Annotated in this window: 55 protein-coding genes and 1 other annotated feature (1 of these 56 running past the window's edge); of the genes, 41 read left to right on the top strand and 14 right to left on the bottom strand. The window is 44.8% G+C overall.

Going from position 1 to position 57,671, the window contains the following annotated elements; translation table 11 throughout:
- The 3 genes in view from FFM74_RS06250 to FFM74_RS06240 are tightly spaced (at most 16 nt apart) and all read left to right on the top strand, a layout consistent with a single transcriptional unit that may run on beyond the window.
- Positions 1 to 96, top strand: partial view of a metallophosphoesterase family protein gene (locus tag FFM74_RS06250; protein WP_137625773.1) — the 3' portion only. It extends 1,131 nt beyond the left edge of the window; only the last 96 of its 1,227 coding nucleotides appear in the window; its start codon lies off the left edge, out of view; the stop codon is at positions 94 to 96.
- Positions 86 to 2,593, top strand: coding sequence for an ATP-binding protein (locus FFM74_RS06245; protein WP_137625772.1), 2,508 nt, complete (start codon positions 86 to 88; stop codon positions 2,591 to 2,593). Before FFM74_RS06250 ends, FFM74_RS06245 begins: the two co-directional genes overlap by 11 nt.
- Before the next feature lie 16 nt (positions 2,594 to 2,609).
- Positions 2,610 to 3,584 (top strand): 3'-5' exoribonuclease YhaM family protein, encoded by a 975-nt coding sequence (locus tag FFM74_RS06240; RefSeq protein ID WP_137625771.1) that lies wholly within the window; start codon positions 2,610 to 2,612, stop codon positions 3,582 to 3,584.
- Between the two features lie 139 nt (positions 3,585 to 3,723).
- On the opposite strand, the gene FFM74_RS06235 is transcribed toward FFM74_RS06240, so the two are convergent.
- The 3 genes from FFM74_RS06235 to FFM74_RS06225 all read right to left on the bottom strand — a co-directional run bounded on the left by FFM74_RS06235 (position 3,724) and on the right by FFM74_RS06225 (position 5,659).
- On the bottom strand, positions 3,724 to 4,623 hold the full coding sequence (locus tag FFM74_RS06235; protein ID WP_137625770.1) for a peptidylprolyl isomerase PrsA: 900 nt from the start codon (positions 4,621 to 4,623) through the stop codon (positions 3,724 to 3,726).
- 232 nt (positions 4,624 to 4,855) lie between these two features.
- Positions 4,856 to 5,194, bottom strand: coding sequence for a hypothetical protein (locus tag FFM74_RS06230; RefSeq protein ID WP_137625769.1), 339 nt, complete (start codon positions 5,192 to 5,194; stop codon positions 4,856 to 4,858).
- Positions 5,195 to 5,206: 12 nt separating this feature from the next.
- A complete protein-coding gene (locus FFM74_RS06225) occupies positions 5,207 to 5,659 on the bottom strand; it encodes an HIT family protein (protein ID WP_137625768.1) in 453 nt (150 codons plus the stop codon).
- A gap of 140 nt (positions 5,660 to 5,799) precedes the next feature.
- Between FFM74_RS06225 and FFM74_RS06220 the strand changes: the two genes are divergently transcribed.
- The 5 genes from FFM74_RS06220 to FFM74_RS06200 all read left to right on the top strand — a co-directional run bounded on the left by FFM74_RS06220 (position 5,800) and on the right by FFM74_RS06200 (position 10,544).
- On the top strand, positions 5,800 to 6,537 hold the full coding sequence (locus FFM74_RS06220; protein ID WP_137625767.1) for an ABC transporter ATP-binding protein: 738 nt from the start codon (positions 5,800 to 5,802) through the stop codon (positions 6,535 to 6,537).
- The gene (locus FFM74_RS06215) at positions 6,530 to 7,735 is read left to right on the top strand and encodes an ABC transporter permease (protein ID WP_137625766.1); all 1,206 of its coding nucleotides are present in this window, start codon (positions 6,530 to 6,532) and stop codon (positions 7,733 to 7,735) included. The genes FFM74_RS06220 and FFM74_RS06215 overlap by 8 nt, the downstream gene beginning before the upstream one ends.
- A gap of 123 nt (positions 7,736 to 7,858) precedes the next feature.
- Entirely contained in the window at positions 7,859 to 8,647 is a 789-nt protein-coding gene (locus FFM74_RS06210) for a phosphotransferase family protein (RefSeq protein WP_137625765.1), read from the top strand.
- 89 nt (positions 8,648 to 8,736) lie between these two features.
- The gene (gene trmB / locus FFM74_RS06205) at positions 8,737 to 9,393 is read left to right on the top strand and encodes a tRNA (guanosine(46)-N7)-methyltransferase TrmB (protein ID WP_137625764.1); all 657 of its coding nucleotides are present in this window, start codon (positions 8,737 to 8,739) and stop codon (positions 9,391 to 9,393) included.
- A gap of 173 nt (positions 9,394 to 9,566) precedes the next feature.
- Positions 9,567 to 10,544 carry an aldo/keto reductase gene (locus FFM74_RS06200; protein WP_137625763.1) on the top strand — a complete coding sequence of 326 codons (978 nt, stop codon included), beginning with the start codon at positions 9,567 to 9,569 and terminating at the stop codon, positions 10,542 to 10,544.
- A gap of 49 nt (positions 10,545 to 10,593) precedes the next feature.
- Here FFM74_RS06200 and FFM74_RS06195 read toward each other — a convergent pair whose 3' ends face one another.
- From FFM74_RS06195 to FFM74_RS13835, 3 genes are all read right to left on the bottom strand, one after another.
- On the bottom strand, positions 10,594 to 10,917 hold the full coding sequence (locus FFM74_RS06195; protein WP_137607406.1) for a PepSY domain-containing protein: 324 nt from the start codon (positions 10,915 to 10,917) through the stop codon (positions 10,594 to 10,596).
- A gap of 716 nt (positions 10,918 to 11,633) precedes the next feature.
- Positions 11,634 to 12,599 carry a DUF3644 domain-containing protein gene (locus FFM74_RS06190; RefSeq protein ID WP_137625762.1) on the bottom strand — a complete coding sequence of 322 codons (966 nt, stop codon included), beginning with the start codon at positions 12,597 to 12,599 and terminating at the stop codon, positions 11,634 to 11,636.
- Between the two features lie 99 nt (positions 12,600 to 12,698).
- Positions 12,699 to 12,824 carry a hypothetical protein gene (locus FFM74_RS13835; RefSeq protein WP_263405150.1) on the bottom strand — a complete coding sequence of 42 codons (126 nt, stop codon included), beginning with the start codon at positions 12,822 to 12,824 and terminating at the stop codon, positions 12,699 to 12,701.
- A gap of 454 nt (positions 12,825 to 13,278) precedes the next feature.
- Between FFM74_RS13835 and ytpR the strand changes: the two genes are divergently transcribed.
- From ytpR to rplT, 15 genes are all read left to right on the top strand, one after another.
- On the top strand, positions 13,279 to 13,920 hold the full coding sequence (gene ytpR, locus FFM74_RS06185; RefSeq protein WP_137625761.1) for a YtpR family tRNA-binding protein: 642 nt from the start codon (positions 13,279 to 13,281) through the stop codon (positions 13,918 to 13,920).
- 32 nt (positions 13,921 to 13,952) lie between these two features.
- A complete protein-coding gene (locus FFM74_RS06180; RefSeq protein WP_137625760.1) occupies positions 13,953 to 16,502 on the top strand; it encodes a DNA translocase FtsK in 2,550 nt (849 codons plus the stop codon).
- A 61-nt stretch (positions 16,503 to 16,563) separates the two neighbouring features.
- Positions 16,564 to 17,877 (top strand): UDP-N-acetylmuramate--L-alanine ligase, encoded by a 1,314-nt coding sequence (gene murC, locus FFM74_RS06175; RefSeq protein WP_137625759.1) that lies wholly within the window; start codon positions 16,564 to 16,566, stop codon positions 17,875 to 17,877.
- Between the two features lie 65 nt (positions 17,878 to 17,942).
- Complete coding sequence (locus FFM74_RS06170) at positions 17,943 to 18,911, top strand: ribonuclease H family protein (protein WP_137625758.1); 969 nt, start codon at positions 17,943 to 17,945, stop codon at positions 18,909 to 18,911.
- A 304-nt stretch (positions 18,912 to 19,215) separates the two neighbouring features.
- The gene (locus FFM74_RS06165; RefSeq protein ID WP_137625757.1) at positions 19,216 to 19,935 is read left to right on the top strand and encodes a Bax inhibitor-1/YccA family protein; all 720 of its coding nucleotides are present in this window, start codon (positions 19,216 to 19,218) and stop codon (positions 19,933 to 19,935) included.
- A gap of 140 nt (positions 19,936 to 20,075) precedes the next feature.
- On the top strand, positions 20,076 to 22,724 hold the full coding sequence (gene polA / locus FFM74_RS06160) for a DNA polymerase I (RefSeq protein ID WP_137625756.1): 2,649 nt from the start codon (positions 20,076 to 20,078) through the stop codon (positions 22,722 to 22,724).
- 11 nt (positions 22,725 to 22,735) lie between these two features.
- Positions 22,736 to 23,560, top strand: coding sequence for a bifunctional DNA-formamidopyrimidine glycosylase/DNA-(apurinic or apyrimidinic site) lyase (gene mutM / locus FFM74_RS06155; RefSeq protein ID WP_137625755.1), 825 nt, complete (start codon positions 22,736 to 22,738; stop codon positions 23,558 to 23,560).
- A gap of 8 nt (positions 23,561 to 23,568) precedes the next feature.
- Positions 23,569 to 24,171: a dephospho-CoA kinase gene (coaE, locus tag FFM74_RS06150; RefSeq protein ID WP_137625754.1), complete on the top strand. Its 603-nt coding sequence runs from the start codon at positions 23,569 to 23,571 to the stop codon at positions 24,169 to 24,171.
- Positions 24,172 to 24,212: 41 nt separating this feature from the next.
- Positions 24,213 to 24,734: a transcriptional regulator NrdR gene (gene nrdR / locus FFM74_RS06145; protein WP_137625753.1), complete on the top strand. Its 522-nt coding sequence runs from the start codon at positions 24,213 to 24,215 to the stop codon at positions 24,732 to 24,734.
- An 18-nt stretch (positions 24,735 to 24,752) separates the two neighbouring features.
- Complete coding sequence (locus FFM74_RS06140) at positions 24,753 to 26,150, top strand: replication initiation and membrane attachment family protein (protein WP_137625752.1); 1,398 nt, start codon at positions 24,753 to 24,755, stop codon at positions 26,148 to 26,150.
- A gap of 3 nt (positions 26,151 to 26,153) precedes the next feature.
- Positions 26,154 to 27,089 (top strand): primosomal protein DnaI, encoded by a 936-nt coding sequence (dnaI, locus tag FFM74_RS06135; protein WP_137625751.1) that lies wholly within the window; start codon positions 26,154 to 26,156, stop codon positions 27,087 to 27,089.
- 324 nt (positions 27,090 to 27,413) lie between these two features.
- Entirely contained in the window at positions 27,414 to 29,378 is a 1,965-nt protein-coding gene (gene thrS / locus FFM74_RS06130) for a threonine--tRNA ligase (protein WP_137625750.1), read from the top strand.
- Positions 29,379 to 29,422: 44 nt separating this feature from the next.
- Positions 29,423 to 29,547 (top strand) — a sequence feature (ribosomal protein L20 leader region).
- A 43-nt stretch (positions 29,548 to 29,590) separates the two neighbouring features.
- Positions 29,591 to 30,091 carry a translation initiation factor IF-3 gene (infC, locus tag FFM74_RS06125; RefSeq protein WP_171000664.1) on the top strand — a complete coding sequence of 167 codons (501 nt, stop codon included), beginning with the start codon at positions 29,591 to 29,593 and terminating at the stop codon, positions 30,089 to 30,091.
- A gap of 21 nt (positions 30,092 to 30,112) precedes the next feature.
- Positions 30,113 to 30,307, top strand: a complete 195-nt coding sequence (rpmI, locus tag FFM74_RS06120) for a 50S ribosomal protein L35 (protein WP_024623797.1) — start codon at positions 30,113 to 30,115, stop codon at positions 30,305 to 30,307.
- Positions 30,308 to 30,342: 35 nt separating this feature from the next.
- Entirely contained in the window at positions 30,343 to 30,702 is a 360-nt protein-coding gene (gene rplT, locus FFM74_RS06115) for a 50S ribosomal protein L20 (protein ID WP_137607420.1), read from the top strand.
- 200 nt (positions 30,703 to 30,902) lie between these two features.
- On the opposite strand, the gene FFM74_RS06110 is transcribed toward rplT, so the two are convergent.
- From FFM74_RS06110 to FFM74_RS06100, 3 genes are all read right to left on the bottom strand, one after another.
- Positions 30,903 to 31,238, bottom strand: coding sequence for a ribonuclease G (locus tag FFM74_RS06110; protein ID WP_137625748.1), 336 nt, complete (start codon positions 31,236 to 31,238; stop codon positions 30,903 to 30,905).
- A 672-nt stretch (positions 31,239 to 31,910) separates the two neighbouring features.
- Positions 31,911 to 33,212, bottom strand: coding sequence for a glycosyltransferase family 2 protein (locus tag FFM74_RS06105; protein WP_137625747.1), 1,302 nt, complete (start codon positions 33,210 to 33,212; stop codon positions 31,911 to 31,913).
- Between the two features lie 3 nt (positions 33,213 to 33,215).
- Entirely contained in the window at positions 33,216 to 33,734 is a 519-nt protein-coding gene (locus FFM74_RS06100; protein WP_137625746.1) for a hypothetical protein, read from the bottom strand.
- Between the two features lie 370 nt (positions 33,735 to 34,104).
- Between FFM74_RS06100 and FFM74_RS06095 the strand changes: the two genes are divergently transcribed.
- From FFM74_RS06095 to gndA, 12 genes are all read left to right on the top strand, one after another.
- Positions 34,105 to 34,632 (top strand): YqeG family HAD IIIA-type phosphatase, encoded by a 528-nt coding sequence (locus FFM74_RS06095; RefSeq protein WP_137625811.1) that lies wholly within the window; start codon positions 34,105 to 34,107, stop codon positions 34,630 to 34,632.
- Positions 34,632 to 35,768, top strand: a complete 1,137-nt coding sequence (gene yqeH, locus FFM74_RS06090; protein WP_137625745.1) for a ribosome biogenesis GTPase YqeH — start codon at positions 34,632 to 34,634, stop codon at positions 35,766 to 35,768. Before FFM74_RS06095 ends, yqeH begins: the two co-directional genes overlap by 1 nt.
- A 9-nt stretch (positions 35,769 to 35,777) precedes the next feature.
- Positions 35,778 to 36,092, top strand: a complete 315-nt coding sequence (yhbY, locus tag FFM74_RS06085; protein WP_137625744.1) for a ribosome assembly RNA-binding protein YhbY — start codon at positions 35,778 to 35,780, stop codon at positions 36,090 to 36,092.
- A gap of 46 nt (positions 36,093 to 36,138) precedes the next feature.
- Positions 36,139 to 36,747 (top strand): nicotinate-nucleotide adenylyltransferase, encoded by a 609-nt coding sequence (locus FFM74_RS06080; protein WP_171000668.1) that lies wholly within the window; start codon positions 36,139 to 36,141, stop codon positions 36,745 to 36,747.
- The gene (gene yqeK / locus FFM74_RS06075) at positions 36,725 to 37,348 is read left to right on the top strand and encodes a bis(5'-nucleosyl)-tetraphosphatase (symmetrical) YqeK (protein ID WP_137625742.1); all 624 of its coding nucleotides are present in this window, start codon (positions 36,725 to 36,727) and stop codon (positions 37,346 to 37,348) included. Before FFM74_RS06080 ends, yqeK begins: the two co-directional genes overlap by 23 nt.
- A 23-nt stretch (positions 37,349 to 37,371) precedes the next feature.
- A complete protein-coding gene (rsfS, locus tag FFM74_RS06070; RefSeq protein ID WP_137625741.1) occupies positions 37,372 to 37,728 on the top strand; it encodes a ribosome silencing factor in 357 nt (118 codons plus the stop codon).
- Entirely contained in the window at positions 37,725 to 38,462 is a 738-nt protein-coding gene (locus FFM74_RS06065; protein WP_137625810.1) for a class I SAM-dependent DNA methyltransferase, read from the top strand. Before rsfS ends, FFM74_RS06065 begins: the two co-directional genes overlap by 4 nt.
- Positions 38,463 to 38,472: 10 nt before the next feature.
- Positions 38,473 to 39,615, top strand: coding sequence for a nucleotidyltransferase (locus tag FFM74_RS06060; protein WP_137625740.1), 1,143 nt, complete (start codon positions 38,473 to 38,475; stop codon positions 39,613 to 39,615).
- A gap of 376 nt (positions 39,616 to 39,991) precedes the next feature.
- A complete protein-coding gene (locus FFM74_RS13645) occupies positions 39,992 to 40,144 on the top strand; it encodes a hypothetical protein (RefSeq protein WP_171000663.1) in 153 nt (50 codons plus the stop codon).
- A 543-nt stretch (positions 40,145 to 40,687) separates the two neighbouring features.
- Complete coding sequence (locus tag FFM74_RS06055) at positions 40,688 to 41,239, top strand: YceD family protein (protein ID WP_137625809.1); 552 nt, start codon at positions 40,688 to 40,690, stop codon at positions 41,237 to 41,239.
- A gap of 60 nt (positions 41,240 to 41,299) precedes the next feature.
- The gene (gene rpmF / locus FFM74_RS06050) at positions 41,300 to 41,479 is read left to right on the top strand and encodes a 50S ribosomal protein L32 (protein WP_137607429.1); all 180 of its coding nucleotides are present in this window, start codon (positions 41,300 to 41,302) and stop codon (positions 41,477 to 41,479) included.
- A gap of 310 nt (positions 41,480 to 41,789) precedes the next feature.
- Positions 41,790 to 43,226 carry an NADP-dependent phosphogluconate dehydrogenase gene (gndA, locus tag FFM74_RS06045; RefSeq protein ID WP_137625739.1) on the top strand — a complete coding sequence of 479 codons (1,437 nt, stop codon included), beginning with the start codon at positions 41,790 to 41,792 and terminating at the stop codon, positions 43,224 to 43,226.
- A gap of 145 nt (positions 43,227 to 43,371) precedes the next feature.
- Here gndA and FFM74_RS06040 read toward each other — a convergent pair whose 3' ends face one another.
- Complete coding sequence (locus FFM74_RS06040) at positions 43,372 to 46,260, bottom strand: mucin-binding protein (RefSeq protein WP_137625738.1); 2,889 nt, start codon at positions 46,258 to 46,260, stop codon at positions 43,372 to 43,374.
- 337 nt (positions 46,261 to 46,597) lie between these two features.
- The gene (locus FFM74_RS06035; RefSeq protein WP_137625737.1) at positions 46,598 to 46,900 is read right to left on the bottom strand and encodes a bacteriocin immunity protein; all 303 of its coding nucleotides are present in this window, start codon (positions 46,898 to 46,900) and stop codon (positions 46,598 to 46,600) included.
- A 142-nt stretch (positions 46,901 to 47,042) separates the two neighbouring features.
- Between FFM74_RS06035 and FFM74_RS06030 the strand changes: the two genes are divergently transcribed.
- From FFM74_RS06030 to FFM74_RS06015, 4 genes are all read left to right on the top strand, one after another.
- Positions 47,043 to 48,380 carry a replication-associated recombination protein A gene (locus FFM74_RS06030; protein WP_137625736.1) on the top strand — a complete coding sequence of 446 codons (1,338 nt, stop codon included), beginning with the start codon at positions 47,043 to 47,045 and terminating at the stop codon, positions 48,378 to 48,380.
- A 210-nt stretch (positions 48,381 to 48,590) separates the two neighbouring features.
- Complete coding sequence (locus FFM74_RS06025) at positions 48,591 to 49,277, top strand: response regulator transcription factor (RefSeq protein ID WP_024626232.1); 687 nt, start codon at positions 48,591 to 48,593, stop codon at positions 49,275 to 49,277.
- A complete protein-coding gene (locus FFM74_RS06020; protein WP_137625735.1) occupies positions 49,277 to 50,923 on the top strand; it encodes a HAMP domain-containing sensor histidine kinase in 1,647 nt (548 codons plus the stop codon). Before FFM74_RS06025 ends, FFM74_RS06020 begins: the two co-directional genes overlap by 1 nt.
- Positions 50,924 to 51,828: 905 nt before the next feature.
- Complete coding sequence (locus tag FFM74_RS06015) at positions 51,829 to 52,767, top strand: 1,4-dihydroxy-2-naphthoate polyprenyltransferase (RefSeq protein WP_137625808.1); 939 nt, start codon at positions 51,829 to 51,831, stop codon at positions 52,765 to 52,767.
- A gap of 56 nt (positions 52,768 to 52,823) precedes the next feature.
- Here the strand turns inward: FFM74_RS06015 and FFM74_RS06010 are convergent, their stop codons facing one another.
- Positions 52,824 to 54,041, bottom strand: coding sequence for an MFS transporter (locus tag FFM74_RS06010; RefSeq protein ID WP_137625734.1), 1,218 nt, complete (start codon positions 54,039 to 54,041; stop codon positions 52,824 to 52,826).
- 104 nt (positions 54,042 to 54,145) lie between these two features.
- On the opposite strand from FFM74_RS06010, the gene FFM74_RS06005 reads away from it, so the two are divergent.
- A complete protein-coding gene (locus tag FFM74_RS06005; protein ID WP_137625733.1) occupies positions 54,146 to 55,039 on the top strand; it encodes a helix-turn-helix domain-containing protein in 894 nt (297 codons plus the stop codon).
- Between the two features lie 56 nt (positions 55,040 to 55,095).
- Here the strand turns inward: FFM74_RS06005 and yidC are convergent, their stop codons facing one another.
- Positions 55,096 to 56,025: a membrane protein insertase YidC gene (gene yidC, locus FFM74_RS06000; protein ID WP_137625732.1), complete on the bottom strand. Its 930-nt coding sequence runs from the start codon at positions 56,023 to 56,025 to the stop codon at positions 55,096 to 55,098.
- A gap of 63 nt (positions 56,026 to 56,088) precedes the next feature.
- Positions 56,089 to 56,361: an acylphosphatase gene (locus FFM74_RS05995; RefSeq protein WP_137615223.1), complete on the bottom strand. Its 273-nt coding sequence runs from the start codon at positions 56,359 to 56,361 to the stop codon at positions 56,089 to 56,091.
- 140 nt (positions 56,362 to 56,501) lie between these two features.
- Here FFM74_RS05995 and FFM74_RS05990 point away from each other — a divergent pair, with 140 nt between their 5' ends.
- Complete coding sequence (locus FFM74_RS05990; protein WP_137625731.1) at positions 56,502 to 57,272, top strand: TrmH family RNA methyltransferase; 771 nt, start codon at positions 56,502 to 56,504, stop codon at positions 57,270 to 57,272.
- Positions 57,273 to 57,671 lie beyond the last annotated feature (399 nt).

Here is a 57,671-nt window from a genome sequence, read left to right as displayed (position 1 = left end):
ATGACGGCAACCCAGTGGCAGCAACAAGTACTAAAGTTGCTGACTGATCAGTATCAGTTGACGCAGCAAAAGGATGGTCCAGCCAATGCAGATTAGTAAAATTGAAATCGCGGGTTTTGGAAAGTTTCACCACGCAAACTTTGAGCTCGGTTCGGGATTACAGGTCATTTATGGTGTCAATGAATCCGGCAAGTCAACCTTGCGGGCGTTTATTTTGGGCATGTTATTTGGCTTTCCATCTCGCCGGCAACCACTCGCACGTTACGAACCTAAGCAAGCTGACCAGTACGGTGGGGCACTGGAAGTGATCGTTGCTGGGCAAACTTATCGCTTAACTCGCCTAGGTGATCAGGCCCCCACATTAGTTAATGTGACGACCAAACAGCCACAACCACTAGCTTTGTTAGCAAAGTGGCTAGCACCATATGATGAAACCAGTTACAAGCAATTATTCACGTTTAATCAAGCCGAATTGACGGCGTTAAAAACATTGAGTGCGACAGATTTAAATTTACAATTACAACAAGCTGGTACGGTGGGCAGCGCGGCTTGGCGCACAACAGCGCTGGATTTGCGGTCAACGGCGGATGAGTTATATAAACCACGGGGACGTAAACCAACGTTAAATCAAGCTTTGCAACGTTATCAGACGCTCAAGCAACAGGTGCAAACGGCGCAACAAAATTATCCCGAATACCAGCAGTTACAGGCAACAATTGAACAGCTAGCGGCTGAAAAGAGTCAATTGACGCGAAATTTGGCACGCTTGACGGAGCAGCAACAACAACTAGCTAACTTACGGAATCAATGGCCTGTCTATCAGCAACTGAGGCAATTAAAAGCTAGTCAGGCGAACCAGGCAAGTATTCCAGTAACAATCAGGACAAAATTCGTAGAATTAACGCAACAGCAATTGACCTTACAACAAACATTGACTAGCGCGCGCCAACAATTGACACAACAACCTGTCGATGAGGCGTCCAAGGGCGTCATTGGGTTTTACGTGGCTCATCAGGCGCAGTTTGACCACTTAGAAACCCAATTACCGCAGCTTCAGCAAAATTGGGGGCGCTATCAGGCACTAGCCGCCCAAGTCGCAGTGGCCCAAGCCAGCTATGACGATCAGTTAGCTGCACATCCCGAGTTAAGCGCGAGTTTATCTCCCAATAAACAGGCAGCAGTGGCGGCGCTACAAGCGCGTTTTAAATCAGCTGAGCACACTGAATCAAGTACGCGAACGCAACGTCAAACACCGACTCAAGGGAAACTTCGGGGTGTTGATTGGCGTTTGATTGCTGGCGGCCTTGGACTCGTTGCTGGCGTAATATTGCCATTAGGTGCCTTTAGATGGGTTCTAATGCTAGCCGGATTAGGTTTACTGGGATGGTTTGGTTGGGAACAACTTGGCACCACAGCTTCACCGACAGTTGACGCTGACTGGGTGGAACAACTGACGGCAGCGGGGTTTTCACTGTCATTAGATCGTGCTGGCGCCCAACAACAACTCACGCGATTAGTCGCATTACAACAGGCGCAAGCCACCTTAACGACTGCCCAACAACAGTTGGCCGCGCAAGCAGCGACAGTTTGGCGGGCGCTGTCTGACTATCAATTTGCGGCAGATTGGTTACCGGTTGATCAACAGCAACTCGGTGCGAGCGTGACCCGAGTGACAGAATTCTTTGAACGATTGCGACAAAAACTGCAGACGGAACGGCTTTCAGGGGCAGATTTTGCGTACACACAGCGCCAAGTTCAACAGTTGACCGCGCAAAATCACCAGTTAACTGAACAATTGCAAACCCTGGCGACCACGGCTGGTTATGCAGATACTGAGGCGTTGGCAGATGCAATAGCTGCCGAAAAGGTTGCTGCGGCCAATGCGGCTAGTTTGCCACAATTAGCGGCCCAATTGAGTGCAGCGGAATTAACGGCATTGCAACAGTATGCGTCCTTGACCGGGCTACAAGAAGCCATTACAAGTAATCGGCAGCAACTCACTGAAAGTCAGGCGCAACTGACACAACAAGCCGCTGCGTTAGTGACCGCTCAGACACAATTAGAACGACTCACCGAGGATGGCCGTTACACGGCTTTACGTCAAGAACAAGCGAATCAACAAACTGAGATCACCGTGATGGCACGGCAATGGCTGACGCGGCAACTAGGGGCGACTTGGATTGATCAGGCCTTACGTCAGCTGACAAATCAGCAATTACCGGCAATTTTGAGTCAAGCTTCGACCTATTTCGCGCAACTGACTGGACAGCGGTATAATGAAATCAAGTTAGTTGCGGATGAGCTGGTGCTAAACACGTCAACCGGAGTGACTTTTGAAATTGCTGAATTATCTACGGCGACGAAAGAGCAGCTTTACTTGGCGATTCGGCTGGCTTTAATTGGACACCTTGGGGGCCAAGCAGCGTTGCCAATTATGATTGATGACGGTTTTGTTAACTTTGATGAACAACGTCGACAAGTGGCATGGCAGTTATTAAAGACGGTTGCGGCTGACCACCAAGTGATTTATTTTACGAATGAGACCGCCGCACTGACCCAGTTACCCGCGGATGCGGTGCAGCAATTGACCTAAACAGGAGGAACGGCTGATGGCAAAAAAATTATTTGATTATCAACTTGATGAAACGGTTGATGGTTTCTTCTTATTAAAAGATTCTGAAGTGCGTGTGGCTAAGAATGGCAAAAAATTTTTAGCAATTAATTTTCAAGATACTTCCGGAGAGATTTCTGGTAAGTTTTGGGATGCCGACGATCAAGACGTTGAACACTTTCAAGCTGGCCGAATCATTCATTTAAAGGGGAAGCGTGAAATTTATCAAGGCAATCCCCAAATTAAAATACAACAAATGCGATTGACGCAGCCCGGTGAACCACAGGATGTCCAACAATTTGTGGAACATGCACCGCTTAATACTGCGGCGATGGCCGAGGAACTCAATCAATATGTCTTTGAGATTACTGAGCCTAATTGGAATCGGATCGTACGTCATTTATTGGCCCAGTTCCATGACGCTTTCTTCAGCTATCCGGCTGCTAAAAAAAATCATCATGCGTTTGCTGGCGGGCTGGCCTTTCACACCTTGTCAATTTTACGGTTGGCAAAGTCGGTGGCCAACGAATATCCGCATATTAATCGGTCGCTTTTATATGCCGGCGCGATTTTGCATGATATGGGGAAGACGATTGAAATGTCGGGACCAGTATCAACCACTTATACCTTAGCCGGCAATTTGGTTGGACATATCGTCTTGATTGATGAGCAGATTGTCAAAGCCTGTCAACAATTAAAGATTGACGATCAGGCCGAATCGGTCTTAATTTTGCGGCACATGATCTTAGCTCATCACGGCTTATTGGAGTATGGTTCGCCAGTACGGCCACACGTGATGGAAGCCGAAGTTTTACACGAATTAGATGAATTGGACGCCTCGATTCAAATGATGCAAACGTCAATTGGTCACGCGGAACCTGGAAGCTTTACAGAGCGCATCTTTGCAATGGACGGCCGTAACTTTTATCGGCCAACTCATGATGAGACCAAGGGTGAGTTGCCACAAGATTAATGATAAACACGACAAAAAAGTCATCAAAACCGATTTGGGGTTTTGATGACTTTTTTTGTCGTGCAACCTTATAGATTATAATTGACAAGCAAAAAAGCAACCGCCAATTGATGACAGTTGCTTTTTAAGTCGTACGGTTTTAGTTAGAACTTGATGAAGATGATGAGGTTGAAAGGTATGAAGATAAGATATCCTTCAAGTCCTTATCCTTGATTGAAACATTCCCACTCTTCAAGACTTTAGAAACAACGTTATGCAAGACAGTTGAATCACTCATGTCATTGTCTAAGATTTGTTTCTTCAAGTCAGCGGTATGATCTGACATCTTACCCTTACCAGGGTTCTTGATCATGCGAATGATTTCGTAACCATCAGTTGTCTTAACTGCAGAAGTGGTGTATTCACCATTCTTTAGCTTGAAGGCAGCGGTCAAGAACTTAGATGAGTAGCTGGTGTTAGTGTTATCAAAGGCTGATAACTTACCGCCACTATTCTTAGTGTTGGAATCAGTTGAATACTTCTTAGCTAATTTAGTGAAGTTGGCTTCGCTAGAATCCTTCTTCAATTCGCTTAAGACCGTATCAGCAGTATCGCTCTTAGCAACTAAGATGTGTTGAACGGTAACTTTAGGTTCGTAAGACTTCCATTGCTTCTTCAAAGCAGCATTGGTGATCTTAGCCTTGTCTTTAACGGCTTCCTTTAATAACAAGTTTGAACGAATTTGTTCCTTAAAGGTTTTGGTCGTCAAACCGTTTTGTGATAAGACGGTTGAGAATGAAGTCCCATATTGGGATTTGTAAGTATTGTATTGCTTAGTTACTGCCTTATCTGAAACTTTCTTACCGTAGTCTTTTTCAAGCACTTTGTTTAAAATCATTTGTTGTAAGACTTGCTTACCAGATGAAGTGCCTTTCATACTACTGTAATATTCGCTTTCGGTGACCTTACCACCAGAAGTCGACGCAACTGTCTTGCTGCCACAACCAGCCAAGGTGAATACCATTAACACGCCGGCGAGCGCAATAAGCCATTTTTTCATTCCTATAACACATCCCATTCTTGAAATAGTTCTGCTCTAGCAGACTTACCAGACTACTATACCATAACTCCGTTAGCTTCTGCAGGGTGATGGAAATCTTTACAAAATTTTCAGACAATTCACACGGTCTTCATAAAATCTACCATAGTACTCGGTCAATGTTAATGAAAGCGGAATGTAAAGTTAGCAAACAAAAAATCGTTGCGCCAGTTCACAGCGCAACGATTGTCCGTTAGTCTTTAGGTGCGAGGTCATCCAAGGTTTTTTGTAGATGATCGGCATGTTTTTGCATAATGGCCAAATGTGGTTCTAATTTAAACTGAAACTTATCAACTTCAGTGGAAATATCAGTCAATACTTCACCAGCATGAGCCATTTGAACGCCTAAATCCGATGAGGCATCCGTGAAGTCCTCGCGCGCTGATTGTAAATGATCGGCGGCATCCAGAACGTCTTGAACATAATCTTTCACGTCCGTGTAAACGTCCTTAGGGGTTTTACGGTTGATCAACATGTACGCAGCCAAGCTTAGGCCGAGGCCAGCCATGCTACGCCGGAAAAATTTTGCCATATGAACACGCTCCTAATCGTTAAGTTGTGCCTTGATGGCATTTTGAAGCCGAGTGTAATCGGTCTCGTCATATTTCTTCGTGTTATCTTTAAAAATCATGCGGAAATCATCTTTGTCGCTGTAGCGTGGAATTAAATGAAAATGGGAGTGGAAAACGGATTGATAGGCGACCGCACCATTATTATTGACCACGTTCATGCCGATGATTTTGTCATCAGAAGCTTTGATTGCCCGGGCGATTTTTGGAATTCGTGCAAAGACCGCGCTGGCAAGATCACTATCATAAGCAAATAAGTCTGGCACGTGAGTCTTGGGGATGACTAACGTGTGTCCAGGCGTGCCTTGTGAGATGTCCAGAAAGGCTTTGACCATATCATCTTCATAAATCGTGTAACTTGGGATGTCACCCTTAATAATTTTGCAGAAAATACAATCGTCATCGAGTATTGGTTCAAAAGCTGCCATAGGATAACCTTCTTTTCTAAAATTTAGTTCTATTATACACTAACCAATTTGAAAATGAGGGCGCTTTAATTTAAGCTACGACACCAGAGGGCTATGCTATAATAGATTTCACTTAATCCATACAGAAAGAGGTTAGATTAATGGCATTAACGGTCAGCCATTTAGTTGGTGGGTATTCTCAAATTCCCGTTTTGAAAGATATTAGTTTTGAAGTGGCACCGGGTGAGCTGGTTGGGTTGATTGGCTTGAACGGTGCCGGAAAATCAACCACAATTAATCATATCATTGGGTTGTTGACGCCGATGAAAGGCACCATCACGTTAAATGGCGTGACGCTGGCGACTGATGCGCAAACGTATAAGCAACAGTTAGCCTATATTCCAGAAACACCGGTATTATATGAAGAATTAACTTTAAAAGAACATTTAGAAATGACGATGCTGGCTTATGGCTTGGATCAGAAGCAGGCTTGGGAGCGGGCACATCACTTATTGACACTTTTTCGTTTAGATAATAAATTAGACTGGTTTCCAGCTAATTTTTCTAAAGGGATGAAACAGAAAGTCATGATTGTCTGTGCGTTTATCACTAACGCAAAGTTATATATCATTGATGAACCCTTTTTAGGACTTGATCCGTTAGCGGTTCACGACTTATTACAGTTGATTGGTGAAGTGAAACAAGCTGGCGCGTCAGTTTTGATGTCGACCCACGTGTTGGATACGGCGGAAAAGTTTTGTGATCGGTTTGTCTTATTACATTCAGGTGAGATTCAGACACAGGGGACCTTTGACGAAATCAAGGCCAACTATCCAGATGCTGGGGAGTCCTTGAATGATATTTATCTTAGCTTGACTGGAGTGACCCGCGATGAATGAACTGTATCAAAAGCGGTTGTCACGGCATTTGCGCCAAATGTTGCGCTACTTGCGACTCGTTTTCAATGATCATTTTGTGATCGCATTGATGTTTTTCGTGGGTGGCTTGGGTTTAGCATATTCAAGTTGGTTAAAGACGGTGACACCGCGAGACAGTTGGATTGTGGTGATTGTCGGCCTAATTTTATGGCTCGGCTTAGGTATTGGCCGAGTCGCAACTTTGCTTGAACCGGCCGACGTGGTGTTCTTATTGCCACGTGAATATGATTTGCATGGCTACTTAGTGAAGGCTTGGCGTTACAGCTGGTGGTTAGCACAGGCGGTACAAGTCGTGCTAGTAGGCTTAACTGTCCCGGTTCTCATGTTGGTTGATCGGTTGTCGGGGTTAAGCTTACTGGCGTTGTTGCTCACACAACTGGCATTAAAAGACAGCCAGTTAACCGGTTACGTGACCCGTTTGTATCGGTTGACTCACTCACAACAACGCTGGTCACAACTGGGAAACTGGGGGGGAGCGCTATTTATTTTAGCCCTGAGTTTAAGGGTTTCCCCATGGCTAGGGTTGGTGCTTGCGCTAGCATTAGTGGCCGGACAACGGCTGTGGCATGCGCGGGTTTGGCCGACAACGGTGATTGCATGGCGTGATGACATTCAGCTCGAAGCGAATCGGATGCTTGGCATTTACCGCTTCTTCAATCTATTTACGGATGTGCCAATGGTTCAAGGAACCGTTAAACGGCGCCGTTACCTGGACTGGGCCTTTCACTGGGTTCCGAGAGATCAACAACATGCATTTAATTATTTATTCGCGCGCGGCATGGTTCGTGGCACCGAATTTAGTGGCTTAGTGACGCGGCTAACGATTATTGGGGCGATATTGTTATATTTTATCGGCCATGGTTGGTTAGCAATCGCCTTAGACGTTATTTTCATCTATTTAATTGGGTTCCAATTGTTGCCGTTTTATAAACGATACGATAATATTGTGTTTACGCACATTTATCCGATCGACTTAAAACAACGGTTTAGAAACTTTCAACGGTTATTGACCATCATTTTAAGTTTGACCGGTGTGGTGTTCTTAATTGCCTTTTGGCTAAGCAACGCATCGTTAGTTCAAGTTGGCATTTTAGTGCTTGCAAACGTGATTGAAATCTATCTCTTAGTTGCTTGGTATGCCAAGCTGAGATTAGCATAAAACGTTGTTGGCACAAGACTTAAAAAGGACTTGACGTGACCGAGTTTGGTCTTTAGAATGTGATTGTTAAGTGAATTAAAGTGAAGCCAGTTAAACAATTATTTTTTGAGAGGAGTGGGGTTGATGGATTTCGAACTTGATGACGGCTGGGATGTCTATCCGATTTATGGCAATACCGATAAGGCCTTCATGGGCAAAAAGAATCAACAACGATTGTTTTTGAAACGAAACGCGTCACCGTTTCTAGCGGCGCTTTCGATGGAAGAAATTACCCCGCGGTTAATCTGGACAAAACGAATCTCGAGTGGCGATACTTTAACCGCTCAAGAATGGCTCAATGGTCAAACTTTAATGAAGCAACAAATGCGGCTGCCTGAAGTGGCGCATTTATTGGCACGTGTGCACAATTCCAAGTTGCTTCATCGAATGTTAACTAAGGTCGGCGGTCAAGTAGTGCGACCACATGACTTTATTCGGCAGTATTTGAGTGAATTACCAGATGACTTGCGGCACCATCCACTGATGGCGGATGTTTTAGAAGGCTTAAAGGGGTCATTACCGACCTTGCCAGTGGCGGATTACCGTGTGTGTCACGGTGACTTAAATCACAAGAATTGGTTATTATCCGACCATCGCCAGCTTTACTTGGTGGATTGGGATTCAGCGCGCTTTGCTGACCCCGCGTCTGATATTAGCATGTTACTTTGTGAGTATGTACCGCTGGATGCTTGGCAGGCTTGGTTTACCGAGTATGGTGAGACCATGACCGCGGCGCTGCAAAAGCGCGTCATTTGGTATGCGAAGATCAATTTATTATTGAATATCAAAGATAATTATTATCGCAATCAATATCATAAAATGAATCATGAGATTATTTTCTTAGAGGAATTGTCTCAGTATCAATTGTGTTAATTAGAAATTAAGACTGGTAGCTGCGAGTCCCGAGCGGAATTCGCAGCTATTTTATTGAGATGAAGAAATTTAGAGGAGTTATTTAAACTATGCGTGTACGAAATAAGCCTTGGGCGCCCAAATTAATTGACGCTCATCCAGAATTGATTACAGAGACGCCAACCGATTTTCGTGGCAAATGGCAGAGCCGTTTTAAGGCCGTTCAGCCGTTGCAGATTGAAGTTGGGAGTGGGAAGGGCCAATTCATCATTGAAATGGCTAAACGCCACCCAGAAATCAATTATATCGCCATTGAGATTCAAACTTCGGTGATTGCCGTGATTTTAAAGAAGTTAGTTGATGAGCCATTGCCTAATTTACAATTGGCGCATGCCGATGGTCAGGCAGTGACTGCCTTTTTTGAACCGAATGAAATTGATCGGCTTTACTTAAACTTTTCGGACCCGTGGCCTAAGAGCCGGCACGCTAAACGGCGCTTAACGTATAAAACTTTCTTGGCCAGCTATGCCGAAGTTGTCAAGCCAAACGGTCAAATTGAATTCAAGACCGATAACCGGGGACTGTTTGAATTTTCACTCACGAGCATGAATAATTTTGGTATGCAATTTGAACAAGTTTGGCTGGATTTACATGCGGTAGTCACACCGGAAGAAAATGTTGAAACCGAATATGAACAAAAATTTAGTCAATTTGGCCCAATTTATAAGATCATTGCGACTTTTCCAGTTGCACCAGTAAAAGACTAAGCGACCAAAGTAGGCTTTTTAACGTTAGTTTGATGACGTTGAAAGGTCTATTTCTTTGAAATCACTCAAACAAAGCTAAAAATATCGTAAAAATCGGCTTTTTAAACTGAAAGACAGCGCTTTCAGTGAACTTGTGATAACGTTAGTTTCAAATGTCAGAAGGGGTCGATTAAATGAAATATACACAATTAGGCAAAACTGGGATGCGCGTGAGCCGCTTGGTTTTAGGGACAATGAATTTTGGGACGCGAATCGATGAAGCAACGTCGGATGCGATCATGGATCGTGCATTGGAACTTGGCATCAACTTTTTTGATACAGCCAATCAATACGGCGGCAGTCATCATGGGTTGACCGAAGAAATTATTGGTCGCTGGTTTGTGCAAGGTAATCAGCGGCGTGAAAAGGTCGTTTTGGCGACTAAATTTTATAATGAAATGGCTAACGCGGTCGATGGTCCTAATGATGCCGCGGGCGTGTCAGCGTATAAATTGTATCGTAGTTTGGATGCGTCACTTGCTCGGCTTCAAACTGATCACGTTGAGTTATATCAAATGCATCACATTGATCATACGGCTAATTGGGATGAACTTTTTCAAGCCTACGAAACGGTTATGGCGCAAGGCAAGGTTTATTATGCCGGTTCAAGTAATTTTGGTGCGCGCCATTTAGCATTCGCGGCGGCAGCAGCCGAAAAACGGCATTTCTTAGGCTTGGTCAGTGAGCAACATCTGTATAATCTGACACAGCGGTTGCCTGAGTTGGAATTGTTGCCAACTGCGCGAGATTTAAACATGGGTGTGCTTGTCTGGAGTCCGTTGGCGAGTGGCTTGTTGGCAGAAGATGCGCTGACAGTCAAAACGGGCCGCCGGGCACAAAAAGCGGCCAAGCTATCGAATGCGCAACGCCAACAAATTGAAGCGTATGAGGCCTTGTGTCAATCAATTGGTGAATCACCATCAACGGTGGCTTTGGCATGGGTGCTGCATAATCCCGCGATTACTGCGCCAATCGTAGGGCCAAGTAGTGTCCAACAATTAGACGAGGCCGTCCATGCGGTTGAGCTGGAATTATCACCGGCCACGCTTGCCAAATTGGATGAGATTTTTCCAGGCCCAGGCGGTGCTGCACCAGAAGCTTATGCTTGGTAAAAGGATAAAAAAATTGTTCACGCCATTTTTCTGGTGTGAACAATTTTTTTTAAAGTCGATAAATATCTAAAATACTACCCGTATTCGCATCAGCCAAAAATTCGTATTGAACGAGTTGACCATCTTCGTAACGTGTAATGCCGCCATAATAGACATCAGTTCGTAAAGCGAACTTCTGTAATGGAGCTTTTTTCATTTCAATCCAAGAGCCTTCAATGGGCGCTTCCTTTAAGAATGCGCGTTTGACTTGGTTTAAGATCTGATTGGGTGTTGGTCGGCGCAAACGCTTCAATAGCCCGCCAACGGAAAATCCACCAGCGAGACCGGCCATCCCAACAGCTAATAAGCCGCCGTACTGTAATTGTTTATTCATGTTGCGTGCTCCTTTCGACCAACTCAACGTGGGATTTTTTTGTTCAAAGTTAGTATACCAATGATTGACGATAAAACAAATAAAAGTCATAACGTTCTTTTAAAACATTTAGTTATCTGACTTGAAGGTGGGGCTTGGAAAAAGTTCCCACAGAAAATCCCACAGCTGATTAAAGTTCGGCAATTTTTTCGGCAAGTTCGCGATTATTCCTTTTGATAGCGTGCGTATGTCGTAAAGGGCGTCACCCGGTTCAATGCCTGCTCGGCTTTATGGTGCCGCCAATTCTGTCTGATAGTCCTGCTGCTTTTCATGCCGGTTGCCCACTAAATTATCGTAATTGAATCGAAAAGCGTACAAGATGTCATTTTGAATCATAAAAGAAAATATTATTGTATTTGTTTTAGCAAGTTTTATAAATACTGGTTCCTTAGAAAATTGTACGGCAGCGTCAATTTGAGCAAGAACTCACCGGCAGTGCCTTATTGCGGCATTATTATATTTATAAAAGGGTGCAGTTAACCCGATGTATGTGCAGACACATTTCAAACTCTGGCGGGTCTGAATGCTTTTTAACTACTGAGCAAATATGATTGACCGTATGGACTGTTGTACGTTAAAATAACGTTAAGATAACTTGAGAAGGAATAACACTGGGTCCCAAAATGGGGTAGGTACTTTGGTACTGAGCAGTCCTATGTGCCTGGGGTTATCTTTTTTTATTTCTTCGATTTTAAACTTTTAACGAATATTACAGGATTCTTTTCAATCTGTCTGACGATAAATTCGACAAATTGTTGAGAGTAAGTATAGCTATGCTGCTTGCCAATAACGTGCTGATAAGCATACTTGGTATTCTGTTTGATATTATAAAAATCAATGACTAAGTTTAATACATACTGATTGAATCCGGATGAATAATCTAATTTTAACTTCTTTTTTGCCAGACGGTTTTGAACCGCTTTGATTACGTTATTATATGAATATTTATGGGTATCGGAGGGGTCTTTCAAGTCTTTAATAAAGGCAACCCCATTATCCGAGGAACGATCTATTCTGACTGTAAAGTCCGCGTCATCTTTTTTCTTAGTAATATATAGATTTTGTTTGATAGTTATAGCGAAACGATCGGAAGCATATTCTTGACTGAGCACGTCAATTTCATTTGCTTTTGCGATAAACTTTTCGGCGATTTCTGGTGGGTACTTTAATTGAATTTGTTCGTTAGATAGTGGCTCATAACTGGCTGAAACTGTTAAGAAATTTTGTGGAATATAGTCGGTCATGTCGACTGAATGAAATTTATTAATTTCGGTTACAAAATTTAAAACACATGCTTGAAATAACGGTGCATACTTAACTTCATAGTCCTCGGTAATATAATGTGTGCTGATATTTCTAAGATCAATAATCTTTTCCAGGTTCAAACGAATTCGGGTGTTTTTATCCGTATATATTTTTGCGATGACATTAGATATACTAAGCGTTCTATCCGGGTCGTCTTTGTAATAGATATTTTTACCTCGATTTAATAATTCTGCCTTTAGCATCAGTTCCCAAGCATTAATTGCAAAAAATGAAAAACCTTCAATTCGATAGCGAATAGTTGGTTTGTTATAAATTTCAATTCCCATGACAAATGCTTCGATACTTTTCTTCACCAAACGATTTGATAAATTTTCCATTTGCTTACATCCTTTCCTTAGTGTAATTTTATTGGCATTACAAACTCAGGCGGGGAGCAGGAGTTGCGCTATTGAATGAACTTGTCTTGTTCTTTGATTTCACCTAGCCATGCGATTAGATTTTGCCATCGCCTTATTTTGAGATAGGGCGGCGGCTTTTTTCTTTTTAGCGACAAGTGTCAGTGATGCTAATAAGACAATTCCGATGGCCCATCCTTTTTTCATTACTAGTTCGCCAAAATAAATGACTTCTTAAACAATTACATCAAAAGCGAAATTCTTTTAACAAGCGGTCACAATATGGATGAACAGTTTTGGTGATTTCACGATTGGGCTTCAAATTGATTTTGCGATAACTTTAGAGAGGTCTAGCATTTGTTGCATTTTTTTCTTGGTTCAAACTAAGTGCAACGAGTGATTAATATCGACCCGTTTTTTGGGAAACTGTGAGCTTAGTTACATTTCAATTATCAGGAGCGAGTGATGTTACAACCGATTTCTGTATTAGTTGGGACAATAAATTTTATAACCTTGATAAATCAACGATTAGACCAGTTGTGGTATCCTATTATTGTGTGTCAAAAGAAAACAATAAAAGTCATAATTAATCAGTAAGAATCATCAGAAATAGGCTATAATGTTTAATTGAACGCTTAGAATGAGAGTAAAGGGGTTTCAAATGTTAATTACAAGTTATAATCCAACCGAATTAGGCGATACATTGATCGCTATTTTACGACCAGACACTGCTGACCAGAAAATAGAAACACATCAAAATGTCACGCGAATTAGTGACACGGCAACCGGTGAAACGCTCGGTTACAACTTTTTTGAAGTTTCGAAGACCCTTGGAAAATTAGATGTTAATGGTCAGGTCCACTTAACTGCTGACCAAGTCGACCAATTAAATAAATTATTAACGGCCACAAATTTTGAACCGGATTTAGTTTTAGATATTGCCGACAAGTTTGTTGTTGGTTATGTTGAAAGTGCCGACCCACATCCCAAGTCGGATCATTTATTAGTGACTAAGACTAAAGTAGGGGAGGGCGAAACGTTACAAATCGTCAGTGGTTCACCTAACATGCAAGCAGACATTTTGGTAGTTGTCGCCAAAGTTGGTGCCATGATGCCAGATGGTCTGATTATCTGGCCAGGCGAACTACGTGGCGTTGAAAGTGATGGCATGATCGTTTCTGGTCGCGAATTACACTTACCACAGGCACCACAACGTCCCGGGGCACTAATTTTACCTGCTGATTTTCAAAAGGTTGGCGATGCGTTTGATTTCGACCGGGCACAAGGATTATTTACTGATTAAGCTAGTGCACACTAAAAATAGGATGATTGAAAATGAACCATTATGATGGGCCGGCGTTTTACCGGAAATATCGAGATTACATCACTAAAGAACCGACATCCGCCGCGACCAGCCAGGTAGCTCCTGCACAGTCACAACCGGCATCGGCGGCAGCGTCATCAGCACCGCGCTCAGCTGCGGCGGCTTATTCAGCTGTGTCTCCAAAACGGCAAGTGGCGAGTGCGGCAGCAACGTCAGCAGAACCTTTTAATGGCGTCACCCATGGCGACTTTCATCCGACCCACATTCCAGCTCAACTGACGCGATCTAAGGCTGCGGTAGGGGTGGCTATGCAATCCGATGAAACGGATTACTTAGAAGTTGAAACCAGCTTGTATAAGCCAATTGACTCGTACTTCTTATTTACAACGGCTGACGGCAATGAAGCTGCTGATTCTGAAACGGCTGAAATTGCTGCGGTTGCAGTGCCAGTTAGCATGACAGCAACCGTGGTCTTTCAGCCGTCAGTACCGACGCGGGTTGAACCAGAAGTCGTGGTGGCCTCAGCGCCAACTGTAGTTTTTGAACCAACTAGTGTTGCTGAAGAACAGCCGTCGGAAGCCGCAGCGTCAAGTGACACTGACGCGACTGAATCGAGCGCTACAACCGTGGTTGCCCCGACTAGTCAATCAGTCACAAGCCAAGCGGAATCTGATGCCGCACAGTCGGCAGCTGTTGAGTTAGCAAGTCTTACAGCCACACCAGAGTCTACGGCTGCGGATGAGACTCCCGAGTCGGCCCTGAAACCAAGTCATGGTCTTGGGCTCTCATTAGATGCAATTATGACTGAGGAACACAATGCACAAGCAGAGTTGGCGCTATTCAAAGAAAAAGCCTCAGATGAAGCGGAAGTTAATAGTGCCGGTGACGAGCCATCTTCACACGCAGCGGCGGATGAGTCGCGTACTGATGATGACGATGAACTTTATCAGCCCGTTGGGGTTCGGCCACGTTCTGAAGCGACACCGCAACCAACCAGTACCGCAACGACCAGTTTGGCATCAGTCCAATCGACTACCGCGCAGTCAGCGCCAGCTAGTGATCAACCTACCGAGGCTGAACCAACTTCGGCTGTTCATTCGGGAACATCTGCAGCCCCAGTGCTAGCGGATAAAGCATTGGCTGAGTATCATTTGCCACCGCTGGACTTGTTAAAAGCGCCAGTAATTCCTGATGAGTCTGAGATGGATGACTGGATTGAAAGTAAGGCCAGCGCGTTAGACGAGTCGCTGGATGCTTTTGGTGTCAACGCAAACGTTGTTGATTGGACAGTTGGTCCGACAGTGACGCAATTTCAAGTGAAGCTCGAACGTGGGGTTAAGGTCAGCAAAATCACGAATTTAAACGATGATTTGAAGTTGGCCTTAGCCGCTAAAGATATTCGAATTGAAGCCCCAATTCCTGGCCGTAATACGGTCGGGATTGAAATTCCAAATAAGACCTCACGACCAGTCATGTTGTCAGAAGTCTTGAATTCGCAAAAGTTCAAAGATAGTCAGTCGCCACTAACCGTTGCGCTAGGGGTCGATTTATTTGGTCAACCGCAAGTGACTGATTTGCGGAAGATGCCACATGGTCTGATTGCTGGGGCAACTGGTTCTGGTAAATCGGTGTTCATCAACAGTATCTTGGTTTCACTGTTATACAAAGCGAATCCACAAGAAGTGAAGTTGTTGTTGATTGATCCAAAAGCGGTGGAACTAGCACCATACGATAAAGTGCCACACTTATTGGCACCCGTGATCTCTGAACCTAAGGCCGCTTCGGCTGCATTGAAGTGGGTCGTGGACGAGATGGATAATCGCTATGAAAAATTAGCGGCTGGTGGTGCCCGTAACATTGAGCAATTTAATGCGATGGCAGTCGAACATCATGAAGATGGGCTGAAAATGCCGTATATCGTCATTGTGATCGACGAGTTGGCTGATTTGATGATGGTGGCTTCCAGTGAAGTTCAGGATTACATTGCCCGAATTACGCAAAAGGCGCGCGCGGCTGGGATTCATTTGTTAGTTGCCACGCAACGACCAAGTGTCGACGTGGTCACCGGACTCATCAAAAATAACATCCCGACTCGAATTGCGTTCATGGTTGCGAGTCAAATTGATTCACGCACCATTCTGGATACGAGTGGCGCCGAACGATTGCTCGGTCGTGGGGATATGTTATATCTTGGTAACGGCCAGAGTACGCCGATTCGACTACAAGGGACTTATGTTGAGAGTGAAATTGATGCGATTGCTCAGTTTGTTCGTGATCAAGCCGCGCCACATTATGAGTTTCAACCGGATCGTTTAGTGAAGCATGAAGAAGCGGCGCGCAATCAAGATGAGTTGATGCCGGAGGTCTTAGCCTATTTAGCAGATGAAGACACTGTTTCAACCTCGAAGCTGCAACGGACTTTCTCGGTGGGTTATAACCGGGCAGCCAATCTGATCGACGATTTAGAACAACGCAACTATGTTTCACCGGCGAAGGGATCAAAGCCACGCGATGTTTATTTTACGGCAGAAGATTTAACTAAATTACAAGCTAATTCATAACTAAAAATTAACGGTTCACCACTTAATTGATGAATCATAAACATGGGAGATTATTAGGACAATGGATAAAGAGACAGTTTATTATTTTGTTGGGATTAAGGGCTCAGGCATGAGCTCATTGGCTTTGATTTTACACGATAAAGGTTTCCAAGTTGAAGGCTCTGATATCGAACAATATACGTTTACACAAAAGGGTCTGGCCGCAGCTGGAATCAAGATGTTGCCATTTTCAACGGACAATATTCATGAGGGCCTAACGGTGATTGCCGGGAATTCCTTTACCGACGAACATCCTGAAATCAAAAAAGCGCGTGAAATGGGACTACCAGTCTATCGTTACCATGAATTTTTAGGTAAATTGATGTCCGGTTATACGAGTATCGGTGTGGCCGGTACACATGGGAAAACGTCAACTACTGGCTTATTGGCCCACGTTTTAAGTAACATCGCACCAACCAGTTACTTAATTGGTGATGGGACCGGTAAAGGCACACCTGACGCCCGTTTCTTTGTATTTGAAGCGGATGAATACCGTCGGCACTTTGTGGCTTATCACCCTGACTATGCCATTATGACCAATGTCGACTTTGACCATCCTGATTATTACAAAGACTTGGCTGATGTGAAGACGGCTTTTGAACAATTTGGGAGTCAAGTTAAGAAGGGCATTTTTGCCTGGGGCGACGACGAAAGTTTGCGTCACTTAGATATTCAAACGCCGATTTATTACTACGGGACGAAAGATCGCGACGATTTCCAAGCGGTTAATATCAAACGGACGACTAAAGGCTCTTCTTTTGAAGTGAAATATCATGACGAGTCATTGGGTAACTTTGAAATCCCATTGTTTGGTGAACACAACGTTTTGAATAGCACGGCGGTCATCGCAGTGTCATACTTTGAAAAAGTTGACTTGGATGAAATTCGCCGTGAGTTATTAGATTTCAGCGGGGTTAAACGTCGCTTCTCTGAATCTAAAGTTGGTGATATGGTCATGATTGATGACTATGCGCATCATCCATCAGAAATCAAAGCAACTTTAGACGCTGCACGGCAAAAGTATCCTGACAAGGAAATTTTAGCGGTGTTCCAACCACACACGTATTCACGTACGAAGGCCTTGATGAACGGTTTTGCCACTAGTTTAAGTCAGGCAGACCACGTCTTCTTAACGAATATTTTCAGTTCTGCACGTGAAAAGAGTGGCGATGTCTCCTCTCAAGATTTAGCTGACAAGCTCTCTAATGGCGGTGAAATCATTACGACTGATGACATGTCTGCATTGACAGCATATCATGACGCCGTGGCAGTCTTTATGGGTGCCGGTGACATTCAAAAATATGAAAAGATTTATACTGACTTAAAAACTAAGTAATTATCTGGAAAAGCATTTAGATGGGAACCATCTAAATGCTTTTTTGGCCGAAAGGTGAGAGTGACATGGCAAAAATCAAATTTTATGCAGTCCGGGTGGGACGCAAACCTGGTATCTATCGCAGTTGGGCAGATTGTCAGGCTCAAATTGATCATTACTCAGGGGCACAGTATAAAAGTTTTCCCAATCGTGAAGCAGCGGAAGCTTTTTTAGCAGGTTCAACCGCGGCGACTAGGCCGGTTCAGAGGAAACAGCCAAAAACCACGAAACCAGAAGCCTCAGCGGTGACGGCTGATATTATCGTTTATACGGATGGTGGCAACCGCAACACTGGTAATGTTCAAGGCGGACAAGTCAAGCCAACGGATCGTTCTGCCTGGGCGTTTCAGATGAGTGCGGCCGGTAAAACCATCACTGGGACTTCTGGCGAATGGGGCGCGACTAACAATCGCATGGAAATCATGGCGCTATTGCAAGCGTTAAATTATTTGCTTGAAACGAAACAAGCTGCACGACCGATTTTGGTCATTATGGATTCTAAATATGTGTTGAATGCGATTCAAAAGGGCTGGCTGACCGGGTGGAAAAAACGTGGTTGGCGAGGCGCTGGTGATCAGCCGTTGGCGAACAGTGAACTTTGGAAAATGATTGACGTCGAGTTAAGTCAATTTACGAGCTTGTCGTTCAAATGGGTCAAAGGTCATGCGACAACCGCGGGTAACAATTTAGTTGACCAGCTGCTTAACCAGACCATGGATCACATGGTCCAAGGTCAGCCAATCCCCGCAACGAATGCGACAGCCAAGTTACCGGGACGACCAGCGACAACTGTGCAGGGAGACCTGTTTGCCACGACGACAGCAAAGCCCAAGCCTAGTAAGCCGGTGAACGCGTCACAGTCACCGGCCCAACCTAAAAAAACGACCGCAACCCCGGACAAACTTGGTCACTTTACAAGTTCTGCAGCGCAACAGGCTTCGGTTGAGGCGATGGCCGAAATTGCTAAGAATTGGCAAGATGAGTCGCATCGTTAAGCGACTGATTACCGGTTTCGACGGGTTGAGCGTGAAGTCGTTTTCAAAACCTAAGAAAAATTTATAATTTTCTCATGACCAAACTGTTTTACCTTCTTTGACTAATCTGATACACTAGATGACAAGAAAGTTGAGGTGACTGATTGGATGTCAATGAGATTGTGGTTACACCACGCAATTGAAAAATTAGCGTGAGGGTTGTCACTGGCTTTTCGCTAGTGGCTGAAATGCTAGAGACGCCAACCGGCACGATCAACTCGGGATTTGACCGATTGATTTAAATTTTAGGTGAAAGAGGGATTCTATGAATAATTTTCAACAAAATCCGCAACCAAGTACAATTAACACACAAGTTGGGTTACGGAGCTTCTTAACAAAAATGTATGGGTTTATGACGTTAGCCGTTTTAGTTTCGGCGTTTTCGGTTTATTTATCCATTAATGTCTTTGCAGCGCAAATTAATGCGCTCTTTGGTCAACATCCTTTCATTGCGTTATTCATTTTCATGATTAGCATGTTTGCAATGATTGGTGGGATTCAAAAGAATGCGACGCGCAATCCAGCAGCAAGCTTTACTTTACTGATGTTATTCGCAGTCGTGTTTGGTGTTGAAATGTCCATCATGTTGTCACTGTATACGGGTGCGGTGCTTACGGGTGCCTTTATCTCAGCTAGCGCGGTTTTTGCAACAATGGCTGTGATTGGGACGACTAGCAAGCGTGATATGTCACGTTTAGGGACACATCTGTTTGCCGCTTTAATTGGGTTATTAGTGGCTTCCGTCGTTAACTTGTTCTTGCAAAGCGCAATGATTAGTTATGTCTTCTCATATATCGGCGTGTTGATTTTCGCTGGATTATCAATGTGGGATGCGAACAAGATGCGTGATATGTATCTTCAATATGGTGACCAAGTGTCATCGACTGGGTTAGCCGTTAGTGGTGCCTTATCACTTTACTTGGATTTCGTGAACTTGTTCCTATACTTCGTCCAAATCTTTGGCGGCGGTTCAAGTCGGAACTAAGCGTTAACTTTAAAATTTTACCGGTGCGAGTGCTTGACGATAATTGTCAGGTGCTCGTTTTTTAATCGTCTGAGTCCCGTTGGCTGCAATAGTTTGGTACAATTAACCTAATAACTCGACTTGAAGGGGTGCGCAAATTAATGGCTAAAAAATTATTATTGATTGATGGTAATAGCGTCGCGTTTCGTGCGTTTTTCGCATTACACAATCAACTTGACCGGTTTGTAACGGCAGACGGGTTGCATACGAATGCGGTTTATGGGTTCAATACGATGTTAGATCACATGATCAAAGCCGTCGAACCAACGGATATGCTAGTGGCATTCGACGCGGGTAAAACGACTTTTCGGACGGCCATGTTCGATAACTATAAGGGTGGCCGGGCGAAGACGCCCAGCGAATTTTCAGAACAAATGCCATATATTGAACAACTTTTAGACGCTTATGGGATTCAACATTATAAATTAAAAGATTATGAAGCCGACGATATTATCGGGACGCTGGCTGGGCAAGCAGATGCCGCTGGTTATACGACAACGATTGTGACCGGTGATCGTGATCTGACGCAGTTGACGACCGCGAACATCACCGTTGCAGTCACGGTTAAGGGTGTCTCAGAAGTTGAACGGTATACGCCGGAACATGTTCAAGAAAAATTAGGTATTACACCAACCCAGATCATTGATATGAAGGGGTTAACCGGTGATACTTCCGATAATTATCCTGGTGTGACCAAAGTTGGCGAAAAGACGGCACTGAAATTATTAAAAGAATATGGGTCAATCGAAGGCGTTTATGAAAATGTCGATGCCATGAAACAAAGCAAGATGAAGGAACATCTGATTGAAGACCACGAGTTGGCCACTCGTGCCAAAGTGTTGGCGACCATCAAACGGGATGCACCGATTGCCGTCAGTGTTGCTGACTTAGCCTATGCTGGGCCAAATATTGATCAGCTTGCTGAGTTCTATGAGAAAATGGATTTTCAATCTTTCTTGAAAAAATTAAAGGTCAACACTGCCGAACCGGCAGCCCCAATTGACTATACGGTTTTGACCAAGGAAAATTTAGGCGAACTGGCGCAATTTAAGACGGCCGTTGAATTCTACCTTGAAATGCCCACGGCTAACTATCATACTTCGGCCTTTGCTGGCTTTGCGATTGGACATGACGGCCACTGGTTCATCAGTCGAGATGTCGAATTACTCATGCAACCAGCTGTCGCTGACTTACTTGCGAGTTCAACGATTCAAAAGAACGTGTTTGACATGAAGCGGACGATCGTTGGTTTGAATCGTCTGGGGCTTAGTTTACACGCGGTTGATTTTGATTTGTTGTTGGTTTCATATTTATTGGATACTAACGATAACAGCAATGATCTGGGCAACCTAGCGGAACAACACGGTTATCTGGATTTGCCGACAGATGAAGCCGTCTACGGTAAAGGGGTCAAACGGGCGATTCCAGATGACGATACGATTTTCTTCAGTCATTTGGCTCGTAAATTGGCGGCCATTGCGGCATTACATGCGGAACTGATGACCAAGCTAGATGAAAATGAACAAGCGCCGTTATACGACGATATTGAAAAACCAATGGCCGTTGTGCTGGCACAAATGGAAATTGCCGGAATTACGGTGGACAGCAGCACGTTACAGGCGATGGGGAGTCAGTTTAAGGAACGTCTTAGCGAAATTGAACAGACAATTTTTCATGAAGCTGGCCAAGAGTTTAATATTAATTCACCTAAACAATTGGGCAAAATCTTATTTGAGGATATGAAGTTACCCGTCATCAAGAAAACCAAAACGGGCTACTCAACTGCCGTGGATGTGCTAGAAAAATTAGCACCAGACGCGCCAATTGTGGCGAATATTTTACAATACCGGCAAATTTCAAAAATCCAATCCACCTATGTCGTGGGGCTGTTAGATGCGATTCACTCGTCAGATCAAAAAGTGCATACGCGTTATTTACAAACGTTGACGCAAACTGGCCGACTATCTTCTGTGGACCCGAATTTACAAAATATTCCAGTCCGGCTTGAAGAAGGTCGTAAAATTCGGCAAGCATTTGTCCCGAGTCATGCGGGTTGGCAGATTTTCTCATCAGATTATTCTCAGATTGAATTGCGGGTGTTAGCACATATCACCCATGATGCAAATTTACAGGCAGCCTTCAAGGAAGGCGACGACATTCATGCCGCCACCGCGATGCGAATCTTTAACTTGAAAACCCCTGAAGAAGTGACACCGAATATTCGTCGGCAAGCCAAGGCGGTTAATTTTGGGATTGTTTACGGCATTAGCGACTATGGTTTGTCACAAAATATTGGCATCACGCGGAAACAAGCCAAAGCCTTTATTGACGCGTATTTCAAAGAATATCCCGGCGTTAAGCAATATATGACCGATATTGTCAAACAAGCGCACGAACAAGGCTACGTTGAAACGATTTCTCACCGTCGTCGTTACTTACCAGACATTCACGCCAAGAGCTTTAATCAACGGGCTTTCGCTGAACGGACGGCGATGAACACCCCAATTCAAGGGAGTGCAGCGGACATTATCAAGATTGCGATGATTAAGATGCAAGCGAAATTACAAGAAGCTGGCTTAAAAGCGACGATGTTGTTACAAGTACATGATGAATTGATTTTTGAAGCCCCTAAGGAAGAAATTCCAGTGCTTGAAAAATTAGTTCCTGCCGTGATGGATTCAGCGATAAAACTAGAAGTGCCTTTGAAAGTCGAAAGTCATTTTGGCGATACTTGGTACGATGCGAAATAGGAAGTGATCGAATGCCAGAATTACCTGAAGTAGAAACGGTGCGCCGCGGGTTAAATCGGTTAGTTAGCGGCGCCACGATTGCGAGTATTGACGTCTACTGGCCTAAAATCATCAATAACGATGTTGACAGCTTTAAACAGCGACTCGCCGGGCAGACCATCCAGACGGTTGACCGACGGGGAAAGTATTTATTATTTCGGTTTAGCGGTGGCCTCACGATGGTGTCGCATCTAAGAATGGAAGGCAATTATTTTGTCATGCCAACCGGTGAGGGACGAACGAAGCATACGCATGTCGTGTTCCATTTGACCGATGATCGTGATTTGTTGTACAACGATACGCGAAAATTTGGCCGGATGACCCTGGTGCCAACTGGTGAAGAATTGACGGTTGGCGGTCTGGCCAAGATCGGTCCGGAACCAGTTGCGAGCGACTTGAGCGTAGCCTATTTAACTGAAATTTTCCAAAAATCGAAAAAGATGATTAAGCCACTGTTACTCGATCAAAGTAAAGTAGCCGGGATTGGCAATATTTACGCGGATGAGATTCTTTGGCTGAGTAAGATTCATCCAATGCGGCCAGCGAATTCATTGACAGCGGCTGAAATCACCACTTTGCGTCAGAATATTATTGATGAGATGGCGAAAGCGATTAAAGGCCATGGCACGACGGTCCATTCCTTTTCGAATGCGTTTGGCGAAGCTGGCCAATTTCAAAATGAACTGCACGTTTATGGCCGTGAAGGTGAGCCTTGTGAACGTTGTGGCACCTTAATTGAAAAGATCAAAGTTGCACAGCGTGGGACGCACTTTTGCCCGCACGAACAACGGTTATAGGTGAGCACATGACACAACTGATTGGATTAACTGGTGGTATTGCCACCGGAAAGTCAACGGTTTCCGCCATGTTGGCGGACGCTGGCTTGCCGATTGTGGACGCTGATAAAATTGCTTGGCAAGTTGAAGGTCCTGGGCAGCCGACAACGCAAAAAATTGCGGCAACTTTTGGTCCCAAAACATTGCTAGCAGATGGTCAGCTCAATCGACAGTGGTTAGGTCAGCAGGTTTTTAACGATTCGACAAAGCTGGCGCAACTAACTGAGCTCACCCGCATGCCAATTCAGCGCGCCATGCTGGAAGCAATCGCTTTGGCAGGACGGCAGCAGCCGGTAGCTGTGATTTTAGATGTCCCGTTATTATATGAGGGTGGCTGGCAGCATCTTTGTGATCAAGTGATTGTGGTTACCGCACCCGAAAACGTTGTTTTAACCCGATTGATGGCTCGTAATAACTTGTCCGCAGAAGCGGCGCGCGCGCGAATTGCGAGTCAACTGCCACTGGCTGAAAAGGTCAAACGGGCGGATGTTGTCATTGATAACGGGGAAAACGTTGATAAAACAAGAACGGCCGTGTTAAAATGGCTGAAAACGATTATTAAGTCAAATTGAGATAATTTGACGGTTTAAGTAGAAAATGAGGTGAGAAGTCTATGCAATGTCCACATTGTCATCATAATGGCTCGCGAGTAGTTGATAGTCGGCCCACTGATGATGGTCGCGTGATTCGACGCCGGCGTGAATGCGAAAACTGTGGCTTTCGGTTTACCACTTTTGAACGTGTCGAAGCAACACCGTTATTAGTGATCAAAAAGAACGGTGCGCGTGAAGAATTCAATCGTGAGAAGATTTTGCGGGGAATTATTCGTTCCGCAGAAAAACGGCCTGTCAGCATGGAAACAATGACCGGCGTAGTTGATGACGTTGAAAATAAGGTTCGCTCTTTGGGTGAAAATGAAATTTCTAGCCAAGTGATTGGTGAATACGTCATGGAGAAACTCGCGGATATTGATGAAATTTCCTATATTCGCTTTGCCAGTGTTTATCGGCAATTCAAGGATATGCACGTCTTCTTAAATGAACTCCAAGATATGATGGAGCGCGACAAGGTTAAATTGGCGAAACAGCCAACGAAATCGGCCCATCGTGCGCCCAAAGCGAAAAAAGATAATTAATGAAAACTGGTGAATAAAATGCCTGAAAATGAGCCAGGTTTGTCGCCCAAAACGGGATTCGTTGTGCCAATGACAGCAGTCTTGAGCACGGCGGAGCAGCAGGTGTTTGCAGAGCTCTATCTACCGCTAATTGGGCCACTCGCCTATAGTTTAGCCGCAGCGTTACGCAGTTTACAAGCGCCAACTATGGAGCTTAGCAATCGGCGGTCACACACGGAATTGTTAGGCATTTTAAATGTTGATCTACCGGCTGTATTAGCGGCGCGCAAAAAGTTGGAAGCCACTGGTTTATTGCGGAGCTACTATCAGCAAGACGATTTAGGTGAGGCTTATATTTACGACTTGCAACGACCGCTACCGGCGGCACAATTTTTTGCGGATGATTTGTTGAGTGTCTTGCTGTTAGATACGGTTGGTGAATTACGATACCAACAGTTAGCGGATCAATTTACCCCGGCGCCATTGGATTTGAAAACGGCGACGGATGTTTCCGCCAACTTATTAGATGTGTTTCACATTGATAGTCAAAAAGTGACCCACGTCCCGGCTGAAATTCAAGCTGTTCGGGCGGATATGACGCCTCGCGAAGCCACCCCGATTTCGATGCCGGATTTAACTGATGAAGCTTTCGATTGGCAAGTTTTGGGCCAAATTTTGAAGCAAAACTATGTTGATCTGAAACAAGTCGCTAGTTCCCGTCAATTAATTATGACGGAGAGCCGAGTCTATGGTATCAGTGAAATCGAGATGGCCAAGTTGATTAGCGAAGTGGCTAGCTTGACGACCGGTCGATTCGACGAGAGTCAGCTAAAATTATTGATTGCCCGTCGCTATGAACGGCCAACGGGCAGCAGTGCTGAACAGCTGGAAGCACGGGCGGCGGCAGCGAGTGCCACTGCGCCGACCACGATCAAGTTGTCGACGGCTGAGCAACAAGTGGTTAACTTTGCAAAACAACTGGCGCCACATGAGTTTTTAGAAATGCTCAAGCAGGAAAAACATGGGTTTGTCACGAGTGGTGAAGGTCGGCTAGTCCATGATTTAGTAAATCGTGGCGTCTTGCCGAATGCTGTGATCAATATGGTCATTTACTATTTGTTACAAAATCGTGAACTCGCCGCGTTAAATAAGAACTTGTTGGAAACGGTCGCAAATGACTGGCAACAACACGATATCATGACGCCGGAAGCTGCCCTGAGTTACTTGCACGAACGGCAGCAGCCCAAGACGACCAGCAAACGGCCATCGCGGGCCCGTAATGGCCGGGCGCCACGTAAAGAAATTGTGCCTAAATGGGCCCAAAAGCAAGCGAGTGGTGCGGCGAAGGCGGGGACTAACCAAATTACGGCAGCACAACGCAAACAGTTGGCGGAGCGATTAGCCAAGCTAGAGGCAAATTCCGAGAAAGGGGACTAAAACATGGAGAATATTTCTGAGACGTTAAAGATTTTGATGAATAAGCGTAATTTAAATCATCAGTATCAGGAACTCATGACGGCAGTATTTCAAGATCCAGATGTTCGACAGTTTTTAGCCGCTCATCAACAGGAACTATCTAGTGATGCGTTGGATCGTAGCGCAACTAAGCTCTATGAATTTTGTCAAGAAAAGCGTAAAATTGCGCGACATGAACCGACACAAGTGCCAGGTTACGAACCGGAATTAGTGATGAGCAATCATTTAATCGACATTGCGTACCAACCAACGGCACAATTCCAAGAAGCACAAGCTGAACGTGACTTGAAGCATCGGGTTCACTCGATTAGTATGCCCAAAAATATCGAAACGGCGGATTTGACCGCCTATGATCAAGATGGTGATCGCGCGGCGGCCTTGATGTCTGCATTGGATTTTATTGATGCTTATACGCAAGCGCCAAAGCGTTTCCATCGTGGTCTGTATCTCTATGGGTCATTTGGTGTTGGTAAAACGTTCCTACTCGGTGCGATGGCGAATGCGCTCGCTGCCAAGGGGTATCAAACGACATTGATTCATTTTCCGAGCTTTGCGGTGGAAATGAAACGGTCAATCAGTAATAACACTTCTGGTGATAAAGTTGATGCGATTAAACGCGCCCCGATTTTAATGATCGATGATATTGGCGCTGATGCGTCCTCGACTTGGATTAGAGACGATGTTCTGGGCGTCATTTTGGAGTATCGGATGCAAGAAGAGTTGCCAACCTGTTTTTCATCGAACTTCTCGATGCAAGAACTGCAGGATGGTTATCTAACCATCTCGCAAAAGGGTGATGAAGAGCCCATTAAAGCCCAACGAATCATGCAACGGGTTCGATATTTATCAACCGAGATTGAAATGATTGGGCGTAATCGGCGGCTAAATCCGACTGATTAGTGTTGACATTTAGGCCGAAAGTGGTTTAATAAAAACAGATGCAAAAGACATGCTCGATTTTCATGGATTACAGAGACCCAAGCCTAGTTCTGGAAGCTTGAGACCGGATTATTCGAGATACCACTTTTGTGAACATGCTCAATTGAGCCGGAACGCGTCCGTTATTAGCGCTAATGAGTCAGTGTGCCTTGTCGCACTGAAAAATCGGGTGGAACCACGTCAATCACGTCCCTAATGCTAGTTTAGTCTGGCATTAGGGACTTTTTTGTCGTCCCGGCGCAGTGTTTTGGTGAGTGGGTAAATTTTGAAGGAGTGTGTCAATTTATGGCAAGTATTAATGTTAAGTTCCCTGATGGCGCTGAAAAGCAATTTGACGCCGGCGTTACGACGGAAGAGATTGCAAAGTCAATCAGTCCCTCATTGGCCAAACGGTCAGTTGCTGGGAAGTTCAACGATCAAGTCGTTGATTATCGTCAACCGCTAACAACCGATGGTAACATCGAAATCATCGCTGCCGACAGCGACGAAGGACTGGCAGTCTTGCGTCAGACCGCGGCCCAAATTTTGGCAAATGCCGTTAAACAACTATTCCCTAAAGTTCATTTTGGGAGTGGCGAAGGTAACGCCAATGGCTTCTTCTTCGATACCGACAATCCAGATGCTGATGGCAAGCAAATTAGTGAAGACGACTTAGAGGCCGTTAGCCTAAAGATGCAAGCAATCATCAAAAAGGATTTACCAATCGTCCGCGAAGTTTTATCTCAAGCTGATGCATTAGCGTTAGTTGGCGACGATCCTTATCAACAAGACTTGGTTAACGACCGGGCCGCAGAAAATGATGGCCAAGTTGTGGTCTACAAGCAAGGGGATTTTGTTGACTTATCAGATGGGGCGCAATTAGCTTCAACTGGTAAAGTTAAGATCTTCAAACTCTTGTCAGTTGCTGGTGCTTATTGGCAAGGCAAGTCCAGCAATCCAATGTTGCAACGGATTTATGGGACGGCCTTCTTAAAGCAAAAAGAATTAGATGAAGATTTGAAACAACGTCAAGAAGCACGTGAACGCGATCACCGGGTCATTGGGAATGAACTTGATTTATTCTTCGTTGATCCTAAGGTTGGTAACGGGCTACCATACTGGATGCCAAACGGGGCAACGATTCGTCGTCAAATCGAACGTTATATTGTCGACAAGGAAGTTGCGAACGGGTATCAACATGTTTACACCCCAGTTTTAGCTAACTTGGATGTTTACAAGCAGTCTGGTCATTGGGATCACTATCGTGAAGACATGTTCCCACCAATGGACATGGGTGACGGCGAACAATTGGAATTACGTCCAATGAACTGCCCATCACATATTCAAATTTACAATCATCACATTCGTTCATATCGTGAACTCCCATTGCGGATTGCTGAACTTGGTATGATGCATCGTTATGAAAAATCTGGTGCCTTAACTGGGTTATCACGAGTTCGTGAAATGACCTTGAACGATGGTCATACCTTCGTTGCCATGGATCAAATCGAAGAAGAATTCAAAAACATCTTGGCTTTGATGGTTGAAGTTTACAAAGACTTTGATATTTCTGATTACCGGTTCCGTTTGAGTTATCGTGACCCAGCTAACAAGGCTAAGTATTTCGACGATGATGCTATGTGGGAACAAAGCCAAAAGATGTTGAAGTCAGCCATGGATGACATGGGCTTGGATTACTTCGAAGCTGAGGGGGAAGCTGCTTTCTACGGTCCTAAGTTGGACGTTCAAACTAAGACGGCCCTTGGTGGTGAAGAAACCTTGTCGACCATTCAATTGGACTTCTTGTTGCCAGAACGCTTCGATTTGAAGTATGTCGGTTCTGATGGTGAAGAACATCGTCCAGTCATGATTCACCGTGGGTTAGTTTCAACTATGGAACGTTTCGTGGCTTACCTGACTGAAATTTATAAAGGGGCCTTCCCAACTTGGTTAGCACCTAAACAAGTTACGGTTATCCCTGTTAATAACGGGGCGCATGGCGCCTATGCGGAAACCGTTCGCCGGCGTTTAGCAGCTAACGGCATTCGGGTCAGCATTGATGACCGCAATGAAAAGATGGGTTATAAGATTCGTGAATCACAAACGAAGAAGATTCCATATTTGCTCGTTGTCGGTGACCAAGAAGTCGCTAACGGTTCAGTCTCAGTTCGTAAGTACGGTGAAGAACGGACGGAATCTGAAGGGATTAACATGTTTGTTAATGCGATTTCAGAAGAAGTCAAGAACTACAGTCGTGGCGCCAGCAAATAATTAGTTGACACCAGATTTCAATTCTGATATAGTATTGGAGTTGAGAAAAAAAGCAGAAGCACCCGCTTCTCGCCTTGGTAACCAGATGTTATCGGGCAGATGAACGATGAATTTATTCCCATTAACGGGAGTGAGCGGGCGTGTTATGCGCCCGCTCTTTTTGTGGATTTCTCGAAATTTTACGGAGGTGAATTACCATAGCTAAGGATTCGATGGTTAATGACGGCATCCGTGCTCACGAAGTACGTTTGATTGCCAGTGATGGTGAACAATTAGGTGTCAAGTCACGACAAGAAGCAATGCAGATTGCAGAAGATGCGAGCTTAGATCTTGTTTTAGTTGCACCGAAAGCGAAACCACCCGTGGCCAGAATTATGGATTATGGGAAGTATCGTTTCGAGCAACAAAAGAAACTACGGGAAGCCCGTAAGAAACAAAAGGTTGTTAGCATTAAGGAAGTACGCTTAAGCCCAACCATTGACACCAATGATTTTGACACGAAGCTGAACCATGCCCAAAAGTTCTTGTCAAAAGGTGACAAGGTTCGTGTTTCGATTCGATTCAAGGGCCGTGCCATTACCCATAAGGATATTGGTCGCCAAGTTTTGAACCGAATGATTGAAGCGACGAAAGAATTTGCAACGGTTGAAGCCTATCCTAAGATGGACGGCCGAAGCATGTTCTTAGTGCTAGCACCAAAAATTGAGAAGTAATTTCTAGGAGGATTATTGATTATGCCAAAACAAAAGACAAACCGCGCTGCTGCTAAGCGTTTCAAAGTAACCGCTAAAGGTAACATTAAGAGCGCCAACGCTTTCACCAGTCATCGTTTCCATGGTAAGACTAAGAAACAACGTCGCCAATTACGTGGTACGGCTGTGATCGAAAAGCCAATGGTCAAAACATATCACAAGTTATTACAAAAATAATTAACACGTTTTAGTTAAATCTAGGAGGAAATAAGATGGCTCGAGTAAAAGGTGGAACTGTAACACGTAAACGTCGTAAGCGCGTTTTAAAATTAGCTAAAGGTTATCGTGGTGCTAAGCATATCCAATTTAAGGTTGCTAAGGACCAAGTAATGAAGTCATACGAATACGCATTCCGCGATCGTAAGAAGCGTAAAAGTGACTTCCGTCGTCTCTGGATTGCCCGTATCAATGCGGCAGCCCGTATGAGCGACATTAGCTACAGTCAATTAATGCACGGCTTGAAGCTTGCTAACATCGATATGAACCGTAAGATGTTAGCTGACTTAGCTGTTAACGATGCTGATGCTTTCAAAGCATTAGTTGAAGAAGCTAAGAAAGCACTTGCTGCTTAATTAGAACTTAAACGAACATCATTGTTCGAGAGGAGACGTCATCATTTGGTGGCGTCTTTTTTGTTAGGTCCAGTTGGAATTGAAAAAAGACTAGTATCGACTTGTTGTTTAGAGCAAGTTGGTACTAGTCTTTTTAATAATAGCATTAACCTCAAGCAGAAAAGTTGGCCGACGATGAATTAAGCGCCAAGCTTTTCGGTCTAAAAATTTGAAAAAAGTAATGATGCAAAGAGTGCCGTGAAGATGATGTAGGCTAAGAACCCGATGATCCATAAGATGAAACATACTAAGCCAGCACGGTTCCAAGTAGCTTGCACAGCCTTAAATGTTGCCACGTCGGTGTAGTTGCCTTTTTGCCAAGCCCAACCGTTACCTTTAAATCCCACGATAAAGAACCAAACGAGATTAAAGATTGGAATCAGTACAAGTAGTGGGAGATATGATTTGTTCCCGATACCCCAAAAAATATTGAACATGAAGGCGCCCCAGTTCCAGCCTTTCACTTCTTCAGGAATTTGTTTACCGTTTTCTTCCATGGTGATTATTCCTCCAAAAATAATAGTCGCCATAGCTGACCGTTGATTGGGTCATCTATGGCGATTATTAGTATAACTGAAAAGTAAATAAATTGGTAGGGCTAATTGTTAACCACCGCAAGTAATTGAAGCTACGACCGATTTGTTGTTAGCTGTTGCTTCCGGTTGGGACTGATCACATGCGGTCGTGGGACCGGTCCAAGCCAGGAACGTCTTGGACCTCGTCCGGAACCCTTGCCAAAAGCGCAAGTGTCCCGGACCGTCCGTGGCGTAACGCCGGCAAGAAACATGCCGACCCAACGCCACGGTCACGACCGATACTATCAGCGGCGACTTCCAGCTAATTTAACTGTTTTTTGCGTTAGGATTTAGCGCAAGCAGGCAGAATCGTTGTGCTGTGTCGGTAAGATTGGTCGGCGGGGCTTGGCCGCCTAATCTTACAGGGCGATTCTAAGACGCAGGTTGTCGGCTTTGAATCGAAGTCGCAGACCACACTATGGCTGCGGCTGTCCCACCAAAGCACAGCGATTCTGTCTGCCGGAGCGGGAGTATCACTAATTTGAAAATGCTTGTTGCCTATCTGACAGTGTCTACGAGCTCTTTTGTCCTTTCAACCTTCAGGTGCTGATTAAAAAAGAGTATCTGATTAACAGATACTCAATGACTATTTGGCTAAGTGGACTGTTTCCGTACCGGGCTAACCCAAGTGCCGCTACCATGTCCCATGATGGTCTTGATGGCTGGGATTAACGTCATCACTAACGCAAGAGCGTTAACTTGCCAGTAAACTAACATATAAACTGGCATGAAAATCAAGTATTTCAACTTACGTCCGCGGTCATCAACGATTAAGGCGGAAAGTAGTTGTAATAATCCCGCAAACATTTCGAAGGTAACAAAGATGAAGGCCATACAGAACATGTGGTACAGCCGCTCGTAGTTGCCAGTGAAGATAAACGTGATGAATGAAATCGCGAATAGAATCGTTGAGATAAAGAAGAATAACGACCAGATGATACTTAAGGTTTGATCGGTGATAAAGGCCATTTGTTTCAAGTAACGGAGTGGGTGTCGCATCACGCGACCAAAGTTAGTCAACAAGACTTCGGTGCCACCCTTTGCCCAACGTTTTCGCTGGTGGTAGAGCGCTTTTAGTGATTCAGGAACGTTCATATAAAAGAGAATGTCCGGTGAAAAAACCGTTGTCCAACCATTGATCTGATGATCCCAAGCAATACTAATATCTTCGGTTGCACGATCTTGACGGAATAATCCGACGTCGATTAAGGCATCACGCCGATACATGGTATTAGCGCCACTGTAGGCATACATGTTACCCAGCGCGCTAACTTGGCTACGCTTGATCACGCCAACAATACTTGAGAATTCAACGGTTTGTGACTTCGCAATGAGCTTGCTACGATTTTGAACATCCATGTTAGCAGTAACTGCCGCCACATTCGTATGTTCTTCACCAATGAAGTAGGTCATATACTTCCAGAGCGCATCTGGTTCTGGAATCGAATCTGCATCATTACTTAAGATGAATTCACCCTTGGCAAAGCTGACCCCTACGTTGAAGGCATGGGCTTTGCCTTGATTCTTTTCAATCGTGATCACCCGTAAGTTGGAATATTTCTGTTGTAGCGCTGCTAAAATTTCTGGCGTCTGATCAGTTGAGCCATCATCGGTGACTAACACTTCAAAATTGCTATAGTTCAAGCTGTTCATGAGATAGTCAATCGTGTTTTTAATCATGACTTCCTCATTATGCGCGGGAATCATAATCGTAATAAATGGCTGTTCCTCGGGCACTAAGGGCTGAAATTCGGTGTGCCGGTGCCGATAAACGGTTTGGTAACAAATGACACCTACAAACCAGGCGAACGCCCCTAAAATCGGGTAGGAGACTAATAATAGTAAGACGAAGTTCCAGATGCTTTCAAATGGCTTTAACGTTTGCAGAATTTCCATCAGCTATTTTTCCTCCTCTTTATAGAGTTTGTGGATTTCATTAACTTCTAGATTTTGTTCTGGTTTAACGTGATAGCTCCGAACGTTTTCCCGGAAGTCTTTATTGCCAAATCGTGCCGTATAAAAAGCTTCCAAATGTTGCTTACGCGCTAATAGTTGCGCTTCGTCATATTGGACAGTCTTTTCAACGTGTTGCTTGACCCGGTGATTATTGTGAATGGTCGAAATAATAACAATAACTGCTAAAATAATAAACGCAATAATGAAGAACCGGTCAAAAAAGTAGAAGAGGGTCCGACCTTCCTCATAACGCCAAGCGTGAATGAAACGGTGATTGTTGATGAGTAAAGTTGATGAAATTGTCCAGTAAACGGGAATTGCCACGCAAATCCAAAAGACGATTGCCATCAGTGTTTGCCAAATCTTGGTCCACCAATGGCCCTTACTAAAGTAGTTGTCGGTGACGTAGGCCGCCATGACAGTTTCTTTAGCCGTCGGTTCTTTGGTTTCCTTTGCTGCCATTAAAAACTCCTCCAAACATAATAATATTTATTTTACAGCTTAAATATACGCTTTCCCTAAATGGTTGTGAACTCGTTCAGAAAATTCCAACTGATATAAGCCTCGCTAACATTGGTTGCTGGTGAGTGACTAACACTACTGAGCTTAAATTCTGTCGTCAATGATCGGTTAATATACCGGCTTGATTAATAAAAGTTGCACATTTATTTAAAACCCTCTATTATTAGAAGATAACTGAATTTATCAGGTCGAATGGCCAAAGGTGACGGGAAAGCCCTGCTATTAAAAGGGGTCCGGAGTATGATAAAATAAGCGAGTGAGGTCTGACGTGATGTCAGCACCAATGACAGCAGAAGTGAAGGGGAAAATGATGATAAACCAATTCAAACCAACTTGGATGATTCCAGCAATCTATAATATTACCGCAGCGCAACTCCGTGAAAAGGGCATTAAGGCCGTGTTTGCCGATCTCGACAACACGTTGATTGCTTGGGACAATCCAGATGGTACCCCAGAACTCAAAAAATGGTTGCATGGGCTACAAGACGCCGGCATCCCATTAATTGTTGTCTCAAATAATTCAGAGAAACGAATTGCCAAGGCTGTCGCGGCCTTAGACTTACCTTTTGTGTCACGGGCGTTAAAACCGTTGCCATTTGGGATTCAAAAGGCTCGCCGCAATCTTGGCTTACGTCAAAATGAAGTGATTATGGTCGGTGATCAATATATCACCGATATGTGGGCAGCTCATACTGCTGGCGTTCAAAGTGTGTTAGTCAAACCGTTAGTGAAAACGGACGCTTGGAATACGCGGATTAATCGATTCTTTGAACGCTTCATTAAAGTACGGTTGGCCCATCGATATCCAGAAAAGCATTTTCAGGAGGAACTTAAATAGTGAGTGAAACAACTCAAGAAACTTTATATTGTATTGGCTGTGGGGCTGCGATTCAAACGACAACCCCCGACGCGGCCGGTTATACGCCTGCGTCAGCCTTGAAAAAATCGCTGGAAAATGAGTCACAGGATTTGTATTGCCAACGTTGTTTTCGATTACGTCATTACAATGAAATCGTCCCCGTTGACTTAACGGATGATGACTTTCGGCACTTGTTGGCAACCATTCGAGAGGCGGATGCGTTAGTCGTCTATGTGGTTGATATCTTTGATTTGAACGGCAGTATTATTCCTGGTCTCCAACGGTTTGTTGGCGATAACCCGGTCTTGCTCGTCGGTAATAAAGAAGATGTGTTGCCACGCCAATTACGCCGCACAAAATTACGTGCTTGGATGGCACAACAAGTTCGAGCACAAGGTATTAAGCCCGTTGATGTTGCCTTAACGAGCGCTAAAAAAGGTCACGCGATTGATGACTTGCTGGCACTGATCGACAAGTATCGTCGTGGTCGCGATGTTTATGTTGTCGGCGTCACTAACGTTGGTAAATCGACCTTGATCAACCGAATTATTGCCAATAATACTGGGTTGAAAGACTTGATTACCACGTCACGGTTCCCTGGGACAACTTTGGATAAAATTGAAATCCCGCTAGATGATGGTCATAAGATGGTGGATACCCCTGGGATTATTCATCCGGCACAGATGGCCCACGTTTTAAGTGGCGATGATTTGAAATTAGTCTCACCACAAAAGGAAATTCGCCCGAAAGCTTATCAACTCGGCAACGGGCAAACGTTATTCTTGGGTGGGGTCGCCCGTCTAGATATCGTGGATACGATCAAGCCGGCTGGTATCGTCTATGCTGACAATAATTTAACTTTGCACCGTACCCGGACTGAAAATGCTGAGAACTTCTATACGAAGCATGTCGGTGAATTGATTACACCACCAACTGGCGATGCGGTTGCTGATTTTCCACCGCTCGTCCGGCATGAATTTAAAACAACTGAGACTAGCGATGTGGTTTTTGAAGGTCTAGGTTGGGTCACCGTTCCGGCCGACACACGGGTTGCCGGTTGGGCACCTAAAGGCGTGGACGTCTTAACGCGTCCAGCCATGATTAATAAGAACTAGGAGAGTTTAATGGAAAACTTACGAGGAAAACAAAAACGTTATTTGCGGAGTCAGGCTCATCATTTACACCCACTATTTTCAGTTGGTAAAAATGGGTTGACTGCGGACTGGTTAGACCAGTTAGTTGGGGCCATGGATAAACGTGAATTGATCAAAGTCAATATTTTACAAAATTCGGATGTGTCGATTGCTGATGTTCAAACAGCCATTGAAACTAAAACACCGATTACGGTCGTTCAGACGATTGGCCGCGTCTTGGTCTTATATTTGCCATCGACACACGAAGAATTCCAAAAGCTTTCATTAGAAGTCGCAAAGATCTAGGGAGGGATTTTTAGTGAAGACGGTTAGTCAAACCGCGACGAAAGTCATGGCTGAGGTTGTGACGACCTTGCCACAACGTCGCGTTGGCATTATTGGCGGAACGTTTAACCCACCACATATGGGTCATTTAATTATGGCACAGCAGGTTGGCGATCAATTGGGTTTGGATGAGGTTCGGTTTATGCCGGATGCGCAGCCGCCGCATGTTGATGAAAAGAAGACGATTCCGGCTCAGGATCGGGCTAACATGGTTCAACGAGCCATTGCCGATAATCCGTTATTTAAACTAGAAACGGCCGAACTGAAACGTGGCGGAAAAAGTTACACTTATGATACGATGAAGGCGTTGAAAGCGCAGCATCCAGAGACGCAATACTATTTCATTATTGGTGGCGACATGGTGGACTATTTGCACACTTGGTCGCACATTGATGAACTCGTCAAGTTGGTGACGTTCGTTGGCATTAAACGGACAGGGTATCCAACGACGAGCCAGTATCCGGTGATCTGGGTTGATGCGCCACTGATTGACATCAGTTCAACGCAAATTCGTCATAAAGTGAGTCAAGGCCATACGGTACGTTATCTAGTGCCGGACACTGTGGCGGCGTATATTAAGGAGCATCAGTTGTATGAAAACAAGCCAACCAATTGAATTCACTGAGGATTTAGTGCCATACACGCACGCTGAGTTAGCCGCAAAGGTGGCTGAAAAGCTAACCGATGGGCGCTTTCAACATTGCTTACGGGTTGAACAGACCAGCCGCAAACTTGCCGCTGAAAATGGTGTCGATCAAGAATTAGCTGGCATTACCGGTCTGTTACATGACTATGCCAAGCAGCGTTCCGATGAGACGTTCATTCACCTCATTAAGACGCGGGGACTTGATCCAGCCTTGTTGAATTATGGCAACGGCGTCTGGCACGGTGTGGTTGGCGCTGAGTTGATTAAGGACGAACTTCATATTTACAATGAAGATATTTTAAACGCGGTCCGGTTGCATACGGTAGGCGCGCCTTATATGCCCAAGTTAGCCCAGATTGTTTTTATGGCGGACTTTATTGAACCAAAACGGGATTTTCCTGGAGTCGATGACGCTCGGAAAATCACCAAAAAGTCGTTAGCAGCTGGTGTGCGTTATCAGATACAGCACACTCTCAATTACTTGATTACGCAAGGCGCAGCTGTCTATCCACAAACCTTGGCAACTTATAATGCCTGGGTTGGTGGCGTTGGGACAGTCGCAACTAAATAAAGATGGATTAAAGGGAGAATGACATGGATAGTAAAGAATTATTACAATTAACAGTCAAAGCGGCCGATGACAAACGGGCCGAAGATATTGTCGCTTTAGATGTGGCACAAGTTAGCTTGATGGCGGATTATTTCCTCATCGTTTCGGCTGATTCAAGACGCCAAGTTCAAGCAATCGCTGACAGCGTCGTTGATTTTATTCGTCAAGCCGGTTCTGACGTGAAAAGTGTTGAAGGCCGGACTGCTGGCGAATGGGTCTTGATTGATTGTGGCGACGTGATCGTCCACGTCTTCCAAAAGGATGCACGTCAACATTATAACCTCGAAAAATTATGGTCAGATGCGCCACTTGTCGACGTTGATCAATGGGTAAACGCATGATTTATCAGACGTTTGCCGAACTTTACGACGAACTTTTCGATCCAGCCATGTACCAGCAATGGCTGGATTTTGTGCGTCGTGAATTGCCAGATCAGTCTGGTGAAGTTTTGGAACTTGCTTGTGGGACTGGCCGGTTAGCGGTCTTATTAGCACAAGCTGGTTATCATGTCACCGGACTGGATTTGTCTGACAATATGTTAGCGCTAGCTGAGCAACACGCTGAAGAAGCGGATGTGCCACTACCTTTAGTGGCTGGCAATATGCTGGATCTAAGTGAGATTGGTGAATTCTCTGCTGTGACTTGTTTTGCTGATTCATTTTGTTATTTGCAAGACTTGTCACAAGTTCAGACGGCCTTTACCCAAGTGGCAGCACATTTAGCTGCCGAGGGTAAATTCTTATTTGATGTGATTACACCTTATCAAACGGACGAAATCTATCCGGGGTATATGTATAACTATCGTGATGAGGAACGGGCCTTCATGTGGACGAGCTATGCGAGTGAAGACTATGCGCACGGGGCCGAGCACGATTTGAGTTTCTTTATCTGGAATGCTGACAAGCAAGCTTTTGATGAAGTTAGTGAACTTCACCAAGAACGGACTTATGTTTTAGCAGATTATCAAACTGCCTTGGCCGCGGCTGGCTTTAGCAAAGTTAAGGTGACGGCTGATTTTGGTCGCAGCACGCCCGATGATAAAACGACCCGTTGGTTTTTTGACTGTCAAAAGTAGGTGATGCGTCATGCAAGCAGTAGGACTGATAACTGAATATAATCCGCTGCACAATGGTCATTTGTATCACTTGCGACAAGCTAAAAAGCTCACACAGGCCGATTGTAGTGTGGTGGTCATGAGCGGTAATTGGTTACAGCGTGGGGAACCGGCACTCTTGGACAAATGGACGCGAACCCAGTTAGCACTTGAAGCTGGCGTTGACTTGGTGGTCGAATTACCGGTATTTTATGCGACCCAGCCGGCACATTTATTTGCCCGGGGTGGCGTAGAAATTTTGACGGCATTAGGCTGCGAGTCTTTGGTTTTTGGCACCGAACATCCTGAACTCAATTTCGAGCGATTGCTAACGGCGCTGCCGAAAACCCAGGCGGCTTTTAAACATTACAATGCGACTTATGCGAGCCAGTTCAACAGTGCGCTACAACAGACGACCGGGGTGTCGTTGACGCACGCTAACGACATGCTGAGCTTTTGTTATTACTTAGCCAATCAACAATTTGGCGAGCAGTTGAGGCTAGTGCCGATCAAGCGTCAAGTGGCAGTCCATAGTGATGATGAGATCCAGCCAGCAAGTGCCTTTGCGAGTGGCACGGCGATTCGAACCGCGGCCATGCTGAAAAAATGGGACCAAGTTCAGGCAGTGGTGCCAGCACAAACATTGAAACAGTTACAAACACAACGATTGCAGACCTGGGACGACTTTTGGCCCTATTTACAGTACCAATTGCTGACAGCGTCTGTCACGCAAACGCATCAAATTGATCAGATGGCCGAGGGCTTAGAGTATCGAATGAAAGAAACGGTCCAAGCGGCGACGAGCTTTGAAGACTTAATGACGCGGGCTAAGTCGAAGCGATATACTTATACCCGCCTACAACGCGTGGCAACCGCCGCCTTGTTGCAACTGACAGCAGCGGAAGTTCAAACCGCACAGACGCATAATTATGTGCGGGTGTTAGGCTTCAGTCCAGCCGGCCAGGCTTATTTGCACCAAGTGAAAAAGCACTTGTCGCTCCCGTTGTATACGAAAATCAATAAGGATTTGCGGTTGCATGGCTTGGCGTTGGATTATCGCGCCGGGCGGGTGTATGAACTCGTGACTGGTCAGTCCCAAGATTTATACCGACACCCGCTCAGAGTTTTGGAATAGTTAGTGTAAAATTTTTCTCAGTAGGAAGATTGTTTGATATCGAAGATCTGGTCATTTCTAATTGGGTTCTAAAGGTTGAAAGATCAAAACTGCTAACAATTACCGCCATGTCAATGATTAGGGCATGAAGATTAGTTCACATGGTCGCTTCCGGTCGCCGCTGATAACATGCGTCCGTGGGACCGGGTCAAGCCTGAGAAACATCTTGGCCCTCGCCCGGAACGCTTGCCAAAGCCGCAAGTGTCCCGGACCGTACGTTCCGTAAGATAAGAAACATGCCGACCTAACGCCACCTTCACGACCGATGTTATCAGCGTCGTTCTCCAGCTAAGTTAATGGTTATAAAGTAACTGACACTAAAAAGTAGATTTGATTCTTGAAAATCATTGATCCAGTCGACAATGTTTTAGATTTTCTCAGAGCACTCACTGGCTGGTCTAGTTTAGGCATAATCATTGCCGATATGGTTGCTGTTCATGACTATTTAGCGCTTTCGCGTTTAGAAGTTAAGCAACCTTTTTCAGCCTGATAATTACGACATTATTAGCCAGTCTAGATTGGCGGTTATTCAATAACTAGTGCGTGTTTCAATGTTACGAAGCGGCAGTCGAACATTGACTGGTCTATTGGAGAAGATTACGTTTAGATACTGATTAGTTTGGTTGACATCTGGTTAATTATTTTGGCTTGCCGGCGCAATTCAAATAATGCACGTCTCTAGCCGTGAGGGGGCTTCGTTTGGGGCTCAGCCGTGGCGTTTGACTTGGCGCGGGTTTTGTCCGCGGTTAGTCAAAAACCAGCTTTTGAGACCGCTTTTTGGCTCAAAAATGGTTCATGGCGTTCCAGCCCCAAACGAAGCCTCCGGTAGGCGGAAATTGAGTTACTTGATAATGAATTTAGAGGAAACCGAGAAAAACCTGTCACATACGTTGGGATAATATTGGTTGACCAGCGGGGCGTTTCTTGTTATGGTGGTGAACAGTGGCGGGCAATTTGGCCTGTCAAGGAAAAAACATTGACAAAGGATTTTCACACAGGTATAATTTATCACGTTGCATTAGGAGGTTTTCAAATGAAATGGTCGTTAGGGCAACTTAAAAGTTACCGTGAAGAGCCACTTCAGTTTGATGAAGCATTGGACCTAAAACACTCCCTGATGACGCGTTATCCTGAAATTCTCGATGTCAAAGCCGTTCAAGCGAAAGGCTTTGTCAGCTATGGAAAGGGTAGCGTGCTAATCTCAGCGAAAGTTGATGCTAACTTAACGTTGCCATCAAGTCGTTCGCTGACGCCAGTGGCAACTTCGCTGGCCTTTCAAATGACAGAATATTATGTGCCAAAGGGGACCGATTTAGCACGGTTTGAAAAAACTGATACGGTCATTTTTTTACCCGAAGATGATATTCTTGATTTTGATGTTGCTGTGGAGGATAACATTTTAATTCACATCCCCATGCAGATTCTCTCTGAAGCTGAGCTCAATGGTGAAGCCATGCCAACTGGCAAGGGCTGGGAAGTCGTTCGTGAGGAAGACTTAGCCAAGCAAGCTGAAGAACATAAAACTGTTGATCCGCGTTTAGCTAAATTAAAAAACCTGTTCCCTGATCAGGAAACTAAGGATTAGTTTAGCTGGACCTATCAAAAACATCACATTTGTGAAATTATTTTAAGGAGGTGTTCGTTGATGGCTGTACCTAAGAGAAGAACATCAAAGATGCGTAAACGCAACCGTCGTGGTCATATTAAATTGGCTACGCCTAATTTGGCACCATGCCCAAATTGTGGTGAATTACGTGTATCTCACCGTGTTTGCCCTAGTTGTGGGTATTACAATGGTAAAGAAGTCGTTAAAGTAAACAACTAATTTGATTTAGTTGATGAAAAGGCGCATCGCGGCCATGGCGCATGCCAATTTTCTTTACACAAACGATTATGAAGACTCGCTGCGGCGAGTTTTTTTGTGCGTGAATTTTGTAACGCTTACATATAATGGTCGTTTGCACAGAGAATTTTTGGGGACTTCTACCGGTTACAAGCCCGTCGGATATGAAAATTAGTTTCTCACTATATGAAAAAATATGAAATTAATTTTAAAAATCGACGCAAATTGCTTTAATTACGAAAGCGTTTTTGGTACGATAGTCACGTAGTAAAATTTGGGAGGCAAACAGATAATGAGTAATGAAAAACCACAAATTGGCGTCATTGGTATGGCTGTCATGGGTAAAAACTTGGCTTTGAACATCGAAAGCCGCGGTTACAAGGTCGCAATCTTTAATCGGACTGGTTCTAAAACGGAAAAGGTTGTTAAGGATCACGCGGACAAACAATTAGTCCCAAGTTACAAGATTGAAGACTTCGTGGGGTCACTTGAAACACCACGTCGAATTATCATGATGGTTAAAGCTGGGAAGCCAACCGATGCTGTGATTGATGAATTATTACCATTGTTAGACAAAGGCGATGTGTTGATTGATGGTGGGAACACTAATTTCAACGATACCATGGCTCGCAATGCCCGTTTGGATAAATCTGGCATCAACTTTATTGGCATGGGTGTTTCCGGTGGTGAATTAGGTGCCTTACAAGGGCCTTCATTAATGCCAGGTGGTCAAAAGGAAGCTTATGATTTAGTGGCACCAATCTTAGAAAAGATTTCTGCTAAGGCGCCTCAAGACGGCAAACCATGTGTCACTTATATTGGCGAAAACGGTGCCGGTCATTACGTTAAGATGGTGCACAACGGTATCGAATACGGTGACGAAGAATTAATCGACGAAAGCTACAACATTATGCGCAATGTGGCTGGGTTATCGGTTGATGAGATGTCTGAAGTCTTCACTGACTGGAACAAGGGTGAATTGAGCAGTTATCTTGTTGAAATCACTGCTGACATTTTGTCCCGTAAAGATGATTTGGGCGACGATAAGACGAAGCCAATTGTTGACATGATCTTAGACCGTGGGAACAACAAGGGAACTGGTAAGTGGAGTTCCGAAGATGCTTTGAACGTTCAAGTGCCACAATCAGTTATCACTGAAGCCGTTTATGCCCGTTACATCTCAATGATGAAGAACGAACGGGTCGCTGCGTCAAAGAAGTTGGCTGGTCCTAAGAATGACGTCAAATTGCCTGCTAAAGCAGAATTAGTTGAAAAAATTCGCCAAGCCTTATACTTCAGTAAGATCATGAGCTATGCTCAAGGCTTTGAACAATTACGTTTTGCTGCAGATCATTACGGCTGGGACTTGAAGTATGGTGAATTAGCACAGATCTGGCGTGCCGGCTGTATCATCCGGGCCCAATTCTTGCAAAATATTACGAATGCCTTTGACAAGAAGCCTGACTTAAACAACTTGTTGATGGATGATTACTTTACAGATATTGCTGCGAAGTATCAACAATCAACGCGTGACGTCTTAAGCTTGGCCATTCAAGCTGGTGTTCCAGTACCATCATTCAGTGCTGCGTTGTCCTATTACGACTCATATCGGGCCGAAGTTTTACCTGCTAACTTATTACAAGCACAACGGGATTACTTTGGGGCACATACCTACGAACGGACAGACCGCGACGGGATGTTCCATTACACTTGGTATGAAGAACAATAATAATAATCGTTAACTAAAAAAACTAGCCACGGAAAATTTTTGAATTTTCTGTGGCTAGTTTTTTGTTATGATCTGAAGTTTGCGAGTGCCAAAAGCAGTGTGAACAATGGTGTCGCTGGATTCCAAAGTCAATTAGCATCGGTCATTAAGCGTCTCGTTTAATTAACCGTTTCAAGCCTGCTAAGAAACTAGTGAATGCGATTAAGATGAAACCTAATAACGACGTGTCAGTTGACTGCTCGCTAGTTTGTGGTAGATCACTAGCAGCTGGCTTGGGCAATTTAGTTGCTTTGCTTGCGCGCTCATATGGGCTAGTATCTGTGGTTGGCTTTGTTTGTAACCGCGTTGGCGCAGTCGTGGTCGCGAGTTTAGTTGTTGCTGCCTGATATGTTGCAGCGGTTACTCGGTTGCGAACGATTGTTGGCGTTGGTTGGGCGACTTTAGTCAAACTTCTCCTCGTACGCATAGTTGCACCAGTGGGAACATGGCTGGTTGCACTTGCAGACCGTGTTGGCGAATAACTCACGGTAACCAGTGTATCTGGTGTGGATTCGGGAACTGCTAGTGTTGCAGGCGTTACGGCTGTATTGCTCGTGAGGTTAGTCAAGATTGGTGATGTGACTGCGCCGAAACGATCGGTGCCTGTCGCAACCCATGGGCCGTATGTGACATGACCAGTCACTAGATCACGGACGGCATTACGCGTAAAAGTAATTGATTGTATTGTTGGGCTTGTCACGGTTTTATTGGTCAGATCAACATATTGAATCGTTCGACTGACGCTTTTTTGAAGGGTGACCCTTGCTGGTAAGCCTGGTGTGGTGGGGGTCAAAGCAACCGTCTGATGTGCTAATTCGATCTCATAAGTGGCGTTCGTTATGGGATTATCGAATACTGAATCATCAGTTGGATAATTATTGGCGACCAAGTCATAGCCTTGCGCTTCATAGTAGGCGATAGTTGCGGTCGGACGATAACTCGTCGTACTCTTATAGACACTTGTGATGTGATCGGTCGCCAAGACTTGGCCGGTGGTGACATCAAGATAGTTAATGGTTCGTGTCAAAGGATTAGCCGTGTAAATGTAATCAATCGTGCCGGCAGCTGCTGACAAGGTGCCACTGGTCGGTACGGTCGTTGTTGACTTTTGATAAGTGTAGCCAACTAATGTTAGTGGTTCACTTTGATAAGCGGTGCCAACGTTGCCATTGATCGTCGTAGTTGCTGCAATCGGAATCCCGGCTTCAGTCAAATATCTGACTGTAATACCACCGGCTGGTTGTTGTGCAAACGTGAAGGTTAGGGCTTGTGGGTCTTGCGTGTAGCTGCCAGTCGGCGAACTACTTCGCTGCGCATCAAAGATATAGCCGGAAAGCTTAGTTTGCGGCGTCAGATCGTAAGCAGCACCGATCGTGGTTCCTTTAATGAGGGTTGCGGGTTGAAGCTCAGCTCCAGTGGTACGATCGACGTATTTGATGTTTAATTCAGGTGCCGGTAACCAATTGGCTGGTTGATAAATCATGCCATCATATTCAAAAGTTGTCCCATTTGGATAAACGGTATGCACCGAGTTGGTATAAAGTTGTGCGACCGTGGTCAGATTAAATTCGCCAGCCAAGCCATAAGCAAACCAATTCGAATTTGGAAAGGTTGGGTAAGCGGTTTTGATCTCGAAGCGGCTGTTTCCAAGACTTGTGATGGCTGGTTCGAGTGGATGGGTCGTATCTGTTAGGGCTTGGGTGGGACTGCCACTTAGGGTGGATGAATAGTGGTTTGTCCACGAATCACCTGTCATGCCAATCAGCGGTATCGCAGTGAAGGTCCCTGGTTGACCAATCACAAAGTTAACGGGAGTTGTCTCATAATTGAGCCGTTGCCCAAGGGCGGTAAACAGCGCTGGTTTCGTAAAACCAGACAATGAGGAAAAGTCGGTTAACGAGTTGTCCGATAAGTTAAAGTCCAAGGTCTCAGCAGGGTCAGGCGAGGTATTGTCGATTGCGGTTAACCAGGGCGCAATTTCTGCTAATTGTGCATTAGTCATGCCTTCTGGGTTATTTTGATAATCTGACATGTCTGACTTGATTGAGCCATTCAATTGCAAACTCAGGATGGTGGTTGGGTCAATTGACAGCAATGGCTTTAGATTCATCGCTGACATGTCGTCAACGTTAATGCTGAGTTCACGGAAGCGGTCGTGTTCCAATGGCGATAAGTCGAAATTAGGATTAGGATAATTGCTATAGAAATTGATTAATGTGGTTTGTGGTAAGGCTTGTAAGTATTGCATGCCAGTGAGCGACGTCGTGATTTCTAACGGCACATATGGTGTTCCAATGGCTAAAGTCGCCCCAGTATAATGGCGAATATCGCCTAAAGTAATGGGGCCGTGACTAGCCATGTCAGTTAAAATATTGGCTTCGATACCGGAATCAGCAAAATTGACGATGGTTGCGTCTGGCAAGGCAGCTAAACTAGCAGCTTCACTGTCGCTGGTCGACGATTGACTCGTGGTGGCACTGGTCGCGGTGTTGCCAGCAGTTGCTGCTGAACTAGCACCACTAGCTGAACTGCCAAAGGCACTGCTTGGCGCACTGATTGCTAAACTGGGTAAAACGAAGCCGATTCCGCCAGCAGAACTAGCTGTGTGACTAGTTTGAGTGGCACTACTTGTCGTTGTCGCGGCCGAACTGGTCGTGCTAACAGTTGTGGCCGTGGTTGGCGTGGCCTGAGTTGTTGCGACACTGCTAGTTGGGACTGCTGAACTGGCCGAGCTCGCTACCGTGTTAACCGGGTTGGCCGTGGATAAAGCCACTGAATTCGGTTTAGCGGCAGCGCTGGTCGTGATTGAACTGGTGGTCGGCTTTGCTGTGTCGAGTGGGGTGGTGGCCGCAACGGCCGGTAAAGTCCAGAGGATTGCGCCTAAGCCAACGCTACTCCCTAATAGGATCAGCCTAGTTTCCCAAGTTCGTTTGAACTGTTGTTGCTGGTTTTGCTGTGTGATTCGTTGGATTTGTTGTAATTTCGTTGACTGCATAAGCTAAGCGACCTTTCTGAAAAATAAGCGAGTGTTATTTTAGTAATTTGATGTTCATTCCACGATCAAAAAATTCACCAAATTCTAGACTGCTTATTGATTTCAACATAGGTATACCAGTGTTAGCCGCTTATCACAATTTACCGGTTTGTACATCAAGAAATTGACTAACGCTTCATTGCTGAGCTAGTTAGTAAGTTTTCTCAAGCGGTCAATTTAGCATAGTTGAGGACGGGTTAAGCCGCCAAAGATGATCAAAAAAAGCATCAGGCCCAAGTAGGGTTTGATGCTTTTTAAAGGTTAAGTCGCAATAATAATGGCTCAAACAACGAGTTAGTTACCAAATAGTCCCACCTAAAATGGTTGCGGCAGCAACGCCCCAGTAGTATTCGGAAGTCCGTGCTGTTTGGGTGTACAGCGTATTGATTGCTTGAATCGGGTGCTGCATGTGTGCTCGTGAGGCATCAAGCATGAGAGCGTTAACTCGCGGCGCAGTGAGTAGACAATTTTCGTACTTCGACAGTTCTTGTGCACAACTTAGTAAATGGGCTTCTAAGACGGTGTCTTTGGCAACTTCTGGATCGTTGTAGGCGGCACTGATTTGTTGTAGTAAGTGTTCAGCTTTTGGATCTTTTAACATCGTATCATCCCCCGTATAAATTGAAGTATAGCACCTGGACGGCGTGAATGCACTGTTCAGCTTGAACCAACTGACGACTTTTTTGTCCCGAACGTTTGTTTGCGATATAATAAAAATAGTTATTTAATCGGAGGTGTTGGCGATGCGCCAAGAATCATTATTTAATCCAGAACATGCGGCGAGTAGCCCATTAGCTTATCGTGTCCGTCCAACGACTTTGGATGGCTTCAAGGGGCAAGAACACTTGCTAGGTCCTGGCAAGATGTTGCGGCAGTTGATTGCGGAAGATCAATTACCCTCGTTGATTTTTTGGGGACCGCCGGGTGTTGGCAAGACCACGCTGGCAGAAATCATTGCCCAGCAAACTAAGTCGCATTTCATCACCTTTTCGGCGGTCACTAGCGGCATTAAAGAAATTCGCAAAATTATGGATGAGGCCGAAGCTAACCGTGATTTTGGTGAAAAAACCTTAGTCTTCATTGATGAAATTCATCGTTTTAATAAGGCCCAACAAGATGCTTTTCTGCCATATGTTGAACGTGGGAGTATTACGTTAATTGGGGCAACGACCGAAAATCCGTCCTTTGAAATTAATGCCGCCTTACTTTCACGGTGTAAAGTGTTGGTCTTGAAAGAGCTGTCCACAGCGGCACTCGTTGATGTGTTGCAAGCAGCGCTAGATAAACCCAATGGTTTTCCGGATTTAACCATCAAGTTACAAACCGACACGTTGCAGCTGATTGCTGAATTTGCCAATGGTGACGCCCGCATGGCCTTAAATACGCTAGAAATGGCTGTGCTGAATGGTGAACGTGAGGGCCATGAGGTCACCGTGACTGAGGCGGGGTTATACCAGCTCATCAATACGAAATCATTGCGTTACGATAAAAATGGCGAAGAGCACTATAATGTCATCTCAGCCTTGCACAAATCCATGCGGAACAGTGATGTCGATGCGGCAATTTATTGGCTGATGCGCATGTTAAACGGTGGCGAGGATCCGTTGTACATCGCTCGACGGCTGATTCGTTTTGCCAGTGAAGATGTGGGCTTAGCTGATCGGCAGGCGTTGCCATTGACGGTTGCGGCCTTCCAAGCCTGTCAGTTGATTGGGATGCCTGAATGCGATGTTAATTTAACGGAAGCCGTGACGTATTTGGCGTTAGCACCAAAGTCGAATGCACTGTATGTGGCCAAATCGGCTGCTCAAGCGGATGTTAAGGCTAAAGGAAATCTACCGGTACCGTTACAAATTCGCAATGCACCGACAAAATTAATGAAAGATTTGGGCTATGGCGATCACTATCAGTACGCGCACGACACGGCCGATAAATTGACTGATATGACGACGATGCCACCGGAGTTAAAGGGGCAAACGTACTATCATCCAACCGACCAAGGCCAAGAAAAAGCTTGGCAACAACGCTTAGCAGCCATTAAGCAGTGGCATGCAACCCATCCACAAACTGAAGATGAGTAATCGGTGGCCGACCGAACTTCAAAATTGCAATTGGATGGTAACCGGTTAAAATGAGAGCTAAATGAAGGGTTGGCTAAATTTCAGGTGTAGGAAATTTACCGTATTCATGTTAAAATAACATGTTGTACATGTTTGTTGAGAGAGGCTCTCATAAAACACGGCGTCGCACGATTGTTAGATAAGTTGAATATTAGGAGTGACTAAAAGTAAATGAGTCGAATATTAATTATTGAGGATGAAAAGAACCTTGCCCGCTTTGTCGAACTGGAATTAAAGCATGAAGGTTATGATATTCAGGTTGAATACAATGGCCGCAAAGGGTTAGACGCAGCATTGGGTGAAGATTTTGATGCCATCCTGTTAGACTTAATGTTACCCGAATTGAACGGGTTGGAAGTCTGTCGGCGGGTGCGGGAAGTTAAAAACACCCCAATTATCATGATGACCGCTAGAGATTCTGTCATTGACCGAGTTTCTGGCTTAGATCATGGCGCGGATGATTACATTGTTAAGCCATTTGCGATTGAAGAATTATTGGCACGTTTGCGGGCATTGTTACGGCGAATTGATTTGGAGAGCGAACAGCAGAACACCAAACAAACCACTGTGACCTACAAAGATTTAACGATTGAAAAAGAAAACTTAGTCGTCAAGCGTGGTGATGAAGTCATCAACTTGACGAAACGTGAATACGAATTATTATTGACCTTGATGGAAAATATTAACGTGGTATTGGCGCGGGATGTTTTATTAAATAAAGTTTGGGGCTATGAATCCGAAGTCGAAACTAACGTGGTCGATGTCTATATTCGATACTTACGGAATAAGATTGATCGCCCAGGTGAGAAGAGTTACATCCAAACTGTTCGTGGGACTGGATATGTGATTCGGTCGTAATGACTGACGAAACGCAAACGAAGACAACGCAACATAAACGTTGGTCGTTGAAATGGAAATGGGCGCTGGGGACCGCAATTGGGACCGCGCTCATTTTTATTTGTTTTTCATTGTTGGTGTATAAGAGCTTCACGAACCTCTTGATCCGACAAGAACAACGCGATGTTGCCAGTGCCGTGTCGACGATCCAACAATCGTTACGCACGGAGTCAAAGGGGCTCACCATTAAGACGGTAGCTGCCAAGCTTCAGCCGGAAGCCAATATTGAACCGGCCGATGGCATGGAAGCCCGTAAACATGGCGCCTTACAAACTAAGATCTTTTCTGATTCTGAATTGACGGCTTTGTCGCGAACGAATCTGGCCGTGACGGTCTATGATCCAGAAGGCATTACGCTCTACATTTCGCGTAAAGATACCCATGAATTTAAGCAGAACGCGAGCCGTTCCATTCAACTCGTTGGGCACGGCAGTCAGTCGGAATTAGTTGGGCGGGCACCAATTCATGCGGCAGCCAACCACAAATTAATCGGTTATGCCCAAGTGACCGACGATTTAGCAGATTATCACAATACAACGCATAATTTAATGTGGATTTTTATTGTGATGACCTTGATTGCCATTTTTGGGGCCACGTTATTGGGTTATTTCTTGGCGGCATTCTTATTGCGGCCAATGAAGAAGATTACTAAAACGATTAATGCGGTCAATTTGGACCCGCAAACCGATTCGCGAGTCCCAGATTTGAATCGGAATGATGAATTATCCGATTTAGCCGTCTTGTTTAATGACATGCTTGATCAAATGCAACGCTATATTACGCAACAACAGCAATTCGTTGAAGATGTTTCACATGAATTACGGACGCCTGTGGCAATTATTCAAGGCCACATGGAGTTGCTGAACCGCTGGGGCAAAGATGATCCGCAAGTTTTGGCGGAATCATTATCGGCGAGCTTGTCTGAAACCCAACGGATGCAGAGCTTAGTTCAAGAAATGTTGGACTTATCGCGTGCAGAACAGCTTGAAATCAACTTTAGTCATGAGACGACGGATGTGCAAAAGTTAGTCACGCAGGCGTTTAATGACTTTAAGATGATCCATCCTGATTTTACTTTCACGTTTGATGATGATGTTAAACGACCGGTTTATGCGCAAATTTATCGGAATCATTTGGAACAGATTCTCATTATTTTGCTGGATAACGCGGTGAAATATTCGACGAAGCGTAAAGAAATTCATCTCTCGTTGTCAACGGATCGGCGCTATATTGAAGTGGCGGTTCAAGACTTCGGTGAAGGGATTTCGAAAGATAACTTGGATCGGGTCTTCAATCGGTTCTATCGAGTCGATAAGGCTCGGAGCCGGGATAAGGGTGGTAATGGCCTCGGTTTGTCGATCGCACAACGACTGGTTGAAGGCTATCATGGTCGCGTCAGTGTTGAGTCCGTTGTTGGCCAGGGATCAATTTTCCGATTCCATTTGCCAATTTTGAAAGATCCACAACTTTTGGAGAAAGCCGAAGCGGATACGGATGCCGTCGAAAAGATCGCCAAATCAGAGCGACCCGCTGGCATTCGGCCGGCTGTTCAAGATCCTGATGAACAACCACTCGATGACCACGAACATGATTCACCAACAAAATAGTTTGATCTGGACGCCTGCAATTGTGGGCGTCTTTTTTTTAGTTGATGGCAACCACTTCCGGCTGGGACTGATAACATGCGGCCGTGGGACCGGGCCAAGCCAAGGTCGTCTTGGCCCTCGCCCGGCACCCTTGCAAAAATCGCACGTGTCCCGGACCGTCCGTGGTGTAAAATCGGCAAAAACGGCCGATTAACGCCACCATCACGACCGATGCTATCAGTCCCAGCCTTCAGCTATTAAGTTTAGAAGAGACCGTCCTACCACGAGTCAATTAAGTCTCAGTTACTAATGAGACAGTGTTTATGAACCTTTTTGTTTTTTCAACCTCGTCTTTGTTTAACTTGAAAGAAGTATTTGCTAGTGTAAAAAAATTTCGATAGGAAGATTGATTACAAAGAAGAACTAGTCATTTCTGATTGAGCTGCCACGCATCAAATGGAGAGAGGCAGTTTGCCAAGAAACAAGAATTTGAAGAAAAATTAAAGGGAAAAGCAACTTTAGTTGGTGCTAGCTAACAAATATGACAGCACGTCCTGACAGAGTTAAGTTGAGACGGTCACCAGTTCGGTCAGCAAGTCCCTGACCAACATTTTTAGGTGACTGGTCATTCAAAGCAATGCACATCGCTAGCCGTGAGGGGGCTTCGTTTGGGGCTCAGCCGTGGCGTTTGACTTAGCGCGGTGGTTTGTCCGCGGTTAGTCAAAAACCAGCTTTTGAGACCGCTTTTTGGCTCAAAACTGGTTCATGGCGTGCCAGCCCCAAACGAAGTCCCCGGTAGGCGGAAGTTTTTACCCGTTAAAGTGTTTGCCATGGTTTTCACAAGCCTCAAAGACTGTTATAGTGAAAGAGCAGTAATTTTTAATCGGGGGGCGTAACAGTTGTCGAACGAAACAACTTATCAGCCAATGACTTTCAAGATCTTCTTGCAATTCATTCGGCTAAATGCAAAAGCGGCTAGTGTCGTGCCATATTTTATCGGGATTTTATTCTCTATTTATTATTTTCACGCGTTTAATTGGGTCAATTCACTGATTTATTTAATTGCGCAAGTGTCAATTGCCTTATTCGTGACGGGTTTCAATAATGTGCAAGATTACTTTTTAGCAGTCGATTTACATTATCGCGATACTTATAATATTATTGGGCGCGAACACTTATCACCAAAACGGTCATTACGCATGGTCTTAATCATGTTGGCTACGGCAATCATCTTGGGAATCGTACTAGTTTTTAAAACGAATTTGCTATTATTATTCATGGGTGCAGCGGCCATTGGCGTGGCCGTCTTCTATACTTATGGCCCAGTACCATTCTCACGTTTTCCACTTGGCGAATTGTTGTCCGGGACAGTTGAAGGCTTTGGGGTCTTCTTCTTAGCTGTTTATATGAATGTGGCAACACCGGTGCTAATGGGATTCACATTTGCTTGGCCACATTTTGCGATTGTCGGGAACTTACAAAATATTTTGGTTATGATTCTAGTTGGGATGCCAAACATTTTCTTGGTTTCTAACATTATGTTAGCTGACAATATTTGTGATTTAGATCAAGATGTTCGTAACAAGCGTTATACGGTGCCTTATTATATTGGGAAACCACGCGCGCTGAAGACGTATGATACCTTGGCTTTACTAGCCTATGTGCCAGTGATTATTAGTGTGGTATTACAGTTATTACCAATTTATCAATTATTAGTTTTATTAGTTTTACCAAAGATTCTCAAAAACATTAAAGCCTTTAACGCTGTTCAAATCAAGGAGACCACCTTCAACACCGCACCGCAAAACTTGATGTTATTTCAAGGGATGCAGCTGTTAGGACTAATTATTGGCATTATCTTTTAACACAAGCAAACGTCCATTATGGGCGTTTTTTTGTCGCTTGGCTTGTTTACTGAGTTTCAAGCTAAAGCGCGTGTCAAACACAGCCATAAGCTGATAGCCAAAGCCAGACAGACCGCGATGATAAAGGCGGCTTGGGCACCGATGAGCGTGTAACCTAAGACAAGTCCGATGCTGCCCACGGGTGCGGCAATCGTGACGGTTGTGCTGACCAGTCCTAAGACAGTACCAGTCAAGTTGGGGGCGACGTTGGTGGTGAGTAAGGCAATCATTTTAGGATCTAATTTGCCGGTACAAAAAGCACTGCCGAATAGTGTCAACATGATTAATAGGAAGTTTGGCAAGCCTAAAAGCACTAAGTAAACGGCGCCGATGGTGATCGTGGTGAGTAGGGTCAACTGCCGGAAACTAAAGTGGTCTAACCATGTATGACTTGAAATGCCACCAAGCACGCTGCCGGTCATGAAGATGAGGTTAGTAATTAAAATGGCAGTGGCGTAATGGAGACCAAACTTTGGCGCTGCGGTGATAAAATACAAGTTCAAGACGGTATCAATACTCATGGCCAAAATATTAAGCAACATGATAATCCCAAGAAAGCTCGTGGCAGGTAATTGTGTCGCCCGTTGTAACGCGCCTTTTGCCAGCTGCCAAATTGTTGCGAGGCTCGGTTGGGCCGTGGCTGGGACGATTGTGACAATTGTACGATAGCCAATGAGCAGACTGATTGCGGCGGCGAGAAAGCTGCAGCCATTGATCACCCCAGCTAAGGCGTAATTATGAGTGGCGGCGATAATAAATACACCGATGCTTTGACCAACGGGAGCCATGATCGTCCCAACGCTTTGATTAAAGCCGAAGACTTGTTGCCGATCCGTTGCGCTAATGCGATTTTGAATGATGACATTGAATAAACTGCTGCCGTAATTGCCGAGCAACGTGGCGATGATATTTAAGGTCACAACGATGGCAAAAGTTACGACGGTTTGTTGGTTAATGATCAAGGAAAGGCCAAAATAAACGAGCGCTTGTGCAAATTTAGACCCGATTAACCAGGGAGCTTTAGCCGTGGTGCGGTCCGCTAAGTTGCCCATCACAACGTTAAGTGCATACGGAGAGACGGTCGCGATTGACACAATTGAGACAAAAAGTTTCGGCTGGACGAAGCCCTTGGCGTAGGTGAGTAAAATGATATTGAATAGACTCATGCCAACGGTGGCGAAGCAGTTGGCGCTGGCTAAGGTTTGCAAGGTGTGATTCTTTAAGGTTGTTAGCATTGATGACCACCATCTTTCTAGTTGATAATGGCATTATAGGTGATGAACGCGTATGATAATCGTTAAATGAGTGGCATATATGCCACATTTAGGAGGGCGTTCTCATGGCAGATGGTTTAGGGGTAACGATTAAGCAATTGCGACTGGCAAAGGGGTTAACGCAAGCCGCAATTTATAGTGGCATCATCTCACGCTCGTTCGCAAGTCGGTTTGAAAGTGGTCAATATGATATTAGTGCCAGTAAACTCTTTGAAATTTTGGATAATCTAGCCATCTCGGTAGATGAGTTTCGCTTTATTCATCAGCACTATCAATCATCGCCATTAGACCAAGCTTTGAGTCAAACGGCTCGTTATTATGAGCAACAAAATTTTCCCGCTTTAAGTGCGTGGATCAAGGGCCATCAGCAGAGTCCGCATGCCTATGACCGTTTAGTCGCAAGCTATATGCAAATAAAATTATTGAGCTTTGATCGGGCACAGTTCGGGATGACAGCGGCGATTTTACCCGCATATCAGCATCTACAAGAAACGCCCACATGGACCTTGCAGGAACTCAAGTTTGCCAACGTGCTAGTACCACTAACGATGAATGATGCCGGTTTGGCAGCTTTGGCCCCACTGATGTCAAAAATGGCGCTTAATTGTGACCGCTATTTGACGCCATGGGGAGATCCATTCAAAGTATTGATTGATTTGTTAGCTTTTTATGGGACTGTTTTTCAAGTGTTATTGAGTGCGAAGGCCTTTGATTTGGCTCGCGAGTTGAAACCAAAATTTGAGGCAATTGATCCGGCTGATTTAGATTGGGATGGTCGGTTTTCCCGACAGGTTTGGTTGGCACTCTGGGACTGTTATTTTGGTGATTGGCAGGTCGGTAACCGGATCTTGATGGAAATTATGACCGTTGAGAAACAGCAGCGGCCATTTTTGGACAATAATTTGCGATCAATTATTCAAGTTAGAACGGCAGAAGCAAAGCGTTACCGGCAAAAATGAGTCAAAAAAACGTCACCAGCCAAAAATTTTGGCGAGTGACGTTTTTTGCGTCCTAATTAACGATGATGTCGTTGCTGTTTACCAGCATTACGACCTTCGTTTGGCCGTGCATTGCGATTCTTGGGCGCGTTAGTTTCAACCGTTTGTTCCGTTGCTTTGACCGACTTAGCAGCAGTCGGCGTTGGCGTCTTAATTGGATGTTTCTTAAGTTCTTCTTCGACTTCACGACGAATCCGTGGTCGGAAGTAATTGATGATCAATGTTTGCAAGCAAGCGAATAGCCCACCGACGAAGAAATACAACCCTAATCCGGCAGGGGCAGACATCGTGACGAATAAAATCATAACTGGACTAACCACTAACATGGTTCGCATGGTTTTCTTTTGTTCGTCTGGAATCCCAATCATTGACAGATAGCCTTGTGCCAAGTAGGACAAGAAGGCAAGCACTGCCAATAAGAAGCTGGAATGACCTAATGCGATACCCATGAATTTAGCACTGGAAAGTTCAGGGGAGTAGCGAATGGCATAATACAGCGCCGAGAAAACTGGAAATTGAATCAGTAACGGTAAACAACCAATCCCACCAGTCATACTGATGCCGTTTGCCTTATACAACGCCATCATGTCGTTGCTAGCAGCGGCTTTTTCTTCTTGGGTCGTTGCCGCTTTTTGGCGTTCCTGAATGACTGCCAATTGTGGCTTAACCGCAGACATTTTTTCTTGTTGATAGGTTGACTTGCGTTGTTGGTTGATCATCATTGGTAATAAGACCAACCGCACAATGACCGTCAACCCAATGATGGCCCAGCCATAGTTGTTGCCAAAGAGTTGGGCTAACCATTGCATGACGGCTTGACCAGGTCGCGCTAAGTAATCGTAAACGAAGCCGTATGGTTTACCATTTTTAACCTGCACACAGCCACTTAGAAAGAACACTAAACTGGATAGTGCCACCGTGACGGTGAGGGCTTTTTTATTTTTCACTAGATATTAATCCCCTTTATTTTAGTCATATAAACATGATGATACTAGAGACGGTAAGGGATTTCAATTAGTTATCCGAAAATTATGATAATTTTGCGGCTCAACGTCGTTGACAATTAATTTGGTGACCTTGCCGAAATCAGTTGGTGATTGCTTGATCACATCAATAAAAACTTGGACACGTTGATCTTCACCCTCAGCTTCAATAAAAACTGAGCCATCCATTAAATTACGGACGATCCCGTTAACGCCACATTTATCCGCAGCGACTTTGGTTGCCCAACGAAAACCAACACCTTGCACACGACCGCTGGCTTGGAGTGTTACTGCACGCATATTGTCACTTCCTTTTAAAAACATCAGGGTGCGGCTTGTCGCTAATGACTAACGGCACCATACTAATATAATAGCATGGAAATTCTTTCCAAGCGATATGCTATACTTATGAAAATAGCGCAGGATGGGAAGTTAAGTCCATGGAAAAAATTAATTCGTTGCAAAATGTACATGTAAAAGCGTGGAAAAAGCTCCAAACTAAAAAAGGACGTAAACAACAAGGCTTATATTTATTGGATGGTTGGCATTTAGTTAACGAAGCCGTTAAAGCTAAAGTTTCAATCAAAACGTTGCTAATCACGGAAAAACAATTGGCAACTGAGCCTGATTTGACTCATTTTCCAGCACTCATTGAAATCTCGGAAGAAGTTGCGAGTCACATTAGTGCGACCGTGACGCCACAAGGGGTGTTTGCGCTGGCAGTCTTGCCGAAGCCAGTCGCTGATCCACTCGCCAAGCTTGATTTGAGTCGACCATGGCTACTACTGGATAACGTGCAAGATCCCGGCAATATTGGGACGATGGTGCGGACTGCCGATGCCGCCGGCTTTGCCGGCGTAGCTTTTGGGACAGGAACAGTTGATATTCATCAACCCAAAGTTGAGCGTGCGATGCAGGGCAGTCAATTCCATTTACAATTGATTAGTACTGACCTGACTGATTTTGTCAAATTATTGCAGTCACAAGGCAAACCAGTGTATGGGTCCGAATTGAATCCAGAGGCCGCACAATACTTGGACATTAAAGCCCCAGACTCATTTGGCTTGGTCATGGGGAACGAAGGCAATGGCATGAGCGATGAACTCTTGGCGTTGACTGATAAAAATCTTTATATTCCAATCAAGGGACGCGCAGAATCATTGAATGTCGCCATTGCGGCTGGTATCTTAATGTTCGGATTGTATCGCTAGAGTGGTCATAGTAGTGTTTTGGTGATGAAGATTAGTAGCATATTGCCGCTTCCGGCCGTTAACGCCTTTTTCACCAACAACTGTCATCAAAATCAACTCATTCTAATATTAGAAGTGTGATTTAAGTAACACGCAATTCGGGGTATTTAGGTTTTGAGTTTTGGCACTGATTTGGTTGATTATTATGTTAATTCAACGGGAATCTCTTGGCTTTCAACTAAAGATTTAAAGCTGAATACGGACCTTGTTTTAATGAGATTTGCCCCGAGAAAGTGGTGGCCTCTCAAGAACAAAAACGTGAAAGTTTATGTACTAGGAGTGGTGCGCTAGGCCCTGTCAAGTTGTCAGATGAAATAATATAAATTTACTGTTGTCTCTAAGCGACCTCATTTCGGTATT

This window comes from Lactiplantibacillus pingfangensis, assembly GCF_005404945.1.
GTDB classification, from domain to species: domain Bacteria; phylum Bacillota; class Bacilli; order Lactobacillales; family Lactobacillaceae; genus Lactiplantibacillus; species Lactiplantibacillus pingfangensis.
Note: the sequence above shows the minus strand (reverse complement) of the source record. Positions and strands in the feature narration are given on the sequence as shown.

Bases quoted from the DNA above. Each gene is read 5' to 3' on its own strand.
- FFM74_RS06245 (WP_137625772.1), top strand. From the start codon at position 86: ATGCAGATTAGTAAAATTGAAATCGCGGGTTTTGGAAAGTTTCACCAC.
- FFM74_RS06240 (WP_137625771.1), top strand. From the start codon at position 2,610: ATGGCAAAAAAATTATTTGATTATCAACTTGATGAAACGGTTGATGGT.
- FFM74_RS06235 (WP_137625770.1), bottom strand. From the start codon at position 4,623: ATGAAAAAATGGCTTATTGCGCTCGCCGGCGTGTTAATGGTATTCACC.
- FFM74_RS06230 (WP_137625769.1), bottom strand. From the start codon at position 5,194: ATGGCAAAATTTTTCCGGCGTAGCATGGCTGGCCTCGGCCTAAGCTTG.
- FFM74_RS06225 (WP_137625768.1), bottom strand. From the start codon at position 5,659: ATGGCAGCTTTTGAACCAATACTCGATGACGATTGTATTTTCTGCAAA.
- FFM74_RS06220 (WP_137625767.1), top strand. From the start codon at position 5,800: ATGGCATTAACGGTCAGCCATTTAGTTGGTGGGTATTCTCAAATTCCC.
- FFM74_RS06215 (WP_137625766.1), top strand. From the start codon at position 6,530: ATGAATGAACTGTATCAAAAGCGGTTGTCACGGCATTTGCGCCAAATG.
- FFM74_RS06210 (WP_137625765.1), top strand. From the start codon at position 7,859: ATGGATTTCGAACTTGATGACGGCTGGGATGTCTATCCGATTTATGGC.
- trmB (WP_137625764.1), top strand. From the start codon at position 8,737: ATGCGTGTACGAAATAAGCCTTGGGCGCCCAAATTAATTGACGCTCAT.
- FFM74_RS06200 (WP_137625763.1), top strand. From the start codon at position 9,567: ATGAAATATACACAATTAGGCAAAACTGGGATGCGCGTGAGCCGCTTG.
- FFM74_RS06195 (WP_137607406.1), bottom strand. From the start codon at position 10,917: ATGAATAAACAATTACAGTACGGCGGCTTATTAGCTGTTGGGATGGCC.
- FFM74_RS06190 (WP_137625762.1), bottom strand. From the start codon at position 12,599: ATGGAAAATTTATCAAATCGTTTGGTGAAGAAAAGTATCGAAGCATTT.
- FFM74_RS13835 (WP_263405150.1), bottom strand. From the start codon at position 12,824: ATGAAAAAAGGATGGGCCATCGGAATTGTCTTATTAGCATCACTGACA.
- ytpR (WP_137625761.1), top strand. From the start codon at position 13,279: ATGTTAATTACAAGTTATAATCCAACCGAATTAGGCGATACATTGATC.
- FFM74_RS06180 (WP_137625760.1), top strand. From the start codon at position 13,953: ATGAACCATTATGATGGGCCGGCGTTTTACCGGAAATATCGAGATTAC.
- murC (WP_137625759.1), top strand. From the start codon at position 16,564: ATGGATAAAGAGACAGTTTATTATTTTGTTGGGATTAAGGGCTCAGGC.
- FFM74_RS06170 (WP_137625758.1), top strand. From the start codon at position 17,943: ATGGCAAAAATCAAATTTTATGCAGTCCGGGTGGGACGCAAACCTGGT.
- FFM74_RS06165 (WP_137625757.1), top strand. From the start codon at position 19,216: ATGAATAATTTTCAACAAAATCCGCAACCAAGTACAATTAACACACAA.
- polA (WP_137625756.1), top strand. From the start codon at position 20,076: ATGGCTAAAAAATTATTATTGATTGATGGTAATAGCGTCGCGTTTCGT.
- mutM (WP_137625755.1), top strand. From the start codon at position 22,736: ATGCCAGAATTACCTGAAGTAGAAACGGTGCGCCGCGGGTTAAATCGG.
- coaE (WP_137625754.1), top strand. From the start codon at position 23,569: ATGACACAACTGATTGGATTAACTGGTGGTATTGCCACCGGAAAGTCA.
- nrdR (WP_137625753.1), top strand. From the start codon at position 24,213: ATGCAATGTCCACATTGTCATCATAATGGCTCGCGAGTAGTTGATAGT.
- FFM74_RS06140 (WP_137625752.1), top strand. From the start codon at position 24,753: ATGCCTGAAAATGAGCCAGGTTTGTCGCCCAAAACGGGATTCGTTGTG.
- dnaI (WP_137625751.1), top strand. From the start codon at position 26,154: ATGGAGAATATTTCTGAGACGTTAAAGATTTTGATGAATAAGCGTAAT.
- thrS (WP_137625750.1), top strand. From the start codon at position 27,414: ATGGCAAGTATTAATGTTAAGTTCCCTGATGGCGCTGAAAAGCAATTT.
- infC (WP_171000664.1), top strand. From the start codon at position 29,591: ATGGTTAATGACGGCATCCGTGCTCACGAAGTACGTTTGATTGCCAGT.
- rpmI (WP_024623797.1), top strand. From the start codon at position 30,113: ATGCCAAAACAAAAGACAAACCGCGCTGCTGCTAAGCGTTTCAAAGTA.
- rplT (WP_137607420.1), top strand. From the start codon at position 30,343: ATGGCTCGAGTAAAAGGTGGAACTGTAACACGTAAACGTCGTAAGCGC.
- FFM74_RS06110 (WP_137625748.1), bottom strand. From the start codon at position 31,238: ATGGAAGAAAACGGTAAACAAATTCCTGAAGAAGTGAAAGGCTGGAAC.
- FFM74_RS06105 (WP_137625747.1), bottom strand. From the start codon at position 33,212: ATGGAAATTCTGCAAACGTTAAAGCCATTTGAAAGCATCTGGAACTTC.
- FFM74_RS06100 (WP_137625746.1), bottom strand. From the start codon at position 33,734: ATGGCAGCAAAGGAAACCAAAGAACCGACGGCTAAAGAAACTGTCATG.
- FFM74_RS06095 (WP_137625811.1), top strand. From the start codon at position 34,105: ATGATAAACCAATTCAAACCAACTTGGATGATTCCAGCAATCTATAAT.
- yhbY (WP_137625744.1), top strand. From the start codon at position 35,778: ATGGAAAACTTACGAGGAAAACAAAAACGTTATTTGCGGAGTCAGGCT.
- FFM74_RS06080 (WP_171000668.1), top strand. From the start codon at position 36,139: ATGGCTGAGGTTGTGACGACCTTGCCACAACGTCGCGTTGGCATTATT.
- yqeK (WP_137625742.1), top strand. From the start codon at position 36,725: ATGAAAACAAGCCAACCAATTGAATTCACTGAGGATTTAGTGCCATAC.
- rsfS (WP_137625741.1), top strand. From the start codon at position 37,372: ATGGATAGTAAAGAATTATTACAATTAACAGTCAAAGCGGCCGATGAC.
- FFM74_RS06065 (WP_137625810.1), top strand. From the start codon at position 37,725: ATGATTTATCAGACGTTTGCCGAACTTTACGACGAACTTTTCGATCCA.
- FFM74_RS06060 (WP_137625740.1), top strand. From the start codon at position 38,473: ATGCAAGCAGTAGGACTGATAACTGAATATAATCCGCTGCACAATGGT.
- FFM74_RS06055 (WP_137625809.1), top strand. From the start codon at position 40,688: ATGAAATGGTCGTTAGGGCAACTTAAAAGTTACCGTGAAGAGCCACTT.
- rpmF (WP_137607429.1), top strand. From the start codon at position 41,300: ATGGCTGTACCTAAGAGAAGAACATCAAAGATGCGTAAACGCAACCGT.
- gndA (WP_137625739.1), top strand. From the start codon at position 41,790: ATGAGTAATGAAAAACCACAAATTGGCGTCATTGGTATGGCTGTCATG.
- FFM74_RS06040 (WP_137625738.1), bottom strand. From the start codon at position 46,260: ATGCAGTCAACGAAATTACAACAAATCCAACGAATCACACAGCAAAAC.
- FFM74_RS06035 (WP_137625737.1), bottom strand. From the start codon at position 46,900: ATGTTAAAAGATCCAAAAGCTGAACACTTACTACAACAAATCAGTGCC.
- FFM74_RS06030 (WP_137625736.1), top strand. From the start codon at position 47,043: ATGCGCCAAGAATCATTATTTAATCCAGAACATGCGGCGAGTAGCCCA.
- FFM74_RS06025 (WP_024626232.1), top strand. From the start codon at position 48,591: ATGAGTCGAATATTAATTATTGAGGATGAAAAGAACCTTGCCCGCTTT.
- FFM74_RS06020 (WP_137625735.1), top strand. From the start codon at position 49,277: ATGACTGACGAAACGCAAACGAAGACAACGCAACATAAACGTTGGTCG.
- FFM74_RS06015 (WP_137625808.1), top strand. From the start codon at position 51,829: ATGACTTTCAAGATCTTCTTGCAATTCATTCGGCTAAATGCAAAAGCG.
- FFM74_RS06010 (WP_137625734.1), bottom strand. From the start codon at position 54,041: ATGCTAACAACCTTAAAGAATCACACCTTGCAAACCTTAGCCAGCGCC.
- FFM74_RS06005 (WP_137625733.1), top strand. From the start codon at position 54,146: ATGGCAGATGGTTTAGGGGTAACGATTAAGCAATTGCGACTGGCAAAG.
- FFM74_RS05995 (WP_137615223.1), bottom strand. From the start codon at position 56,361: ATGCGTGCAGTAACACTCCAAGCCAGCGGTCGTGTGCAAGGTGTTGGT.
- FFM74_RS05990 (WP_137625731.1), top strand. From the start codon at position 56,502: ATGGAAAAAATTAATTCGTTGCAAAATGTACATGTAAAAGCGTGGAAA.